Source organism: Streptomyces sp. NPDC006140, from assembly GCF_040628815.1.
GTDB lineage: Bacteria > Actinomycetota > Actinomycetes > Streptomycetales > Streptomycetaceae > Streptomyces.
The window spans coordinates 456,265-511,475 of record NZ_JBEXTS010000001.1 but is presented as its reverse complement, the minus strand read 5'-3'; the positions used below and the strand labels follow the sequence as shown (position 1 = coordinate 511,475).

Here is a 55,211-nt window from a genome sequence, read left to right as displayed (position 1 = left end):
AGCCGCGCAGCCGGTCCTCCTTGAGGAACCAGGCCAGGACGAAGCCGAGCAGCGCGACGGGGGCGGCGTACAGGAAGACGTCCGTGATGGAGACGGCGTACGCGTGCAGGGCCGGCGGGCGCAGTCCCGGCGGCAGGGCGGCGATGCCGCGCGGGTCGGCCTCCAGCGCGCCCACGGAGACGCCGGGCGGCAGCGGGGTCCCCCGGAAGGCGTCCGTGAGCTGGTCGCCGAGCCGGTTCGCGAAGACCGTGCCGAAGACGGCGACGCCGAACGAGGCGCCGATGGAGCGGAAGAAGGTCGCGCCGGAGGTGGCGACGCCCAGGTCCTCGTACGGGACGGCGTTCTGCACGATGAGCACGAGGACCTGCATCACCAGGCCGAGGCCGAGCCCGAGGACGAAGAAGAAGCCGCTCAGCTCGGCGGTGGAGCTGTGCTCGTCGAGCTGGTGCAGCAGGAGCAGCCCGAGCGTGGTGACGCCGGTGCCGGCGATCGGGAAGACCTTCCAGCGGCCGGTGCGGCTGACGATCTGCCCGGAGGCCGTCGAGGCCAGCAGCAGGCCGAGCACCATGGGCAGCATGTGCACACCGGACATGGTCGGGCTGACGCCCTGCACGACCTGGAGGAAGGTCGGCAGGTAGGTCATCGCGCCGAACATGGCGAAGCCGACGACGAAACTGATCACCGCGGCCAGGGTGAAGGTGCGGACGCGGAAGAGCCGCAGCGGCAGCACGGGTTCGGCGGCCCGCCGCTCGACGGCCACGAAGACGGCGGCGAGGACGACGCCCAGGACGGCGAGCCCGATGATCTGCGGCGATCCCCAGCCCCAGGTCGTCCCGCCGAGCGAGGCGAGCAGCACCAGGCAGGTGGCGACGGCGGCGATGAGGAAGGTGCCCAGGTAGTCGATGACGTGCCGCTGCCCCTTGCGCGGGAGGCGCAGGACGGCGGCGATCACGGCGAGCGCGACGACCCCGACCGGCAGGTTGACGTAGAACACCCAACGCCAGCTCAGGTGCTGGGTGAACAGCCCGCCGAGCAGGGGTCCGAGCACACTCGTGGCGCCGAAGACGGCACCGAACAGCCCCTGGTAGCGGCCGCGTTCGCGCGGCGGCACCAGGTCGCCGACGATCGCCATGGACAGCACCATCAGCCCGCCGCCGCCGAGCCCCTGCACGGCCCGGAAGGCGATCAGCTGGGTCATGTCCTGCGCCGCGCCGCACAGCGCGGAACCGGCCAGGAAGATCACGATGGCGGTCTGGAACAGCCTCTTGCGGCCGTACTGGTCGCCGAGTTTCCCCCACAGCGGGGTGGCGGCGGTCGCGGCCAGCAGATACGCGGTGACGACCCACGACAGGTGATCCATGCCGCCGAGGTCGCTGACGATGGTGGGCAGCGCGGTCGACACGATGGTCTGGTCGAGGGCGGCGAGCAGCATGCCGAGGAGCAGCGCGCCGACGGAGACCAGCACGTTCCCGGGCACCTGCTCCTGGGCGGCGGTGCCCTGGGACGTCGTGCTCGCGGCGTGTGCGTCACCGGCCATGCGACCTCCCGGGGGTCCTGTGACATTTTCCATCGTGACCGCTGTGACCCGTTATGGCCCGCTGAGCCCTTTTGGAAGCGATGGTTCCGGGGGTTCGTCGAACGCACTGTGGAGGAGATCTGGATAATCTCTGAAGTTCGCGAGGGGAGCTTCGCGAGGGGGAGTTCGCGAGGGGAGGGAGGAACGCGTGGAACCGCCGAACGGCCACCCGTGCCCGGAGTGCGGCGCACCCAGACGCCCGGACCACACGCCCTCCTGCGCCTGCACCCACCGGGCCTCCGAGGCCCTGCGCGACGCCCGCACGGCCGAGGCGGCGGCAGCGGAGGACTTCGACCCGCTGCGGATCCGCCCGTACGTGGAGATCGACACCGCGGCGCCCTCCGGGCCGGGCACCCGGGCCGGGGCCGGGGAGGCGGCACGGCGACAGCCACCGTCGACGACCGCCGACACCCCGGGCACACGTCCGGGCACGGACGCCTCCCGCACCGAGCCCGGCGCGCGACCCCGGTTACAGACCGAACCGACCACGCCCTCGCGGGCAGCGGAGGAAACCCTGGGCCCGGTGCCCGGGGGCGCCCCATCCGCGTCGCAGGAGCGGGAGAACCTTGCCCGACCGTCCGAGGACACCCCGCGCGACCCCCATCTGAACACCCCCGCCGCGCCCGCACCCGCGGAAGCCTCGCCTGCCGGAAGCGCCGCCCAGGGCCCCTCGCCGTCCGCCGCCGGCGTCACCATGCCCCTGCGTCCCGTCGACCCGGACGCGACCACCGTGCTGCCGGCCGCCCCGGCCACGTCGGTGATGCCGACGCTCCTGGCGCCGGGCGCGGCCGAGCCCAGCGTCTCGGATCTGCGGCTGTTCGACGGCGGGGGCCGGGATCGGCGTACGGCGGAACCGGACGAGCCCGGCCCGAGGCCGGGCCGGCGGCGCCGTGCGGTTCTCCTCGCCGCCGCCGGCGCCTGCGTCGCGGTCGTCACTGCGGCGGGGTACGCGAGCGGGCTGTTCTCCTACGAGAGTCCGTCCCGGGACACCGCCCTGCCGGACGACATCCGGGCGAGCGTGCCGGACGCCCCGTCGAGCAGCGCGGCGTCCACGCCGCCGGAGGCGAGCGCCTCGGCCCCGCCGTCGGCCCCCGCCGCACCGCCCCCGTCGCCGTCCCGCACCGGGAGCCCGTCGCCCTCCTCGTCGCCGTCCGCGCCGAGCGCCTCGCCGAGCCCGTCCGGGTCGGCCACCCCCTCCGCCCCGCCGGCGTCCGCCACGGCGACCGACCCCGGCCGGACGTCCCCGGACGACCGCCGGATCGACGGCCCCGCCGTCCTGCGCCGCGGCGACCGGGGCCCGCAGGTCGCCGAACTCCAGCAGCGCCTGCGCCAGGTGTACCTCTACGACGAGGACGCCGACGGCTCCTTCGACGACCGCCTGGAGGAAGCGGTCCGCACGTACCAGTGGTCACGCGGCATCCGGACCGACGACCTCGGCGTCTACGACGAGGAGACCCGGGAGCGGCTGGAGTCGGAAACCAGGGAGCCGTGACCGGCCCGTCCGCCCTACGGTGACGCCGTGACTACTCAGGTGATCGTGCTCAACGGCGGATCGAGCTCGGGCAAGTCCGGGATCGTGCGGTGCCTCCAGGAGATCCTGCCCGACCCGTGGCTGGCCTTCGGCGTGGACGACTTCGTCGACGCGATGCCCGCGAGGTTGCGGGACTCGGACGCGGGGATCGTCTTCGCGGCGGACGGCGGCGTGAGCGTGGGGCCGGAGTTCCGCGCCCTGGACGCGGCCTGGGCGGAGGGCGTCGCCGCGATGGCCCGGGCCGGCGCCCGGGTGATCGTCGACGACGTGTTCCTCGGCGGACCGGCGTCCCGGCAGCGGTGGCAGCGGCCCTGGCCGGGCTCGACGTGCTGTGGGTCGGCGTCAGGTGCGACGGCGCGGTCGCCGCGGGGCGTGAGATCGCCCGGGGAGACCGGGTCCGGGGCATGGCCGCGTCACAGGCACGGCTCGTCCACGAGGGCGTGGAGTACGACGTGGAGGTGGACACGACGCACAGCGAGCCCCTGGACTGCGCACGCGCCGTCGCCGCCCGCGTCGACTGACCGGGGCACAACAGCCCCGGGCCTCCTCAACCGACGTGGAGGCGGATCGTCCCGTCCCCGACGGCCTCCACGCGTACCTTCGTGAGGTCCTGGACCACCACGTCCGGCTCGTGGACCGCGGCCCGGAGCCCGACCCCGACCACCGTCATCCCGGCGGCCCGCCCCGCCGCTATCCCGGCGCCGGAGTCCTCGAAGACCACGCAGTCCGCGGGGGCGACCCCCAGCTCGGCGGCGCCCTTCAGGAAGCCCTCCGGGTCGGGCTTGCTCGCCCCGACGGACTCCGCGGTCACCCGCACCCCGGGCAGCTCCAGCCCGGCGGCCGCCATCCGGGCCGTCGAGAGCGGCACGTCGGCGGAGGTCACGAGGGCGTGCGGCAGCCCGCGCAGCGAGGCCAGGAACTCCGGCGCCCCGGGGATCGCGACGACACCGTCCGTGTCGGCCGTCTCCTCGGCGAGCATCCGGGCGTTGTCGGCGTGGTTCTGCTCCATGGGCCGGTCGGGCAGCAGCAGCGCCATCGAGGCGTAGCCCTGCCGTCCGTGGACGACCTTCATGACCTCGTCCCCGTCGAGCCCGTGCCGCTCGGCCCAGCGCCGCCAGACGCGTTCGACCGCGGCATCGGAGTTGACCAGGGTGCCGTCCATGTCCAGCAGGAGGGCGCGGGCGGTGAGCACGGCGGTGGCCGTCATCGGCAGCTCCAAGGCTCAGGGCGCGAGACAGGGGCACGGGACGCCCCCGGAGGGACAAGGCGGCCCCGCCCGCCGGTCAGGGAAAACGGGCGGAGGCCACTTTGTTCCCCCACGGTACAAAACAAGTCCGGGTTCGCGCCAGGGGGCCCCGGCGGACGTTCACCCACTGTTCAGCTCAGCCGGTCACGGCCTCCCACAGGCTCCACACCCCGAGACCCAGCATCACCAGCGCCGCGATCTGCGTGATCAGCCGCAGCGGCACCTTCTTCATCAGGGCCTTTCCGCCGACGACGCCGAGCCCGGCCACGGCCCACAGCGCGAGCACCGCGCCCAGGCCGACGGAGAGCGGGTCGTCGTACCGGGCGGCCAGGTTCGCGGTCATGATCTGGGTGAGGTCACCGAACTCGGCGACCAGGATGAGCATGAAGCCCGCACCCGAGACCTTCCAGAAGGACTGGTTCTCCGGCTTGCGGATCTCCTCCTCGTCCTCGCCCTTCTTCAGCAGCAGCATCGCGGCGCCGCCGAGGAAGAGCACGCCGGTCAGCGCGTGCACGATCTGCTGCGGCAGCAGGGTCAGCACGCTGCCGGCCGCGACGGCGAGCGCGACGTGCAGCGCGAAGGCGGCGGCGACACCGGCGAAGACGTAGGAGGCGCGGTAGCGGGTGCCGAGGACGAGGCCGGCCAGGGCGGTCTTGTCCGGCAGTTCGGCGAGGAAGACGACGCCGAAGACGACGGCCGTCACGGTCAGGCTGATCAAGGGTTCCTCAATCGGTCGGGGCTGCCCCACCGAGAGTGCTGAGCCTGTCGAAAATTTTCGACGCGACACCTCGGCACGGCAGCACACTCGGCACCCGTGCCGTACGGCACGGGCGTGCACTGCTTGCCGAAGGTCTCGCTGGCGGGTCCGGGAAAGGACCTGCCTCCGGGCGCCGGCTCAGGCGAGCTGAGCAGTATGTCGACGGTCCGGCGAAGAGCTACTCCCCTTCTGCGCCGTCCATGGTACGCGACGCCCCTGGCGTGAAAAGTTTCCGCCCGAACCTTGTCATGTCATGGACGCGTCATTAACTTCTCACCGGGCGCACACCTGTGCGCAACACGGCACCGCGAGCATTCCCCTCGCTCGCCCGCCAACACCCCCCTCTCCACAGGGAGTTCGCATGCCCAGGTTCTACGCGCGTCGACGGCTCGGCGTGGCCGCGGCCGCCACCGCGCTCATATCGTCCGTGGCCCTCTTCAACGCCCCCACGGCCTCCGCCGCCCTCCCCACCCCGGTCAGCGGCGCCACCGCCCGCTCCTACCTCGCCACCCTCACCGTCGCCACCGAGGACCGCACCGGCTACGACCGCGACCTCTTCCCGCACTGGATCACCCAGTCCGGCGCCTGCAACACCCGCGAGGTCGTCCTCAAGCGCGACGGCACCAACGTCGTCCAGGACTCCTCCTGCGCCGCCACCAGCGGCAGCTGGTACTCCCCCTACGACGGCGCGACCTGGTCGGCCGCCTCCGACGTCGACATCGACCACCTGGTCCCGCTGGCCGAGGCCTGGGACTCCGGCGCCGACAGCTGGACCACCTCCCGCCGGCAGTCCTTCGCCAACGACCTGACCCGCCCGCAGCTCATCGCGGTCACCGACAACGTCAACCAGGCCAAGGGCGACCAGGACCCGGCCACCTGGATGCCCTCCCGGACGGCGTACCGCTGCACCTACGTCCGCGCCTGGGTCCAGGTGAAGTACTACTACGACCTCTCGGTCGACCCGGCCGAGAAGTCCGCGCTGACGAACTACCTGGCGAGCTGCTGACGCGCGTTTTCGTGTCGGAACCTCCCCGCTGACCTCCGTCGTTCCGTACCGTACGGGGCGACGGAGAGGGGATCGCCATGGCCGGACTGCGCCTCGGACCGCTGCTGAGGTACACCGACGGCTCGTCCGCGACCGTATGGGTCGAGACGAGCCGCCCGTGCGCCGCCGAGGTGCGCTGCGCCGACGGCTCGGGCGGCACGGCCAGGACCTTCCAGGTCGCGGGCCACCACTACGCGCTCGTCCCGGTGACCGGCCTCACGGCCGGTACGACCACGACGTACGAGGTATTCCTCGACGGCGCCCGGGTGTGGCCGCTGCCCGGCTCCCCCTTCCCGCCCTCGGCGATCCACGCGCCGGGCCCGGAGGGCGCCCTCCGGGTCGCCTTCGGCTCCTGCCGCTGGGCCGCCCCGCCGGCGGGCGGGCACGACCCCGTCGGCCCGGACGCCCTCGACGCGCTGGCCACCCGCCTCGCGGCCGACCCCGAGGGCGAGCGGCCGCACGTCCTGCTGCTGCTCGGCGACCAGGTGTACGCCGACGAGACCTCCGACACCACCCAGCGCTGGCTGGCGGCCCGCCGCGACCTCGGCGAACCGCCGGGCAGCGGAGTCGCGGACTACGAGGAATACACGCACCTCTACTACGAGTCCTGGCTCGACCCGCGCATCCGCTGGCTGCTGTCCACGGTGCCCAGTTTCATGATCTTCGACGACCACGACGTCATCGACGACTGGAACACCTCCGCCGCCTGGCTCGCCGACATGCGCGCCACCGACTGGTGGCGGGAGCGGCTGCTGAGCGGCCTGATGTCGTACTGGGTCCACCAGCACCTGGGGAACCTCTCCCTGGAGGAGCTGGCGGCCGACCCGGTCTACCAGCAGGTCCGCGAACTCCCCGACGGCACCGACGTGCTGCGCACCTTCGCCGCCCGGGCCGACGCCGACCCGGCCGCGGCCCGCTGGAGCTACCGGCGCGACTTCGGCCGCGTACGGCTGGTGATGGTGGACAGCCGGGCGGCCCGCGTCCTGGAGGAGGGGGCTCGGTCCATGCTCGACCCGGGCGAGGAGGCCTGGCTGCGCGAGCAGGTGCTGGACACCCCCGAGACATACGACCACCTCCTCCTCGGCACCTCGCTGCCCTGGCTGCTGCCGCACCTGGTGCACGACGCCGAGGGGTGGAACGCGGCGCTGTGCCGCGGCGAACGGGGCGCCCGCTGGGGGCGGTGGAGCGAGAAGGTGCGGCGGGCCGCCGACCTGGAGCACTGGCCGGCGTTCCCCGAGTCCTTCGCCGGGCTGGCGGAGCTGATCGCCGAGGCCGGCTCCGGGAAGGACGCCCCGGCGACGGTGTGCGTGCTGTCCGGGGACGTGCACCACGCCTATGTCGCCGAGCCGTCCTGGCCGGGCTCCGGCCCCGACGCCCGGGTGGTGCAGCTCGTCTGCTCCCCCGTCCACAACTCCGTGCCCCTGTCGATCCGGCTGGCCTTCCGGGTCGGCTGGAGCGCTCTGGCGCGCGGCTTCGGCCGCGGTCTCGCCCGGCACGGCCGCCTCTCCCGCCCGCCGGTCGGCTGGCGGAAGACGGGCGGGCCCTGGTTCGGCAACCAGCTCATGACCCTGACCCTGCGCGGCCGTTCGGCCCGGCTGCGACTGGAGCAGGCGAAGGCGCAGGAGGGGACGGGCCCGCGCCTGACGACGCTGCTGGACTCCGAGATTGCCCCGTAACACACCCGTACCGCCCGTTTGTTGCCGCTGTGACCTGTGATGCCAGTGACGCATGCCACAGCGAGCGTCAATCCTTCCCCACGGGCCCCGACTCCCGCTCCCGGCGACGGCATGATGAGGCGGACCGTCCGCTTCCCCACCGGCGGACCTCCGACACTCGCGCCCCCACGCCCTGGAGTTCCCCCCTTGTCTGCGTCGCCCGAGGAATCCGCACCGGCAGAGGCATCCATACCGGCAGAGGAATCCGCCCCGGCAGAGGAATCCGCGCCGCCCGGGACATCCGCGCCGCCCGGGAAACCGGGGTCGTTCTCCATCGCCCTGGTCGGGGCCGGGCCCCGCGGCACCAGCGTCCTGGAACGCCTCTGCGCCTCCGCCCCGGAACTCCTCCCGCCGGGCGCCCGGTTGACGGTGCACGTCGTCGACCCGGATCCGCCGGGCCCCGGCCGGGTCTGGCGCACGGCCCAGTCGTCCGAGCTGCTGATGAACACCGTGGCCTGCCAGGTGACCCTGTTCACCGACGACAGCGTGGACTGCTCCGGCCCGATCCGCCCGGGCCCGAGCCTGTACGAGTGGGCGCGCGGCGCGCTGGGCCCGGACGAGTACCCGACCCGGGCCGACTACGGCCGCTATCTGGAGTGGGTGTTCGCCGAGGTCGTGCGGGAGGCACCGGCGGCGGTGCGGGTCGAGACGCACCGGGCGCGCGCCACCCGGCTGCGGGACACGCCCGGCGGCCGCCAGGCCCTCACCCTCGACGACGGCCGCACGCTGACCGGCCTGTCCGCGGTGGTCCTGGCCCAGGGCCATCTGCCGACGACGGCCGACCCGGTCCAGCGGCGCCTCGCGGCCCACGCCGCCCGCCACGGCCTGCGGCACGTCCCGCCCGCCAACCCGGCCGACGTCGACCTGTCCGCCGTGCCCCCGGGCGAACCCGTCCTGCTGCGCGGACTCGGCCTCAACTTCTTCGACCACACGGCCCTGCTGACGACCGGCCGCGGCGGCCGTTTCGTACGCGACGACCGGGGGCTGCGCTATCTCCCCTCCGGCCGCGAGCCACGGCTCTACGCCGGTTCCCGGCGCGGTATCCCGTACCAGGCGCGCGGCGACAACGCGAAGGGGCCGTACGGCCGGCACGTCCCGCTGGTCCTCACACCGGAGGTGATCGCGGGCTTCCGCAAGCGCGCGGACTCCGGGGAGGCGCCCGACTTCCGGGCGGAGATATGGCCACTGGTGGCGAAGGAGGTGGAGACGGTCTACTACCGCGCGCTGCTGCGGCGGGCGGGGACCGCCGGGTCCGGTGCGGGGCAGGGCGGGCGGGACCGGGAGTTCGCCGACCGCTTCCTGGCCGTCCCGCACGGCGACCCCCGCGAGGCGCTGCTGCTGGACGAGTTCGGCGTGCCCGGCACCGGCCGCTGGTGCTGGGAGCGGGTCCTGCGGCCGTACGGCGGGCGGGACTTCGCGCACCCGGGAGAGTGGCGCGACTGGCTGCTGGCCTATCTGCGCCGGGACGCCGCCGAGGCCGCCCTGGGCAATGTGCGCGGCCCGCTGAAGGCGGCCCTCGACGTGCTGCGCGACCTGCGCAACGAACTCCGGCTGATCGTCGACCACGGCGGTCTCGCCGGCGCCTCCCGCCGGGACCACCTGGACGGTTGGTACACCCCGCTCAACGCGTTCCTCTCCATCGGCCCGCCCCGGCGCCGCACGGAGGAGCTCGCGGCGCTGGTGGAGGCGGGTGTGGTGACGGTGCTCGGACCCCGGTTGCAGGTGGCGGAGGAGGACGGGGCCTGGACGGCGTACTCGCCCGACGTGCCGGGCTCGGCCGTCCGTGTGAAAACCCTCATAGAGGCCCGGCTGCCCGAACCCGACCTGCGGCGCACGGCCGACGAACTGCTCGCCGGGCTGCTGCGGACCGGCCAGTGCCGCCCGCACACCGTGGACGGTTACCCAACAGGGGGGTTGGATGTGACCCGGCGCCCGTATCATCTGATTGACCGTCAAGGAGTTGCACACACAAGGCGGTTCGCGTTCGGAGTGCCGACAGAAGGCGTCCACTGGGTCACAGCGGCGGGAGCGCGTCCGGGTGTGGATTCGGTCACCCTTTCGGACGCGGACGCGGTGGCGAGAGCCGCTCTACGTGCGGCTGGGGCCGAAATCGAATCCCAGCCAGAGGCAAAGCAGTGGCCAAATGTTGAACTTGCAAGCATCAATTAGGCACACCTAACGTGGGTTACTCGTCGGTTCCGTCCCCGACCGGCCCCGCACGGGGCCGGCCAACCGAAGGAGACCCCCCATGACCGCACGCCTCAACGGCGCGCAGCCATACGCTCTCGGACTGTTCCGGATCGTCGTAGGTCTGTTATTCGCCTGCCACGGCGCCGTCGCGCTCTTCGGCGTCCTCGGCGGTGTGGACGGCAAGGGCGGCACCGCCTCGACCGGTGCCTGGCCCAACTGGTACGCGGCCGTCATCGAACTCGTGGGCGGCACCCTGGTCCTGCTGGGCCTCGGCACCCGCATCGCGGCGTTCATCTCCTCGGGCGCCATGGCGTACGCGTACTTCAAGGTCCACCAGCCGCAGGCCCTGTGGCCCATCGAGAACAGCGGCGAGGGCGCGGCCATGTACTGCTGGGCCATGTTCCTGCTGATCTTCACGGGCTCCGGCGCCTTCGGCCTGGACCGGCTGCTGGCGAAGCGCACCTCGGCGCAGGAGCAGCGGTCCGCCCGGACGCCGGTGACGGCCTGAGCCGCCCGGTCCGCTCCGACGCCGAACGGCGCCTCCCACCCGGGTGGGAGGCGCCGTTCGGCGTTTCCGCTACCCGCTCGCGGCCACCCACCCGAACGGCACCGTGAAACAGGCCACCCGGGCACCCGCGCCGCCCGGCACGTCGTGGAGGACGACCGAGGACGCCTCGCCGCGCCGGAAACCCCAGTCGTGCCGGGCGCTCGCCGCGCCCGTGCCGTGCCGGTCGGCGGTGAAGTCCAGCCAGACCTCGTTGTGCGGACCGACGTGGTGCGGATCGCCCGACGGCCGGTGCTGGTAGTGCCCGCCGGCGGCCTCCGGGTCGGCGCCGCAGGGCTTGCGGTGCACATGGACGCCGTAGGCGTGCCCGGGCTTCATGCCGGTCACCCGCAGCCGGACGGTCGTCGCGCCGCCGCGAGCCGTGCGCTGGCCGACCTCGATCCACGAGGTCGTGGGGACGAGGCTGCGGTCGTACGTCAGCGCCGGCGACCGGTCGGCGGCGCCGGGCGGGGCGAACCGGGCGTCCGTCCGCATCGCGTAGCCGTGGGCACCGCCCGGGCCGCCGGCGAACAGGGCGGTGGCGACGGCGCTCGCGCATATTCCTGCCAGCATGGTGTGTACCGTTCCTCACCTTGTGCGTGGTCACGACCCCTTTCCGTTGCTACGGGACGCCCGCGCCGACCGCCCTCCGGGACACGGCAGCCGGGTGACAACCCGGACGAGGCGCGACGAGGTGAACACTCCGTACCGAACGTACGAGCCCCCCGTGAACCACCCGTCACACCCCGGGCGTACGCTGTATGGCTGTCATGGCCACTCCTGCCGTTCCCCCCGCGACATCGCGGCACGGTCTGGCCCACGGGGGAGTCACGGGGAGTTGTGGTGCTGGAGCAGGTGGGGTCGCTGGTCGGCAGCCCATGGATCTACGCGGTGGTGGCCCTGTCCGTCCTGCTCGACGTGTTCCTGCCGGTGCTGCCCAGCGGCGTCCTGGTGATCACGGCGGCCACGGCGGCGGCCGCGGGCTCGGCGACCGACGTGCCCGACATCCTGGCGCTGACCCTGTGCGCGGCCACCGCCTCCGTCCTGGGTGACCTGGTCGCCTACCGCCTCGCCTGGCGCGGCGGGGACCGGCTGGACCGGGCGATCTCCCGGTCCCGGCGCCTGACCACCGCGCAGGAACGTCTCGGCGCGGCGCTCGCGCGGGGTGGCGGCGCGCTCGTCGTCCTCGCCCGCTTCGCCCCAGCGGGCCGCTCGGTCGTCTCCCTCGGCGCGGGCGCCGCCCACCGCCGCGCCCGCGACTTCCTCCCCTGGTCCGCTCTGGCCGGCCTCACCTGGGCGGTGTACAGCGTCGCCCTCGGCTACTTCGGCGCGCACTGGCTGGGCACGAGCTGGCTGGCGACGGCGGTGTCGGTGGCAGCGCTGTTCGCGGCGGGCGCGGGGGCGGCGTATGTGGTGCGCAGGGAGCCGCGGGCGTCGTAGGGGTGCGCTGGGGCGGGGAGCGGCGGGGGCCGTGGTCGGCGCGCTCAGGCGGGGAGTCACGGGCGTGGTAGCGGGCCCGCTCAGGCGGGGAGCCGCGGGCGGCGCAGCCCGCCCTCCCAGGCGGGAAGCCGCAGGCGAACGCAGTCGGTCCGCCGCGCGTTCAGCTCGCCCGGCGCGTTCCGGCCCCCCGTACCTCCAGGCCGTCCAGCAGTTCGGCCGTGGCCTGCGCGATGGCCTCCACCGCGCGGTCGAACACCTCCTGGTTGTGAGCGGCGGGGGCCCGGAAACCCGAGACCTTCCGCACGTACTGCAACGCGGCAGCCCGAATGTCCTCCGCCGTGGCCTCTTCGGGCAGCACGGGCGGACGCAGGGTCTTGATACTCCGGCACATGCCCCCAGTCTCGCCCGTTCGACCCCCGTGCGACAGCGACTCCTGCCATGATCGCGGAGAGGCGGCCACCATCCCGGGGCCGACCGACGAGAGGAACCCGACATGGGCAACGAACTCACCGTGGCCGTCCTGGGCCCGGGCGGCGTGGGCGGCCTGCTCGCCGCCCTGCTCTCCCGCGCCGGGCACCGCGTGATCTGCCTGGCCGGCGAGAAGACGGCCGACGCCCTGCGCACCGACGGCATCCAGGTCCGCAGCGGCCGCTTCGGCGACTTCACGGCCCGCGTGGAGGCCGGCACCCGGCTGAGCGAACCGGTCGACGCCTGCCTGATCGCCGTCAAGCACACCACCCTCGACGCCGCCCTGGAACGCGTCCCCGCGTCCGCGCTGTCCGACGGCCTCCTCGTGCCGTTCCTGAACGGCGTCGAACACCCGGCGATCCTGCGCGCCCGCTACCGGGCCGACCGCGTCGCCCCCGCCGTCATCCGCGTCGAGTCGACCCGGGTCGCCCCCGGCGTCATCGAACACGGCAGCCCCTTCGCGGAGATCGACCTGACCGGCACGGGCGTCCCCCGGTCCCGCCTCGACGCCCTCGCCGAGGCCTTCGACGCCGCCGGTCCGGCCACCCGGGTCCTGGAGGACGAGACGGCGGCCCTGTGGGCGAAGATGTCGTTCCTCGCCCCGATGGCCCTGCTGACCACCCGCCACGGCGTCCCGCTCGGAGAGGTCCGCACCCGCCACCGCGACGAACTGACCGCGCTGGTCGAGGAGACGGCCGCGATCAGCCGCGCGTGCGGCGGCCCGGCGGACCCGGCGCAGGCCCTCGCCCGCTACGACGCCTTCCCGCCGCCGATGAAGTCCTCGATGCAGCGCGACGCCGAGGCGGGCCGGCCCCTCGAACTGGACGCCATCGGCGGCGCGTTGCTCCGCGCCGCCGACCGCCACGGCATTCCGGCTCCGGTGACGGCCCGGGTGGTGGCCGAACTGGCCGCCGGGCCGGGCGGGGCGGGCTCGGGGGTGCACTGATCCGCACCCCGCCCGCAGGGGCGCCATGGCGCGGTCGGTCGCCTGTTCGCATGAACCACAGGAAGAAACTCGTCCACTCAATTCGAACAGGCGTATCATTGGGTCGTGGCAACGACCTATGACTTTCCGAGTGACCTCCTCGCCGGTCAGGAGGAACTCCATCAGGTCCGGGCCGAGCTGTCGGCCCTGTTGAAACGACTCCCGTGGTCGGTGGAGCCGCTGGACGGCTTCAGCGACGACAACGGCTGGCGCAAGGTGGAACGCCCCGCCTCCCCCGGCTGGACCGCCGACGAACAGGCCGAGGTCGAGAAACTCCGGCGGCGCGAGCACGAACTCGCGGTGTTCGTCAGCACCCACCGCTACTGGTCCGAGCTGACCGGCCCCGAGCGGGTGGCGGCCCGCTCGGAGCTGAAGCACGCGCACGAGGCTCCGCCGGAGGAGACCGACGGAGCCTCATAGCCGCTGGAGGGTCAGCCCGCGGCCCCACCGCTCCTGCCCTTGCCGAGCAGCTTGTTCATCTCACTGATCTCGGCGTTCTGCGCGGTGACGATGTCGTCGGCCATGGCCTTGGCGGGTCCGTAACGGCCCTTGCTCTTCTCGACGGTGGCCATCTCCACGGCACCCGCGTGGTGCTCGACCATCAACGCCAGGAACTTCGCGTCGAAGGCCTTGCCCGAGGACTTCTCCAGCTCGGCCATGTCCTCGTCGCTCATCATCCCCGGCATCCCGGAGTGGCCCGCGGCGGAGTGGTCCATGCCGGCGCCCGGCTCGGGGACGTCCTCGCCCCAGGCCTTCAGCCAGCCGGTCATGGTCTTGATCTCCGGGTCCTGCGCCTTCTCGATCCGCGCCGCGAGGTCCTCCACCGCGGCGGAGGAGGCCCGCCCGTCGGCGAGCCGCGCCATCTCCAGGGCCTGCCGGTGGTGCGGGATCATGCCCTGCGCGAAGGAGACGTCCTGGGCGTTGTGCTGTCCGGTCGGGGTGTCGGCACCGGCATTGGCGGAGGGGGAGGCGTGCCCCTGGTGCCCGCTGCCGGTGTCGTTACCGCCGCCGTCGCCGCCGCACGCGGTGAGGGCGGTCAGGGCGACGCCCGCCACCGCCACGAGGGCGGCCCGGCGCGTCAGGGTACGGATGCTGGTCATGCGTGAACTCCTGCTTGCTTCTGCATGCTTCTGCATGTGTGGAACGGATTCAGGACACGGCGACGCACCGCACCGGCTTCGGCACCGGCGCGGAGCGTGCGGGTGTCTAGATCCGCAGCAGTTGGAGTTCGGAGAGCGACGGCGGGGCGCGCGCACCGTCCGGACCGGCGACCGCGCGAGCCCGTACGACGTCCTCCCGTACGGGGACGGGCACCGGGTCGGCGACGAGCAAGGGCAGCACGGGCCCACCGCCGACGGCCCCCGACGCACAGGTCGCGTCGGCGTGCCGGACATGCCCGTCGTCACCGCAGTGCCCGTAGGGCATGACCTGCGGGTGGTGCGACTCCGACGCACCGTGGCTCTCGGCCGCCTGGACCGGGACCGCGTGGGCCTGAACCGGCAGACCACCACCGGGCGCCAGCCCGTGCATCCCCAGCAGCCCCACCAACAGCCCCAGCACACACAGCGCACGCCACCGCCGTACGGCGAATCGCGGGGCGCACTGTCCGGAGCTGTTCACGCCGCACATCGTAGAGAACGCCCCGGGCCGCTGTGGGCCCGGGGCGTTCTGCGACCCGGGCCTCGCAGAACCCGGATCGGAAGACGGTGGGCGCGGACGGTTTCGAACCGCCGACATCCTGCTTGTAAGGCAGGCGCTCTACCCCTGAGCTACGCACCCGGCTCCCGGGTCACGCGCCCAGGACGAGTCGACAGCCTACATTGCCCGGGGCGCGGTCCCGCAAACCCGTATCGGGGGCCGTGCCGGGGGTTAACCCCACCGTTGATCCGGGAGCGGCCCGGATCCCCCGGCGGGCCCCGGATCCCTACGGTCGTAGAGCGCCCGAGAGCGCCCGTCGTCCGTCCAGGGGGAGATCGTCATGGCCCGCAGCACTCGCACCGCCGGCACCACCCGCAGCACGCGCACCACCCGCAGCACCCGCTCCCTCCCTGCCCGTGCGGTCGCCGTCGCCGGTGCCGTCGTGGTGCTGGTCTCCGCGCTGAGCGCCTGCGGGGCGTCCGCCGGGGACGACACGGACCCGGACCGCCGGTCCTTCGACCTGGAGGGCCGCACGCTCACCGTGGACTCCGACGACTCGGCCCTGGAGATCGTCGCCGCCGAGGACAACCCGGCGGGCAGGATCGAGGTGACCCGGTGGTTCCAGGGGTCGGTCGTCATCGGCAAGGACCCCAAGGTCACCTGGTCCATGCGGGACGACCGGCTGGTGCTGCGGCTGAAGTGCTCCGGCGTCGTCGCCGACTGCTCGGCCAGGCACCGCATCGAGGTGCCGCGCGGCGTCACCGTGAAGGTCCAGGACGGCGACGGCAGCGTGCGCGCCCGGGGCTTCCGGGACCCGCTGAGCATCCGCACGGGCGACGGCTCCGTCCGCGTCACCGACACCACCGGTCCCCTGAACCTGCGCACCGGCGACGGGTCCATCCGCGTCAGCGAGGCCACCGGCCGGCTGGAGCTGCGCGCCGACGACGGTTCCATCCGCGTCAGCGACGCCACCGGCCCGCTTCGGATGCGCACCGGCGACGGGTCCATCCGGGCGGACGTCTCCTCCCGTGACGTCCGCACCCACACCGGTGACGGCTCGGTCCGCCTCGAACTCGGCGTCGTACCGGACCGTGTCGAGTCCCGCAGCGGCGACGGGTCCGTGACCATCGCCGTGCCCCGGGCCGGCTACCGGGTGACCACCGAGACCGGTGACGGCGGCGTGGACGTGTCCGTGCCCCGCGACGCGACCAGCCGGCACGTGGTGTCCGCCCGGACCGGCGACGGCAAAGTCACGGTCCGAACCGCGAACTGATCGGCCCGTGTGTTCGTCCTTAACCGGTGGGAGAATGACACGGGGCAGGGTGGACCACAGCACGGGAGAGGGATGTGACGGCGACACCAGCGCAGCCGTACTCGCCGTCGGTGCCGCGCGCACATCGTCCGCGCCGCCGCCTCCCCCGCACCCCCGGCCCGCTCCGGGACACGCTCACCCTGACCGTGCTGCCCCTGCTGGCCGCCCTGGCCCTGCCCGCCGCCTTCGCGGGCGGCGGCACCCGGCGCTGGTTCGGCGGCCGGGCCGAGGGCCAGCGGGCCGAGGCACAGGCCGCGAAGGACGCCGCCGCGGCCGCCTTCTACGAGCTGGACACCGCCCAGCGCGATCTGCGCATCTCGATCGAGACGATCACCGCCGTCGACGATTCGCCCGCCGCCCGGCGCGCCGTCACCGACTTCGACGCCCTCGGCCGCCGCATCGACGAGGCCAGCAGCCGGTACATCAACGCCGTCGACGCCCACGACCTCGACCGCGACGACCTGGAGGCCTCGGCGGCCTCCCGCGCCCGCTCCGAGCTGACCGCCGCCAAGGAGGAGCTCGGCCGGGTCAAGCAGGAGCTGGACCGCTTCGCCGACGGCCTCGGCCCGCTGCTCGGCAAGGCCGAGACCCAGCTGGCCCGCCTCGCCCCCGCGGTCGAGCGTGCCCGCCAGGGCCTGCTGGCCGCCTCCGACGCCCTCGACGCGGTGCGCGCCTCCGGCCTGAAGGCGGACGACCTCGCCGCCCGGCTCGCCGCCCTCTCCCCGGAGCTGACCAAGCTGAACCAGGGCGCCGGACAGCACGGCGTACCGCAGACCCTGGAGCGCGCCGAGCGGGTCACTCGGGAGGCCGAGGCGGTCCGCGTGGAGGCCGAGCGGCTGCCCGGCCGGGCCGCCGAGATCGACCACCGGCTCGTCTCCCTGCGCACCCGCGCCCAGGCCCTCACCACCCGCTCCGAGCAGGTCCCGCCGATCCTGAGCGAACTGCGCCGCCGCTTCACCGTGGCCTGCTGGCAGGACCTGCAGCAGGTCCCCGACGTCGCCGTCGAGAACGTCCGCCGTGCCGAGGTGAAGCTGGCCGAGGCCCGCACCGCCCGGGACGAGCAGCGCTGGGCCGACGCGACGGCCCTGCTGTCGACCGTACGGGCCCTGCTGAACACCACCGACGAGGCCGTCTCGGCCGCCGGCGACCGGCTGCACCGGCTGAACGCCGTGCAGAAGGACCCCCAGCAGGAGATCGACCGCACCCGCTTCGCCATCCGCGACGCCCAGCGCCTCGCCATGGCCGGCCGCAACACCCCCGACCCGCGTCACGCCCGGCCCCTGGACGACGCGGTGGCGCGCCTGGAACGCGCCGTCGCCACCCTGGAGGGCCGCCACCCCGACTACTGGCACTTCCTCACGGAGACCGAAGGGGTACGCCGGGCGGTGGCCGACGTGGTCTCCCGGATCCGCGAGGAACGCGGAGCAGCCGGCCACTGAGCCCGCTCCCGAGCCCTGCGACAGCCGCGGCAGGCCGGTTAACCTGTGCGCATGCCTCGCTACGAGTACCGCTGCCGGACCTGCGGCGACACCTTCGAACTGAGCCGTCCCATGGCGGAGTCCGCCGCCCCCGCGGCATGCCCCTCGGGTCACGACGACACGGTGAAGCTCCTCTCCACGGTCGCGGTGGCCGGCTCGGCCTCCGCCCCGGCCCCGGCGCCCCGCGCGGGCGGCGGAGGCGGCGGCTGCTGCGGTGGCGGCTGCTGCGGCTGACGTCCCCCCGGTCTCTTTCCTCAGGATCCCTTCAGGTCCGGTCTCCTAGCGTGGCGGCATGACAGCCATCGCCGCGGACGCCGGACCGCAGTGGGTCAACGACCTCATGGACGCGCTGGGCGCGCCGGGTGCCGGTCTCGCCATCGCCCTGGAGAACCTGTTCCCGCCGCTGCCCAGCGAGGTGATCCTGCCGCTCGCCGGGTTCGCCGCGAGCAGCGGGCGGATGGGCCTGCTCGCCGTCCTGCTGTGGACGACGGCCGGTTCGGTGATCGGCGCGCTCGCGCTGTACGGGGTCGGGGCGCTGCTCGGCCGCGACCGGACGGTGGCGATCGCGGGCCGGCTTCCGCTGGTGAAGGTGTCGGACATCGAGAAGACCGAGGCGTGGTTCCTGAAGCACGGCACCAAGGCCGTGTTCTTCGGCCGGATGATCCCGATCTTCCGCAGTCTGATCTCCGTGCCGGCGGGTGTCGAGCGCATGCGCCTGCCGGTGTTCCTGGGGCTGACCACGCTGGGCAGCGCGATCTGGAACACGGCGTTCGTCCTCGCGGGCTACTTCCTCGGCGCGAACTGGCACCAGGTCACGGACATCGTCTCGGCCTACTCCAAGGTGGTCCTCGCCGTGGCGGCCGTGGCGGTGGCGGCGTTCATCGCGGTACGGCTGCTGCGGCGCCCCAAGGGGACGCGCCCCGAAGGGGCGCGGGGAACCGCGCGACAAGCCACCGGGCAGCCGCACCCGCACGACGACCAGGACACCCGAGTCCTCAGGCGCCCCGTACTGCCCCCAGAAACTCCCGCAGGATCCGCTCCCCGGCGAGGACACCCCGGTCGGGAAGCACCCTGACCGAGGGAGCCGTGAAGCCGGTGTCGGCCAGCTCTCCGTGACCGGGCCGCCAGCCCTGGTCCGCCGCGAGGAGCAGGTCGGTGTCGAGCAGGGAGTCACCCGCGGCGAGCGTGAGATCGGCCCCGGTCCGCCGGGCGATCTCGCGCATCGCCGCGCTCTTGGTGAGCGGCTTGGGCACGGCGTAGATCTTGCGGCCCTGGAGGGACACCGTCCAGCCGCGGTTCTCCGCCCACACCGCGAGTTCCTTCACCCAGTCCTCGTCCAGCAGTTCCCGCTCGACGACGAGGTAGGCGAAGAGGTCGTCGGCGACGCGGTGCTTGCGCACCCAGACCGGGTCGGCGGCCCGCAGCAGGTGCTCCTGCACCTCGGCCAGGGGCGCGCACTGGTCGGCCAGCCGCGCGGTCACCTGCGCGTGCCAGTCGGGGTCGGAGACGCCGTCCACCATGAGGTGCCCGCCGTTGGCGCAGATCGCGTACGTCGGCTCCGGGCCCGGCAGGTTGATGCGCTGGTACTGCTTGCGGGTGCGGGTCGTCGTCGGCACGAACACGGCCGCGTCGCCCAGGTCGGTGAGGAGCCGGGCCGCCGTCTCGGTCATGTAGGACAGCGGCTTGCTCTCGTGCACCTCCACGCACAGCAGCCGGGGCGCCCGCGCGTCGGGCATGGTCAGCGCCAGGGCCGCGGAGGAGTAGATCAGGGTGCGGTCGAGGTCGCTCGCGACGAGTACGGGCATCAGACCGTCACCGCCTTGCCGTCGGCGCCGGTGGCGCCCCGGGTGTACTTGGGGTGGATCAGGCCGACGCAGGTGTAGGGCAGGTCGGCCACCTCCTCGACGGGCACGCCGCGTTGCTCGGCGAGCAGGCGGACGTGGTCGAGGTCGCTGCCCGCCCCGGCGCGTGCCAGGACCTTCCAGGGCACGCGGCGCAGCATGACCCGGGTGGTCTCGCCGACGCCGGGCTTGACGAGGTTCACGTCGTGGATGCCGTACTCCTCACTGATGCGTTCGACGGCGGCCCAGCCCTCCCAGGTGGGCGAGCGGTCGGCGGCGAGCAGTTCCTTGGCCTGGGCGCAGGCCGCGTCCGCGACCTCGGGGAAACGGGCGGAGACGGCGTCCAGGAAGGCCACCGAGACGTCGGTGGCGGCGAGTTCGCGGTAGAACTTCGCGCCGTGGTAATCGTGCGGGCCCACGAGGTCCGCGCGCAGCACGGTCCGTGAGATCAGGCCGGAGACGGTGGAGTTGAGGCAGGCGGAGGGGATGAGGAAGTCCTCGCGGGTGCCGTAGGTGCGTACGCAGGAGCCGGGGTCGGCCAGGACGGCGATCTCCGGGTCGAAGCCGGTGATGCCGTCGGACTTCTCGAACTCCGTGAGCGCCTGGGCGAGTTCGCGGGTGATGGCGCCCTTGCCGGTCCAGCCGTCGACGAAGACGACGTCCCGGGGGTCGTGGTGTGCGGCGAGCCAGCGCAGCGCGTTGGCGTCGATGCCGCGGCCGCGGACGATCGACACGGCGTAGTGCGGCAGGTCGAGGCCGTGCCGGTGCTGGGCCCAGCGGCGCATCAGGATACCGACGGGTGTGCCGGCGCGGGCCAGGGAGACCAGGACCGGGCGCGGGGACCGCTCGGCGAGGACGGTCTCGGTGACGACGCCGACCGCCCGGGCGATCCGGGCCGCCGACTCCTCCAGCGCGGAGTGGAACAGCTCCTGGTACTGCTCGCTGGGCTGGTACTCCACGGGCAGCGACTCCGCGTAGTGCGCGCCGCCGCTCTGGATGGCCTCCTCGCGCTCCTCGGTCGGCGCCTCCAGCGTCACGTCCGAGAGGTCCTGGAGCAGCCAGCCGACCTCCTCGGGCGCGTACGAGGAGAAGGCGGGGCCGCGGAGGGGCTCGGGCAGCATGGAGGGCCTTTCGGGGGCGGGCCGGGTCCCGGGGACGTACGACGGGACGACGGCGAGGAGGACCCGCGGCGTGTGCGCGGCGAGCCGGGCCAGCAGGCCGTCGGGCGCGTGCAGCGCGGGGGTGTCCCCGGCCGAGTCGACGACGGCGACGACGGCGTCGAAGCCGGCGCCGGCGACGTTGTAGGCGTACCGCTCGCCGGGGCCGTCGGCGGGGTCGTCGTGGGCGGGGAAGACCAGGCGGGTGCGTATCGCGTAGCCGGGGTCGTCGACGGCGAGGACGGGCGAACGGGTGGTGGTGGAGTAGCGCACCTCGGCGTCCGTGGTCCGCTCCAGGGCCTCGGCGAGCCGCAGCGGGGCGTACATCAGCTCCTCGAAGCCGAGCACGAGCACGCGGCGGGCGCCGGCGGGCAGCGCCTCGGCGATCCGGGCCGCCATTCCGGGCAGGGCGGCTTCCAGCCGGGCGCGGTGCGCCGGGGTGAAGCCGTGTCGTCCCCCGTCGGGGAGCCCGGCGGGCCAGCGGAGGTCCACGCGGGTGATGTGGGGGCCGGTGCCGTTGTCGTCCGGGTGCGGGCCGGTGGGGGCTGGTCGCGCAGTTCCCCGCGCCCCTGAGGGGTTGACCTCCTGGTCTGCCTCGACGGCAACGCCGTTGTCCGACGAACCCTCCGACTCGTACCGCGCCACCAGCTCGCGCCCCTTCTCCAGCACCCCCTCGGGCAGCCGCACCGTCCCCGAGGCCGCTGTCACGAGATCCACCCGCGCGCCGATCTCACGGGCGAAGTCCTCCAGCCGCCCGGCGTCCGCCGCCGACCGCATGTCGACCAGCGCCACCACCACGTACCGCCGCCGCGGATACCGCGCGTGGAGGTCCCGGATGGTGTTCAGCACCGTGTTCCCCGTGGAGAACTCGTCGTCGACGAGGACCAGCGGCCCGGCGCCGGTGAGCAGCGCGGGGTCCTCCGGCAGCAGCAGGTGCGAGGTCGCGTGCGAGTGGGACTCCTCGAAGCCGCCGGCCGGGGCGAGGCCGGCGACCGGGCGGCGGGTGGAGTGCAGACAGGGGGCGAGGCCCAGCCCGTCGGCGACGGAGTGGCCGAGGCCGGTCGCGGTCTCCGCGTAGCCGAGGACGACCGCCGCGCGTGCCTCCTCCTCGCCCAGCAGGTCACGGACCCGGCGGCCGAGCCCGACCCCGTGGCCGTACACGACGGACGGCGACTGCGGCACGTGCTTGCCCAGCACGTTCGACACCAGCAGGTGGGCCCGCTTGGGGTTGCGGCGCAGCGCCAGTCCCAGCAGGTCGGTCAGGTGGTCGTCACCGGCCAGCTCGACGCCGAGCCGCTCGGCGACCCAGCTGCCCGACCAGACTCCGTCGCGCACCTCGTGGTGCGGCCCCTCGTTCACTGCCTTCTCCATGGATTCCCTGCGTCGCGTTCACCGGTGTACCTGACTCGAAAACTCAGCTCGGCAGCCCCGCCGCGAGCAGTTCCACGAAGCCGATGTCCTCGTTCGCCACGCCGAAAACCTCGGCACGCAGCAGGGTCCGCTCGGCCCAGGCCCGATGCGGCTTCACCTCGTTCATCTTGTTCGTGTAGGCCGACCTCAGGACACCCCCGCCGCCGCGCTCGGGGCGCAGGATGTCCTGGGCGTCCGAGAACTCCTCGTGGCTGACGACCGACAGGGCGTGTACCGGCAGCACGTGCGAGGGGTGGATGCAGGTCTTGCCCAGCAGGCCGTTGGCGTGGTCCAGGGAGATCTCCCTGAGCAGGCCGTCCATGGCGTGCTCAATCAGCTTCGCGCGCAGGTCCGCGGCCTGCACCTCCAGGAAGGGGCTCTGCCGCAGCTGCGGCTTGAACATGCGCTCCTGGACCCGGAAGTACTCCCACACCGGCCCGGTGACCGTGAAGCCGGTGCCGTCGGCGCGGCCCAGCATGTTCACCACGTCGGCGATCACGGAGGCGACGATCTGCACGTCGTAGGCCGTCATGTCGGGGCCTCTGCGCAGCCCGTAGGAGGAGCAGAAGTCCGTCACGCCGAGGCGCAGGGCGAGGACGCGGTCGCGGTACTTGTCGATCGCGCGGGAGATGCCCTCCAGGGTCTCCACGCGGGTCTCCCGGTACAGCAGCTCCGGCGACTCCAGCACCGGCATGGCGAAAAGGCGACGGCCGCTCTCGGCCTCGGCGGTCGCCAGGGCCTCCAGGAACGGGATGCCGCGTTCCTCGGTGAACTTGGGCAGCACGAATCCGGACAGCAGGCGGACGGCGGGGCCGAGGCGTCGCACCAGGTCGGGGATCTGCTCGGGGGCGCGGACCCGGATGAACAGCAGCGGCAGGTCCGCGTCGGGGAGGCCGGCGAGGGCGCCGAACTGGCGGACCAGGTTCTCCTCGCCGGGGCCGACGTCCGCGTCGTCGATCGAGTCCTCCAGGCACAGCACCATCGACACCACGCCGCGTCCGCCCTGCTTGAGGACGTCGTCGGCGAGACGCGGCCGGGTGGCCGGGCTGTAGAGCGTGGCGCCCAGGGCGGCCGAGAGCAGACGGGCCGGGGAGTCCGGAGTGAACACGCACGGCTCGCGGTGGAAGAGACGCTTCCGCACCTCAGGGGCGATGTGCCCGAAATGACGCATGGAACTCCCCCGTGGTGGTTGTGCGACCTGCGAATCGTCGAAAGCTGGCCGGTAATAGTACGTAGAAGTCCATGTCAGAGGTTCCCGTCAGGCATGAATTTCAGGTAACGCGGGCAAGCACAGCCAGGCCCGGCCATGACGACGGTAGTCGCCGTCCGCCCTCGGCGCCGCTCGTGGCGGCACGGCCCCCGCGTTGTCGTGAGCAGGACCGAGAAGGCAGGATGACCGCATGACGCACGCGATGCTGAAGGGGTCGAACGTCCCGCTGGAAGCCACCACGGTGCGCGCCGTGCTGCGCTGGACACCCGGGCAGGGGGTTCCGGACGTCGATGCCTCCGCGCTGCTCCTCGGCCCCGACGGTCGTGTGCGCTCCGACGAGGACTTCGTCTTCTACAACCAGCCCCGGCACCCCTCCGGGAAGGTGTGGCGGCTCGGCAAGAAGCGGGTCGCCGAGGGCCTGACCGACACGATCCAGACAGATCTCACCGGTGTCGAGACGGAGGTCGGCCGGATTCTGCTGGTCGCATCGGCGGACGGCGTCACGTTCGACCGCGTGCAGGCCCTGCGCATCCTGCTGTACGACGCGGCGGACACCGGTGCGGAGGCGCTGGCGTACTTCGACGTCAAGCCGGAGACGGGCCAGGAGACCGCGTTGATCTGCGGCGAGCTGTACCGGCGCGGGGAGGGCTGGAAGTTCCGGGCGCTGGGCGAGGGCTACGAGAACGGGCTGAAGGGGCTCGCGACCGACTACGGCATCTCGGTGGACGAGTCGGAGGCGGCGGCGGAGGAGCCGACGACGACGGTACCCACGCCCGCGACCACGCCCGCATCCCCGACCGCACCGGCACCGGCACCGGCACCCGCACAGCCGACGGCCGCCGGCCCCGCTCAGCAGCCCCCCGCCACGGTCCAGCCCTCCCCCGAGGTGTCCCGGCCGCTGCCGCCGGAGCAGCCGACCGCGGTGCCCGCGCAGCCGGGGTACGGGTACCCGCCCCAGCAGCCCGCGACGAGCCAGCCCGCCACGACGCAGCCGGCGTACGGCTATCCGCACCCCGCGAGCCGGCCCGGCTACGGCTACCCCCAGGCACCGGCCACGGCGGGCGTCGCGGGGGCGCAGACCGGCTACGGCTACCCGTCGCCGGTCACCGCGGCCCCCGACCCCGACTTCCGCCTGCCCCCGCAGGGACCGCAGTTCATCGGACGCTAGGGCCTGTCGTACAGATCAGGTGACCGACAGGTTCTAGACCTTCGTCTTGTAGCCCCGCCCCCACTGGAGCCCCCAGCCGTACAGCCGGTCCAGCTCCGCCTGGAAGCCGTAGACGAACTTCGCCTCGCGGCGCACGATGATCTCGTTCTTGACCTTCTCGATCATGACGACGGCGCAGGAGCGGGCCTGCGGCTGGCGTTCGTCGAGGTGGATCTCGATGCGCGGGCCGTTGCTCGGGTAGAGCGTGACGATGGCGTGGGCACGGTCGAAGGCGGGTGTCTGGTCGTAGATGTAGACGAAGACCAGGAGCCGCTTGATGCTGTCGCGGTGGTCGAGGTTGATGTACATCGTCTCGCCGGACCCCGAGCCGAAGCGGTCGTCGCCGCTGAGCTTGACGTACGGCGGGGCGTTGACGTCGCCGAAGTAGCCGCCGAGGGGCTGGACGACGCCCTTGGAGCCGTCCTGGAGCTCGTACAGGCAACCCAGGTCGAGGTCGACGTTGACGACGCTCTGGCTGTGGCCGATGACCTCCGGCGGCTTCAGTGCCCTGAAGGGGTGGCGCAGCAGGCTCTCGCGCTGCGGGCCGCCGATGTCGGACGTGCGCATGCGCCAGCTCAGGTTGACCCGTAGATGGCCGTTGGCCGCGTCCTGTTTGGTGAGTGATATCTGCGCGCGCCGCTTGGTCAGCTCGATCGCGTTGGTGTTCGCGTTGCCCGAGTCGAACTGCACATCGCCGCGCCGGAGTCCGTCGAACAGGCCCATTCCGCCCCCACGTTCACTTGGAGACCGCAGGTCATCGGCGTACCCACGGCCGTTGACGACCGACGGGGCGGCCGCCGAGGAGTCACCTCGGTGGCCGCCCCGCACAGAGCGTTCCTCTCCCGGAGGGGTGTCACACCCCGGACGAGATTTCAGTCTTCTCGTCCGAGCCGGCTTTTCCCTCGGCCGCCGCGATGGCGCGGTTGCGGCGCACGGAGGACCAGAAGGAGGCGCCGATCAGGATGACGCCGATGGAGCCGGTGATGAACTCGTTGATCTCGTACTGGATGGTGACCAGGAGGACCATGGCGAGCGCGCCGATGGCGTAGTGCGCGCCGTGCTCCAGGTAGACGTAGTCGTCGAGGGTGCCCTCGCGGACCAGGTAGACGGTGAGCGACCGGACGTACATGGCGCCGATGCCGAGGCCGAGGGCCATCAGGACGATGTCGTTGGTGATGGCGAAGGCGCCGATGACGCCGTCGAAGGAGAAGGACGCGTCCAGGACCTCGAGGTAGAGGAACATGAAGAACGCGGCCTTGCCGGCGAGCTTGACCGCCGACTTGGGCTTGCCCTCGCGCGCGGCCTTCTCCTCGGCCTCGTGCTCGCGCTCCTCCTCCTCTTCGAGCTTGTCCTCGAAGTAGCCGGAGAGGCCACCGACGATCATGTAGGTGATCAGGCCTGCGATGCCGGAGAGCAGGACGGTCTCCGCCTTGTCGGCATGGGTGCCGCCGTGCTGGTGGGCGTTGGCGCCGAAGGTGATCGCGGAGATCAGCAGGACGATCAGGGCGATGCAGACCGACAGCATGTCGACCTTGCCGAGCTTGGCCAGGGGACGCTCCAGCCAGCCGAGCCACTTGATGTCCCGGTCCTCGAAGATGAAGTCCAGGAAGATCATCAGCAGGAACATGCCACCGAAGGCGGCGATCGACGGGTGGGCGTCGGTGACGTACTGCTGGTACTGGTCCTTGTCGGTGAGCGCGAGGTCGACGGCCTCGATCGGGCCCAGCTGGGCGCTGAGCGCGACGATCACGACGGGGAAGACCAGTCGCATGCCGAAGACGGCGATCAGGATGCCGATCGTGAGGAAGATCTTCTGCCAGAAGGCATTCATCTTCTTCAGGATCCCGGCGTTGACCACCGCGTTGTCGAAGGACAGCGAGATCTCGAGGACGGACAGGATCGCTACGACGCCGAACGCGGTCCACCCTCCGTAGAAGACCGCTGCGACCAGGCCGAGCGCGGTGACCGCGAACGACCACCCGAAGGTTTTCAGAACCACTGGCTACCCAATCGTGTGTGTACGGGGCTCCCCCGCGCCGTACCCGGCTTTACGAAACTTTGAAGCCGAAGTCTAGTCGGGCCCCTTCCGCACCCCACGAGGCCCTGCATTTTGCTCATATCGCGTCAGGAGACGTTGACTCCGAAGTCCATGGCGATGCCGCGCAGACCCGACGCGTACCCCTGCCCGACGGCCCTGAACTTCCACTCGGCCTGGTAGCGATAAACCTCGCCGAAGATCATCGCGGTCTCCGTGGAGGCGTCCTCGCTGAGGTCGTAGCGGGCGAGTTCCTGGCCGTCCGCCTGGTTCACCACACGGATGAAGGCGTTGCTGACCTGGCCGAAGGTCTGGCCGCGCTCGTCGGCCAGGTGGATGGAGACGGGAAAGACGATCTTGTCGCAGTGCGGCGGGACCTTGGACAGGTCGATCAGGAGCGACTCGTCGTCGCCGTCGCCCTCTCCGGTGAGGTTGTCACCGGTGTGCTCGACCGAGCCGTCCGGGCTCTTGAGCTGGTTGTAGAAGACGAACCACTCGTCCCCGAGCACGCGGCCGCCGCTGCACATCAGCGCGCTGGCGTCGAGGTCGAAGGGCGCTCCGGTGGTGGAGCGCGCGTCCCAGCCGAGACCGACCATCACCTGAGTGAGGTTCGGTGCGGCCTTGGACAGGGAGACGTTGCCCCCTTTGGCAAGTGTGACGCCCATGCTGATGTCCCTCCCCGGATGGTGTTACTGAGGTGGTCCTGCACGTCCGGCGCCGCACGTAAACCGTGCGGCGCCGGACAGGAAGGCCTTCGGGCCCTGTCGCCAGGGCCCTGCGGGCGGCTCAGACGTTCACGCCGAAGTCCTGCGCGATGCCGCGCAGGCCCGAGGCGTAGCCCTGGCCGATGGCGCGGAACTTCCACTCCGCGCCGTGCCGGTAGAGCTCGCCGAAGACCATGGCGGTCTCGGTGGAGGCGTCCTCGCTCAGGTCGTACCGGGCGATCTCGGCGCCGCCGGCCTGGTTCACGACGCGGATGAACGCGTTGCGCACCTGGCCGAAGGACTGCTGGCGGGTCTCGGCGTCGTAGATGGAGACCGGGAAGACGATCTTCTCGACGTCGGCCGGGACGCCGGCGAGGTTGACCTTGATCTGCTCGTCGTCGCCCTCGCCCTCACCGGTGAGGTTGTCACCGGTGTGCTCGACGGAGCCGTCCGGGCTCTTGAGGTTGTTGAAGAAGATGAAGTGCTGGTCGCTGGCGACCTTGCCGGAGTTGTTCAGCAGCAGCGCGCTGGCGTCCAGGTCGAAGTCGGTGCCGGTCGTGGTCCGGACGTCCCACCCCAGACCTACGATGACCGCGGTCAGGCCCGGCGCCTCCTTGGTCAGCGATACGTTGCCGCCCTTGCTGAGGCTGACTCCCACGAGTCCTCCATTGGTGTCCAGGGGCGGGATGCCCCGTTGTGCTCGGATGTCGGATCAACGAGTCGATCCTAGTGACGGGTTCCCGCCCCTCGCAGGCCCTGAAGCCGACAATTCGGCGGGTGTCGAGCGCATGCCGCCCGACCGGCGTCACAGGGAGTCGAGCGCCTTCACGTAGTCGTTGAGGTCGCGCGCGTCCGGCAGGCCGTTGACGACCGTCCACCGCACGACGCCCTCCTTGTCGATGACGAAGGTGCCGCGCACCGCGCAGCCCTTGTCCTCGTCGAAGACGCCGTAGGCGCGCGAGACGTTGCCGTGCGGCCAGAAGTCCGACAGCAGGGGGTATTCGAGGCCCTCCTGCTCGGCGAAGACGCGCAGGGTGTGGATGGAGTCGTTGGAGACGGCGAGCAGCTGGGTGTCGCGGTCGGAGAACTGCGGCAGGTTGTCGCGCAGCTCGCACAGCTCGCCGGTGCACACGCCGGTGAAGGCGAAGGGGTAGAAGAGCAGGACGACGTTGTGAGAACCGCGGAAGTCGGACAGCCGCACGGCCCTGCCGTGGTTGTCCTTGAGCTCGAAGTCGGGGGCCTTCTCGCCGGCCTGGATCGCCATCGTCGTGGGTGTCCCTTCCTGGGGCTTCTGGGGTGGGACCACCCTACGCAGGGCCCGGGACGGACCGGTGGGCGGGCCGACGGTGCCGGCCCGCCCCGCCCGAACGGCTAACGCTTGGACTTCGCCGCCTTCGGCGTCGCCAGCCGGCTGCCGCTCCAGTCCTTGCCGACGCTGACGCTCTTGGACGCCGTCAGACCCGCCGTCGTGGCGGCTTCCGAGATGTCGCTCGGCTCCACATAGCCCGAACGGCCGGTCTTCGGCGTGAGGAGCAGGATGGCACCGCCCTCTTCGATGTACGTGGTGGCATCGACCAGCGCATCCGTCAGGTCGCCGTCGTCGTCACGGAACCACAGCACAACGGCGTCGGCCACGTCGTCGTAGTCCTCGTCCACCAGGTCGCTCTCGATGATGCCCTCGATGGCCTCGCGGAGCTCCTGATCCACGTCGTCGTCGTAGCCGATCTCCTGGACCACCTGCCCGGGCTGGAACCCCAGCCTGGCGGCAGGGTTCGTCCGCTCCTCCGCGTGGTCCGCGGTCGCGCTCACGGGTTGCCTCCTGATCATGTCTTGGGAAATAACTCAGCCACGCGCGTGCGCGAAGCATTGGCCGTAGTCCACACGGGCGGGGCGGATCGCGCAAGTACCCGGCCGTTCAGACCGCCGAAACGGTGACGATCCTGGCCGTGTCACCGCAACTCCAGGCACACCATCATGGTCCGAGGTGACGCACACCACACCTTTCTGCCCTGTTTGGGCGTTTGGGAATCGTCTGTGGGTACGAGACTCGAAGGTATTCGCCCCATACGTCACGGAGCCGGCACGGAGTCGATCTCACGCTCGGGTTACCGCCCGGTAGAGATGACGTTTCACGGTCCCGAGGTGGACCATGGGGAGCGGCGCGGCCCCCAGCGACGACGCCCAGCTACGACAGCGAAACAGCGGCCCTCGCAGGCCCTCTGACAGGTAAGGAACAGCGTGGCTTCCGCATCCGATCGCAACCCGATCATCATTGGCGGCCTTCCGAGTCAGGTTCCTGACTTCGATCCCGAAGAGACGCAGGAGTGGCTCGACTCCCTCGACGCCGCCGTCGACGAGCGCGGCCGGGAACGCGCCCGCTACCTGATGCTGCGGCTGATCGAGCGGGCCCGCGAGAAGCGCGTGGCCGTGCCGGAGATGCGCAGCACGGACTACGTCAACACCATCCCGACCAAGAGCGAGCCGTTCTTCCCGGGCAACGAGGAGATCGAGCGCAAGATCCTCAACGCGACCCGCTGGAACGCGGCCGTGATGGTCTCCCGCGCCCAGCGCCCGGGCATCGGCGTCGGCGGCCACATCGCCACGTTCGCCTCCTCCGCCTCGCTCTACGACGTCGGCTTCAACCACTTCTTCCGCGGCAAGGACGAGGGCGACGGCGGCGACCAGGTCTTCTTCCAGGGCCACGCCTCCCCCGGCATCTACGCCCGCGCCTTCCTGCTGGACCGGCTCAGCGAGCGGCACCTGGACGGCTTCCGCCAGGAGAAGTCCAAGGCGCCGCACGCGCTGTCGTCGTACCCGCACCCGCGGTCCATGCCGGACTTCTGGGAGTTCCCGACGGTGTCGATGGGCCTCGGTCCGATCGGCGCGATCTACCAGGCGCGCATGAACCGCTACATGGAGGCGCGCGGGATCGCGGACACCTCCAAGTCGCACGTCTGGGCGTTCCTCGGCGACGGCGAGATGGACGAGCCGGAGTCGCTGGGCCAGCTGTCCATCGCCGCCCGCGAGGGCCTGGACAACCTCACGTTCGTCGTCAACTGCAACCTGCAGCGCCTCGACGGCCCGGTGCGCGGCAACGGGAAGATCATCCAGGAGCTGGAGTCGATCTTCCGCGGCGCCGGCTGGAACGTGATCAAGCTGGTCTGGGACCGCACCTGGGACCCGCTGCTCGCCCAGGACCGCGACGGCGTGCTGGTCAACAAGATGAACACCACGCCGGACGGACAGTTCCAGACGTACGCCACGGAGACCGGCGCGTACATCCGCGACCACTTCTTCGGCGACGACCACCGGCTGCGCGCGATGGTCGAGAACATGACCGACGACCAGATCCTGCACCTGGGCCGCGGCGGTCACGACCACCGCAAGATCTTCGCGGCGTACAAGGCGGCCGTGGAGCACAAGGGCCAGCCGACGGTCATCCTGGCCAAGACGATCAAGGGCTGGACGCTGGGCCCGAACTTCGAGGGCCGCAACGCCACGCACCAGATGAAGAAGCTGACGGTCGACGACCTCAAGCGCTTCCGCGACCGTCTGCACCTGCCGATCCCGGACAAGGAGCTGGAGTCCGGCGTGCCGCCGTACTACCACCCGGGCCGGGACTCGGAGGAGATCCAGTACATGCACGACCGCCGCAAAAGCCTCGGCGGTTACGTCCCGACCCGCGTCGTCCGCTCCAAGCCGCTGCCGCTGCCGGAGGAGAAGACGTACGCGACCGTGAAGAAGGGCTCGGGCCAGCAGTCCATCGCGACGACGATGGCGTTCGTCCGGCTCCTCAAGGACCTCATGCGGGACAAGGAGATCGGCAAGCGGTTCGTGCTGATCGCGCCGGACGAGTACCGCACGTTCGGCATGGACTCGTTCTTCCCGAGCGCGAAGATCTACAACCCGCTCGGCCAGCAGTACGAGTCGGTCGACCGCGACCTGCTGCTCGCCTACAAGGAGTCGCCGAACGGCCAGATGCTGCACGACGGCATCTCCGAGGCGGGCTGCACGGCGTCCCTGATCGCCGCCGGCTCGGCCTACGCGACGCACGGCGAGCCGCTGATCCCGGTCTACGTCTTCTACTCGATGTTCGGCTTCCAGCGCACCGGCGACCAGTTCTGGCAGATGGCCGACCAGCTGGCGCGCGGATTCGTCCTGGGCGCGACCGCCGGCCGCACGACCCTGACCGGCGAGGGCCTGCAGCACGCGGACGGCCACTCGCAGCTGCTGGCCTCGACGAACCCCGGCTGCGTGGCGTACGACCCGGCGTTCGGCTTCGAGATCGCGCACATCGTGAAGGACGGGCTCAGGAGGATGTACGGCAGCTCGCCGGAGCACCCGCACGGCGAGGACGTCTTCTACTACCTGACCGTCTACAACGAGCCGATCCAGCACCCGGCCGAGCCGGAGAACGTGGACGTCGACGGCATCCTCAAGGGCCTCTACCGCTTCAGCGAGGGCACGGCCGGCCAGATTCCGGCGCAGATCCTGGCGTCCGGTGTCGCGCTCCCCTGGGCGATCGAGGCGCAGAAGATCCTGGCCGACGACTGGAACGTCAAGGCGGACGTCTGGTCGGCGACCTCCTGGAACGAGCTGCGGCGCGAGGCCGTGGACTGCGAGGAGCACAACCTGCTGCACCCGGAGGAGGAGCAGCGGGTGCCGTACGTGACGCGGAAGCTGGCCGACGCCCAGGGGCCGGTCGTGGCCGTCTCCGACTGGATGCGCTCGGTCCCGGACCAGATCGCGCGCTGGGTGCCGCAGACGTACCAGTCGCTCGGCGCGGACGGCTTCGGCTTCGCCGACACGCGGGGTGCGGCGCGCCGCTTCTTCCACATCGACGCCCAGTCGATCGTGGTCGCGGTCCTCACCGAGCTGGCCCGTGAGGGCAAGGTCGACCGGTCGGTGCTCAAGCAGGCCATCGACCGGTACCAGCTGCTCGACGTGTCGGCGGCCGACCCGGGGGCCGCGGGCGGCGACGCATAACGCGGGAGGCCCTGTCAAGGGGTGGTGCGCCTCACGGGTACACCGTGGGCACACCACCCCTTCACGTTTCCTACGATTCGGCCATGCAGCAGCAGTCGGCCCAACTCCGTTGGGAACAGCACACTCAGCGCCCGCTCTTCGGCCTGGCCCTGGCCTTCGCCGTCGCCTACGCCGTGCCGATCGTCCAGCCCGACGCGAGCGCCGGCGTGGTGGACCTGTGCACGGCGGTGGAGTGGGTGGTCTGGGGCGCTTTCGCCCTCGACTACGTCATACGGCTCATGCTCGCCGAGCAGCGCCTGGCGTTCGTGCGGACGCACTGGCTCGATCTGGGAGCGGTGCTGCTGCCGCTGCTCCAGCCGATGCGGCTGCTGCGGCTGGTGTCCACGCTGCTGCTCGTCGGGCAGCGGGCGCGGATGGCCTCGCAGATAAGGCTCACGACGTATGTCGGCGGCGCGGTGGTGGGGCTGCTGATGTTCGGGTCGCTGGCGGTGCTGTCCGTGGAGCGGGACTCACCGGACGGGAACATCCGGACCCTGGGTGACGCGGTGTGGTGGTCCTTCACGACGATGACGACCGTCGGGTACGGGGATCACGCGCCGACCACCGGGCTGGGGCGGATGCTCGCGGTGGGACTGATGCTGTCCGGGATCGCCCTGCTCGGTGTGGTGACGGCGAACATCGCGGCGTGGTTCATCGCCCGGTTCGACAAGGACGACGTGGAGGAGCGGCGCCAGACGGAGGCGATACGGGAACTGACGGAGGAGGTACGGGCGCTGCGGGACGAACTGGCGGCGCTCAAGGGGACCTCGGCGAAGTGACGGGACATGACATGGAGGTGGGCCCCCGCCCACTCGGTCGGAGGCCCTTCCCTCACACCACCCGGGTCAGAACATGCCCATGCCCGGCGTGGCCGCTCCGGACAGCCAGATGACCGCCAGGAGCGTGTCGATGGCGCCCAGGACGAGCGCGACCACGGCCGTGACGGGGCGGGAGCCCGCCCACGTGCGGCCCATGGCGAGCCAGCCGCAGACGATCGCCACGGGGCCGAGGATGATCCCCAGCACGAAGAATCCCGCGACCGCGCAGATGACTCCGATGATCCCGAGCGTCGCGCGATCCGGCCCGGTCCGTGACCACGTCCGGCCACGTGAGCGGGGGTGCCTGCGCGTACCGTGTCCGAAGCTCGCCATCATCAACTCCCGTAAACCCTCAGTCGGTTGGGGTTCGGTTCGGGTACGGAATGACGAGTACCCCCCTGGCGGGCTTCAATCCCGCTGCTTGCGCGCTGCCCCCCTCCAGCAGCGCGCCGCAGCGTCCGCCCTCCATGCCCTGCGGAGGACTTGACCCACTGTGACCTGCGAAGGCCGCCGGAGGGGAGGGGTCGACGGGGCTGTTCACCCTGATAGGCGAATACCCGTCAGATGTGCGCGGCGCCCGCGCCCGCGCCCGCGTTCTCGCCGCGCTTCGTCAGGAAGGCGACCAGCACCGCCACGACGGCGACACCCGCGGCGACGAGCGAGGCCGCGCTCATGCCGGAGATGAACGTGTCGTGCGCGACGCCCGTGATCTTCGCGGCGATCGCGTCCGGCGTGCCCGGCGCCACCGGCGGGACACCGACCTGGACCGCCTCGGACGCCTGGTGCTCCTGCTCCGGTGTCAGCGGCGGCAGCCCGGCCTTCGCCCAGTTGCCCGCGAGATCGCTGTTGACCTTGGACGCCATCACCGCGCCGAGCACGGCCGTGCCGAGGCTGCCGCCGATCTGCATGGCGGCCTGCTGGAGACCACCCGCGACACCCGACAGCTCCATCGGAGCGTTGCCGACGATGACCTCGGTCGCACCGACCATGACCGGCGCGAGGCCGAGACCGAGGAGGGCGAACCAGAGCGACATGACGCCGCTGCCGGTGTCCGTCTCCAGCGTCGACATCCCGTACATGGCGATCGCGGTGAGCGCCATGCCGCCCGCGAGCGGGACCCGGGGACCGAACTTGGTGATCATCGCGCCGGCGAGGGGCGAGCCGACGATCATCATGCCGGTCAGCGGCAGCAGGTGCAGGCCCGCGTCGATCGGGCTCATGCCGTGCACGTTCTGCAGGTAGAACGTCACGAAGAACAGGCCGCCCATGAACGCGATGGCCATCAGGACCATCAGCACGACACCCGCGGACAGCGCCACGGAGCGGAACAGGGCGAGCGGGATGAGCGGCTCCTTGACCTTCGTCTCCCAGAGGGCGAAGAGCGCGAAGCCCAGCACCGAGGCGCCGAGGAAGCCCAGCGTCTTCGCATCGCCCCAGCCCCACTCGGACGGCGGGGCCTTGATGAGCGCCCACACCAGGCAGAACACGGAGGTCGACAGCAGGGCGATGCCCAGGATGTCGAAGGAGCGCGGGGCGTTCTCGGCGCGGTGGTCGAGCAGGATCCAGACGCCGAGGACGACGGCGAGCACACCGACCGGCACGTTGATGAAGAACACCGACTGCCAGTTGACGTGCTCGACGAGCACGCCGCCGAGGATCGGGCCGCCGGCGGTGGACGCGCCGATGACCATGCCCCAGATGCCGATCGCCATGTTCAGCTTCTCGGCCGGGAAGGTGGCCCGCAGCAGGCCGAGCGCGGCCGGCATGAGCAGCGCGCCGAACAGGCCCTGCAGGACGCGGAAGACGACGACGAACGCGATGCTGTCGGACAGCCCGATCGCGCCCGAGGCGGCGGCGAAGCCGACGACGCCGATGAGGAAGGTCTGCCGGTGACCGAAGCGGTCGCCGAGCTTGCCCGCGGTGATCAGGGAGACTGCGAGGGCAAGGAAGTATCCGTTGGTGATCCACTGGACTTCGGCGAAGGTGGCGCCGAGGTCCTTCTGGATGGCCGGGTTGGCAATGGCCACGATGGTGCCGTCGAGGGCCACCATCATGACCCCCACAGCGACGGTGATGAGGGTGAGCCAGGGGTGCCCTCGCAGCCCCTTGCCCGGCGTCGCTTCCGAAGGCCCCGCCGGTATGCCCCCCGACCCCGTCGTGTCGATGGTGGTCTGACTAGTCATGCGTTCGAGGCTAATGACAGCCACTGACAATTGACAAACCAATTCACTAGTCGGTAACTGACATGACATCCCCGTATAGCCTGAACTGCGATGACGGTTCCGAAGAGAGGCATCACTTGAACCTGCGCGAGCGCAAGAAGCGGCGCACCCGGGACGCGCTGCTGCGGGCCGCCCTGGAGCTGTTCGCCACGCGCGGGTACGAGGAGACGACCGTCGACGACATCGCCGCCGCCGTCGACGTCTCGCAGCGCACCTTCTTCCGCTACTTCGCCGGCAAGGAGGAGACGGCGTTCTTCGTGCCGCGGCTCACGGAGGCGCTCGTCGTCGACGCCGTACGGGCCCGCCCGCCGCACGAGGCCCCGCTGGAGGCGCTGCGCCGGGCCGTCCTGGAGAGCTGGGACGCGATCAACGAGGCCGTCGAGGAACTCGTGCCGATCGAGCTGCACCTGCGCGTCTACCGGGTGATCGAGTCGACGCCCGCCCTGCTCGCCGCCCATCTGCGGCGGGCGGCGGAGCTGGAGGAGCAACTGGCGGGCATCATCGCCGAGCGCGAGGGGCTCGACGTGGACGCGGATCCCCGGCCGAGGATCGTCGTCGCCCTCTTCGGCGGGGTGATCCGCGTCACCGAGCGGCTGTGGTCCGCGGGGGACGACCTCACGCTCGACGGAATGCGTGAACTCACCGCCGCCTACCTCGATCAGGTGGGCCCCGCGCTGGCGGGGAACTGGCGTACGGGGCAGTCCCCCTAGCACATTCACCGAAACGTGATCCCGGTCACTTGGTTAACGCGAGACCCTCTCGTTCTCCTAGTGTGTCCTTTCAGTGACTTCCTTCGACACCACCCCGCAACTGAACGTCTGGCGCGCACTGCTCGCTCTGGCCGTCGTGTTCGTGATGCTGGCGACCACCGGCTGGACGGCCATGCGCAACCAGCGGGGCGCCACGCCGCTCCAGGCCTCGCTCTCCGCCTGGGAGCACGGCCGGATCGCCGGTCACCGGCTGCCGGACCCGCAGTCCGAGCCGGCGAAGCTGGCCCGCTTCTTCGCCTCGCTCACCGAGCGGGACCGCGCGAGCCTGGTCCGCAAGTACCCGCTCGCCGTCGGCAACATGAACGGCGCCCCGGTCGAGCTGCGCTACCGCGCCAACCGCATCGCGCTCGCCAAGGCGCGCGAGGTCGAGCGGGAGCGGATGCACGACCAGCGCCTCACCCCGGCCGGCAAGTACGAGGCCGGCCGCAGGCTGCACCGCTTCGACGACCTCATGGAGAAGGGGCGCCACATCCTCGCCTTCGATCCCGAGGGCTCGGGCCGGGTGGCGGAGGTCTTCGGCGACCTGCGCACGGCGGACCGCGTCTCGGTCGTCGTCCCTGGTGTGGACACCGACCTGCTCACCTACCAGCGCACCCACCGCAAGTACTCGGCGCCCGCCGGCATGGCCGAGTCCCTGTACGCGGCGGAGCGGAAGGCGAGCCCCTCGACCCGGACGGCCGTGATCGCCTGGGCCGACTACACGGCCCCCAGCGGACTCGGTATCGACTCGGCGACGGCGATGCGCGCCGAGGAGGGCGCCGTACGGCTGAACGCGCTGGTGCGGGCGCTGCCCGGCGGTGCGCCGGTGTCGCTGTTCTGCCACAGCTACGGCTCGGTGGTGTGCGGGGTCGCCGCGCACTCGCTGCCCGGCCGGGTCTCCGACATCGCGGTGGCCGGCAGCCCCGGCATGCGCGTGGAGAGCGCCGCCCAGCTGCACACCCGCGCCCAGGTGTGGGCGATGCGGGACGCCGACGACTGGATCCAGGACGTGCCGTACCTGGAGGTCGGCGGGCTGGGCCACGGAGCGGATCCGGTGTCCGCCGGGTTCGGGGCGCGGGTGCTGTCGGCGCAGGGCGCGAAGGGGCACGCCGGCTACTTCGAGCCGGGCACGGCAAGTCTGATGAATTTCGCAGAGATCGGCGTTGGCGCATACCGCTCGGTGCACTGCGCGCACGAAGACGGCGTCTGCCGTACCGGTTTGTCCGGCACGGCGGCGGCCTGACGCGCGTAGAGGCGAAGGAATTGCGGTCTGCTCGGGAGGGGGACGGAGGGGCGCGTGCCGCATACGATGAGCCGCATGGGTGACGTACTGGCCGGATTTCATGCCGCCTGGGAGTTCGAGTCCGACTCCGTGCTCATCCGTTACGAACGGGGGATTCGAACACCCAAGCTCTTCCAGGCGCTCGGGGAACGCCGAGTGCCCCTGGAGGCGATCGCCGGGGTGACGCTGACGCGCGGGAAACGCGGCACGGTCGTGCTGCGCGTCGAGCCGCGGCCCGGTGCGGATCCGCTGATGGAGGCGGCCGCCGGACAGCTCAAGGACAGCGGCGATCCCTACCGGCTGGTGCTGCCCGCCGACCGGGAGGTGCTCGCGGAGTACTACGCCGACGAACTGCGCGGGCTGCTGACGGAGTCCGGGCCGGCGGATCGATTCCTCGTGGAGCCGCCGAAGGGGCCGCTGTCGTTCAAGGCGTACGACGGGAAGGCGACCTTCGACGGGCGGACCGTGAGCTTCCGGTGGTTCTGGACGGGGGCGTCGTCGGCGAAGTGGAAGGCCGGGGACCAGAACTTCTCCGTCGGGGAGCTCAACGGGGTGGAGTGGCGGTCGCCGGAGGTCTTCGAGGGGCATCTGCGGTTGCTGCGGCGGGAGACGGGGGCGTCCGCCGTGCAGGCCGATCAGGATCCGGCGGCGGTGGTGTTCGGGCTGGGGTACGGGCCGGTGCACGAGTCGTTGCCGTTCGCGGCGGCGGTGCTTTCCGCTGTGCGGACGTCCAGTCCGGTGGCGGCCGTTCCCGCAGCCGCGGCGCGCCGGGATCCTGCGGATATCGCCGAGCGGATTCGGCATCTCGGGGAGTTGCATCAGGCCGGGCTGGTGACCGATGAGGAGTTTTCGGTCAAGAAGGCCGAGTTGTTGGCGGAGCTTTAGCGTCTGCCTGGATCTCGCCGTGGGCGGGCGCGGGTTGTGCGTGGCTGATCGCGCCCACGCGGCGGAGCCGCATATCGACACAGCCCCGCGCCCCTGGGGGCGTTCCTCTACTCCCTGCCTGCCGAAGTGAACGCCATGTCCGCGTAGCGGTTGCCCGCCACCTGGGCCGCTATGCCGTCCAGCAGGTCCAGCTGTTCGTCCGTGAGGACGATCCTGGTCGCCGCCGTGTTCTCCTCCACCCTCGACGGCTTGCGGGTGCCGGGGATCGGGATGACCGGGAGGTCGCGGAGCGTCGCCTGCTGCTGGACCCAGGCCAGGGCGATCTGGCCGAGGGAGGCGTCGTGGGCCTCGGCCACCGTGCGGATCAGTTCCAGCAGGGTCGCGTTGGCCGTCGCGTTGTCGCCCGTGAAGCGGGGCTGCTGGCGGCGGAAGTCGTCGGAGGAGAGTTCCTCCGCGCTGGCGAACGAGCCGGTCAGGAAGCCCCGGCCGAGCGGGGAGTACGGGACGAGGGCCACGCCGAGGTCGCGGGCCGCGGGGACGACGTGCTGCTCGATGTCGCGGCTGAACAGCGACCACTCCGACTGCACCGCCGCGATGGGGTGCACGGCGTGCGCGGCGCGCAGTTCGTCGGCCGTGACCTCGCTCAGGCCCAGGTGCTTGACCTTGCCCTCGCGGACCAGGTCCGCCATCGTGCCGACGCTCTCCTCGATCGGCACGTTCACATCGCGCCGGTGCATGTAGTAGAGGTCGATGGCGTCCACGTCGAGGCGCTTCAGGCTCGCCTCGACGGCCTGGCGGATGTAGGGCGGGTCGTTGCGGATGACACGGCGCGTCGGGTCGTCGGCGGGGATCGACAGGGCGAACTTGGTCGCGATGACGACCTCGTCGCGGTGTGCCTTGAAGAACGGTGACAGGAACCGCTCGTTCTCGCCGGCGCCGTACGCGTCGGCCGTGTCGTAGAGGGTGACGCCCAGTTCGAGCGCCCGTTCCAGGGTGGCCCGGGACGCGTCCGCGTCCGAGGGGCCGTAGGCGAAGCTCATGCCCATGCAGCCGAGGCCCTGGACGCCCACCTCGGGGCCGTGGTCGCCGAGCTTCGCCGTCGTGATCCTGCCGTCCGTCATCGGGACCTCTCCGACGCCAGGGCACGCCCGGCGTCCGCGTAGAAACTGATCTTCCGGTCGAGCACGGCGAGCGTGCCGCGGAGTTCCTCGATCCGCGCGAGGACGTCCTCGCGGGTCGTCTTCAGCAGCTCGAAGCGCTCGCCGTAGGTGTGGTCGCCCTCGCGCACCAGTTCCGCGTACCGCACCATGTCGGCGACCGGCATGCCCGTCAGCCGGAGCTTGCCGACGAGGTCGAGCCAGTCCAGGTCACGGTTGGTGTACCGGCGCTGGCCGGTGTGGGACCGGTCGATGTGCGGCATCAGGCCGATGCGCTCGTACCAGCGCAGGGTGTGTGCCGTCAGGCCGGTCAGGGCGACGACCTCGCTGATCGTGTAGCGGTCCGCGCCGTCCGGACGCCGGTTCTGCTGCGGCGGGCCGGCGCAGGTATCGGTCCTGGTCCCCGTGGTCTCCATCACCGTCATGACCCCCACGCTAGAACCTTGGAGTGCACTCCAAGCAAGCGCCGAAGGTAAGAAATCGGCAGGACGCCTCTTGATCCGGCTCGTTAGCGTTCAGCCATGAGTCTCGTACGCCGTGCCCTGCCCGAGGACGCCGAGGAAGTCCTGCGTCTGCGACAAGTGATGATCGACGCGGTGTTCGCCACTCACTCCAGCGTCGACTGGCACGGGGAGTCCCTCCCCACGCTGAGGCGCAAACTGGGCGAACGGGACGGGGACTTCGTGGCGTTCGTCGTCGACCACCCCGAGCGGCCGGGGGCGCTGGCCTCGCTGGTGGCCGGGACGATCGACTACCGCATCGGCAAGGCGGGCGATCCGCAGGGCCAGGTGGGCTTCGTCTTCAGCGTGGCCACCGACCCGGACGCGCGGCGCCTCGGGTACGCGCGCGCGTGCATGACCACGCTGCTGGAGTGGTTCCGGGAGCGCGGCGCCCGGCGGGTGCAGCTCACCGCCTCGGAAGAGGCCGAGCCGCTGTACGCCTCCCTCGGGTTCCGGCCCAAGCCCACCCCCTTGCTGGAGCTGAGGCTCTGAGCGCATAGGCTCGACGCATGTCGCTGAAGAGCCTCGCGTTGATCGAGAACTGGCCGGTTCCCACCGCCGCGGCGGGTGTCGTCCGGGCGGACGGCACCGTCCTCGGCACCCACGGCCCGGCCGGACAGCGGTTCCCGCTCGCGTCGGTGACCAAGCCGTTGGCCGCGTACGCGGTGCTCGTCGCGTACGAGGAGGGGGCGATCGAGTTCGACGAGCCCGCCGGTCCGGCCGGTTCGACGGTCCGGCACCTGCTCGCGCACACCTCGGGCCTCGCCTTCGACGAGCACAAGGTCACGGCCCCGCCCGGGGAGCGGCGGCTGTACTCCAACGCCGGCTTCGAGCAGCTCGGCGACCACGTCGAGAAGGCGACCGACATCCCGTTCGCCGAGTACCTGCGGCAGGCCGTGCTGGAGCCGCTGGGCATGACCTCGACGACCCTGGAGGGCTCCCCGGCCAAGGACGGGGTGTCCACGGTCGAGGACCTGCTGCGGTTCGCGGCCGAGGTGCAGGCGCCGCGGCTGCTGGACCCCCGTACGGTCGCCGAGGCGATGAGCGTGCACTACCCGGGCACCAAGGGCGTCCTGCCGGGGTACGGCCACCAGAACCCCAACGACTGGGGGCTCGGCTTCGAGATCCGCGACTCCAAGTCCCCGCACTGGACGGGCTCTTCGTCCTCCCCGCGCACGTTCGGGCACTTCGGGCAGTCGGGTACGTTCCTGTGGATCGACCCCGACGCGGGGGCGGCCTGCGTGGCGCTGACGGACCGGGCGTTCGGGCCGTGGGCGATCGAGGCGTGGCCGCCCTTCACGGACGCGGTGCTCTCCGAGCTCTAGGCCATCTCCCAGACGAGCAGTTCGGCCTGGGTCACGGCTTCCGCCTCCAGGCCCTTCGCGCCGGTGATCCGGGCCGCGTCGCCGGCGCCCAGCTCCTCGCCGTCCAGGCGTACGTCACCGCGCACGACGTGCACGTACGCGTACGCCGCGTCCGGCACCGCCGTCCGCTCCCCCGCCCCGAGGCGCCGTACGTGCAGCATGGCGCCGGCCTCCGGGACGGCGTACGGCGTGGAGTCGGCGATACCGTGGACGACCTCGTAGAACGGGTCGCCGCCGGGCCGCAGCGGGGCCAGCCACATCTGGATGAACGTCAGGGGCTCCGGGCCGTCGTTGCGTTCCACGTGGCGCACCCCGCCCGCCGAGGTGAGGCGCTGCACGTCGCCGTGGCGGACGACCGACTCGTGCCCGGTGGAGTCGCGGTGCGTCAGCTCGCCCTCCACCACCCACGTCACGATCTCGGTGTGGCTGTGCGGGTGCTCGTCGAACCCGGCCCCCGGGGCGAGCCGCTCCTCGTTGCAGGCGAGCACCGCGCCGAAGCGCAGGTTGTCCGGGTCGTAGTGGGATCCGAAGGAGAAGGCGTGCCGGCTGTCGATTCCGGCCGCCGGGTCGCCGCCCTGGTAGCGCTCGTCGGCGCGCCGAATGTCCATCACGAGGTCCACCGTAGACCCGGCGGCGCACCTTCCCGTCCGGATAAGGCAGTCTTGTCCCCGTGCCCGAACCCGAAACCAGCAAGAACGCAGCCGCAGCCCGTGACCTCCACGCACATGCCGCGACCCTGAAGCGGCTGGAGAAGTCCTCCGGATCACTCGCCGCGCAGGCCATCGCGCGGATGGACGAGACGCTGCCCTGGTACCGGGCCATGCCCCCGGAGAACCGTTCCTGGATCGGTCTGGTCGCACAGGCGGGTATCGCCGCGTTCACCGAGTGGTTCCGGCATCCGGACGCCCCGCAGGCCATCTCCACCGACGTGTTCGGCACCGCGCCGCGCGAGCTGACCCGGGCGATCACGCTGCGGCAGACCGTGGAGATGGTGCGCACCACCATCGAGGTGATGGAGTCCGCGATCGACGAGGTCGCGGCCCCCGGCGACGAGAGCGTGCTGCGCGAGGCGCTGCTCGTGTACGCCCGGGAGATCGCCTTCGCCACCGCCCAGGTGTACGCCCAGGCCGCCGAGGCACGCGGCGCCTGGGACGCCCGGCTGGAGTCCCTGGTCGTGAACGCGGTGCTGAGCGGCGAGGCCGACGAGGGTGCCGTGTCGCGGGCCGCCGCCCTGGGGTGGAACTCACCGGAGCACGTGTGCGTGGTGCTCGGCACGGCGCCCGACGGGGACAGCGAGCTGACCGTCGAGGCCATAAGGCGCGCGGCCCGGCACGCCAAGCTCCAGGTGCTGACCGGGGTGCTCGGGGACCGGCTGGTCGTCATCGCGGGCGGCAGCGACAACCCGCTGGCCGTGGCCAAGTCGCTCATCGGCCCGTTCGCCGCGGGGCCGGTCGTGGCCGGTCCGGTGGTGCCCGACCTGCAGGCCGCGACCCGGTCCGCGCAGGCCGCGGCGGCCGGTCTGAAGGCGTGTTCCGCCTGGCAGGACGCCCCGCGTCCGGTCCTGGCGGACGATCTGCTTCCGGAGCGGGCGATCGCCGGTGACCCCTCGGCCCGCGAGCAGTTGGTGGAGGAGATCTACAGACCGCTGGAGGAGGCCGGGGCCGCGCTCCTGGAGACCCTCAGCGTCTATCTCGAACAGGCGAGCAGTCTCGAAGGCGCCGCGCGGATGCTGTTCGTGCATCCCAACACCGTCCGCTACCGGCTTCGACGTGTGACTGACGTCACCGGATGGTCACCCTCCGATGTACGCTCTGCCTTCACGCTGCGGATCGCGCTGATCCTGGGGCGTCTGGTCGATGGAGATCTCCAGCCCTAAGGTTTTGTCGGGGCTCGACAAAACCCCCTCGTGTTCTTCGTCCCTGTCCCCACGGGCGGCCGTGCCCGTCCCCAAGAGAGAGTGTGAGAGTGCTCGTACTCGTCGCTCCCGGCCAGGGCGCCCAGACGCCCGGCTTCCTGACTGAATGGCTCGACTTCCCCGGTGTCCGCGGTGCCCTGGAGGCATGGTCCGACGCCGCGGGGATCGACCTGATCCGTTACGGCACCGAGGCCGACGCGGAGGAGATCCGCGACACCGCGGTGGCGCAGCCGCTGCTCGTCGCGGCCGGCCTGGCGTCCGCATACCTGCTGTTCGAGGACCCGGCCGACCTCCCGCGCAAGGTCGGCGCCCTCGCCGGGCACAGCGTCGGTGAGTTCACCGCCGCCTCGCTCGCCGGGGTGCTCCCGCACGAGGAGGCCCTGCGTCTGGTCCGTGCCCGCGGTCTCGCCATGGCCGAGGCCGCCGCCGTCACCGAGACGGGCATGGCCGCGCTGCTGGGCGGCGACCCCGCCGTGACGGTTCCGCACCTGGAGAAGCTGGGTCTGACCCCGGCGAACATCAACGGCGCGGGCCAGATCGTCGCGGCCGGCACCAAGGAGCAGCTCGCCGCGCTGGAGGCGGACAAGCCCGAGGGCGTGCGCAAGGTCGTCGCGCTGAAGGTCGCCGGCGCGTTCCACACGCACCACATGGCCCCCGCGGTCGACACGCTGGCCAAGGCCGCCGCCGACGCCCGGGGCACCGGTGACCCGAAGGTCACGTACGTCTCCAACAAGGACGGACAGGCCGTCGCCGCCGGCAGCGAGGTGCTGGAGCGTCTGGTCGGCCAGGTCGCCAACCCGGTCCGCTGGGACCTGTGCATGGAGACCTTCAAGGAGCTGGGTGTCACGGCCCTGATCGAGGTGTGCCCCGGCGGCACCCTCACCGGCCTCGCCAAGCGGGCCCTGCCCGGGGTGAAGACGCTGGCCCTGAAGTCCCCCGCCGACCTCGACGCGGCTCGCGAGCTCATCGCCGAGCACGGTGTCTGACAAGGAGCCCGAGAGCATGGCGAAGATCAAGCCCAGCAAGGGCGCGCCGTACGCGCGGATCCTCGGCGTCGGCGGTTACCGCCCGACCCGGGTCGTGCCGAACGAGGTGATCCTGGAGACGATCGAGTCGTCCGACGAGTGGATCCGCTCGCGCTCCGGCATCGAGACGCGGCACTGGGCCTCCGACGAGGAGACCGTCGCCGCGATGTCGATCGAGGCGTCCGGCAAGGCCATCGCGGACGCGGGCATCTCCGTGGAGCAGATCGGCGGTGTGATCGTCTCGACGGTCTCGCACTTCAAACAGACCCCGGCCGTCGCCACCGAGATCGCCGACAAGCTGGGCACGAACAAGGCCGCCGCCTTCGACATCTCGGCGGGCTGCGCGGGCTTCGGCTACGGCCTGACCCTCGCCAAGGGCATGATCGTCGAGGGCTCGGCGGAGTACGTCCTGGTGATCGGCGTCGAGCGGCTGAGCGACCTGACCGACCTGGAGGACCGGGCGACGGCCTTCCTGTTCGGCGACGGCGCCGGCGCGGTCGTGGTGGGTCCCTCCCAGGAGCCCGCGATCGGCCCGACCGTGTGGGGCTCCGAGGGCGACAAGTCCGACACCATCAAGCAGACCGTGCCGTGGACGGACTACCGCGACGGGACGGTCGAGAAGTTCCCCGCGATCACCCAGGAAGGCCAGGCGGTGTTCCGCTGGGCCGTGTTCGAGATGGCGAAGGTCGCCCAGCAGGCGCTGGACGCGGCCGGGATCACCGTGGACGACCTGGACGTCTTCATCCCGCACCAGGCCAACGTGCGGATCATCGACTCGATGGTGAAGACGCTGAAACTGCCGGAGCACGTCACGGTCGCGCGTGACATCCGCACCACCGGCAACACCTCGGCCGCCTCGATCCCGCTCGCGATGGAGCGGCTCCTGGCGACCGGCGAGGCGAAGAGCGGCGACACCGCGCTCGTCATCGGCTTCGGGGCGGGTCTCGTCTACGCCGCGACTGTCGTTACCCTCCCCTAGGCACTCCGTGCCGGATCATGCGGTCCGGGACGGGAAGAACCACCTGCCACACCCTCTGAATATCTACGAAGGAGCGCCGACATGGCCGCCACTCAGGAAGAGATCGTCGCCGGTCTCGCCGAGATCGTGAACGAGATCGCCGGCATCCCGGTTGAGGACGTCCAGCTGGACAAGTCCTTCACCGACGACCTGGACGTCGACTCGCTGTCCATGGTCGAGGTCGTCGTCGCCGCCGAAGAGCGCTTCGACGTCAAGATCCCGGACGAGGACGTCAAGAACCTCAAGACCGTCGGCGACGCGACCGACTACATCCTCAAGCACCAGGGCTGATCGACCGATCAGGCCTCTGGGCTGACTGCCCCGCCACCCGGCGGTGGCGCCGTTGTCCCCGCGAAAGCGGGGTTGTCCTCCTCGTATCCGTTGGAGAAAGAATTCCCGTGAGCTCGACCAATCGCACCGTGGTCGTCACCGGTATCGGCGCAACCACACCGCTGGGTGGCGACGCAGCCTCTACCTGGGAGGGCCTGGTCGCCGGACGTTCCGGCGTCAAGCCCCTGGAGCAGGACTGGGCCGCCGAGCAGGCGGTCCGTATCGCGGCCCCGGTCGCCGTGGAGCCGACCGAGGTCATCCCGCGGCCGCAGGCCCGCCGACTGGACCGCTCGGCGCAGTTCGCGCTGGTCGCGGCCAAGGAGGCCTGGGCCGACGCCGGTTTCGAGGCGAAGGCCGGCGAGGACCCGAGCGTCGACCCCGACCGGCTCGGCGCGGTCATCGCCTCCGGCATCGGCGGCGTGACGACGCTGCTCGACCAGTACGACGTGCTGAAGGAGAAGGGCGTCCGCCGCGTCTCCCCGCACACCGTTCCCATGCTGATGCCCAACAGCCCGTCGGCCAACGTGGGGTTGGCCGTGGGTGCCCGGGCGGGTGTGCACACGCCGGTGTCCGCCTGCGCGTCGGGCGCCGAGGCCATCGGCTACGCCATCGAGATGATCCGCACCGGCCGCGCCGACGTCGTCGTCGCGGGTGGCACGGAGGCGGCGATCCACCCGCTGCCCATCGCCGCGTTCGGCAACATGATGGCGATGTCCAAGAACAACGACGACCCGCAGGGCGCCTCGCGCCCCTACGACGTCGCCCGTGACGGCTTCGTCCTCGGTGAGGGCGCCGGTGTCGTCGTCCTGGAGTCCGCCGAGCACGCCGCGAAGCGCGGGGCCCGGGTGTACGCCGAGGCGGTCGGGCAGGGCATCTCCGCCGACAGCCACGACATCGTGCAGCCGGAGCCGGAGGGGCGGGGCATCTCGCACGCCCTGCAGAACCTGCTGGAGCGCACCGACCTGGACCCGGCGGAGATCGTGCACGTCAACGCGCACGCGACGTCGACGCCCGCCGGGGACATCGCCGAGCTGAAGGCGCTGCGGAAGGTGTTCGGTGACGACACCGACCACATCGCGGTGTCGGCGACGAAGTCGATGACCGGGCATCTGCTCGGTGGCGCGGGCGGGGTCGAGACGGTGGCGACGGTGCTCGCGCTGTACCACCGGGTGGCTCCGCCGACGATCAACGTGGAGAACCTCGACCCCGAGGCCGAGGCGAACGCGGATGTGGTGCGCGGTGAGGCTCGGAAGCTGCCTGTCGAAGGCCGTATCGCCGCGTTGAACGACTCGTTCGGGTTCGGTGGGCACAACGTGGTGCTGGCGTTCCGGACGGTTTGATCCTGAGCGTTGTATGGCCCGAACTCCCTGAGTGGGGGTTCGGGCCATTCGCCGTTTCTGTGACGTTGTGTGCCGCGTGCGGGCCGGTGGGGGTTGTTCGCGCAGTTCCCCGCGCCCCTGAAGGCGCGCCCCTGAAAGCGTCTACACCACCTGGTGGAGCCAGCGGACCGGGGCGCCTTCGCCCGCGTAGCGGAAGGGTTCCAACTCGTCGTCCCAAGGCTTGCCGAGCAGCTTGTTGAGTTCGGCCTCGAGGTCGGTCTCGCCCTGGCGACTGCGCTGCAGGGCCGCGCGCAGGCGGTCCTCGGGGATGAGGATGTCGCCGTGGATGCCGGTGACGGCGTGGAAGATGCCCAGGTCGGGGGTGCAGCTGTAGCGTTCGCCCTCGGCGGTGGGGCAGGGCTCCGCGGTGACCTCGAAGCGCAGCAGGTGCCAGCCGCGCAGCGCGGAGGCGAGCTTGGACGCCGTGCCCGCCTGGCCCTGCCAGGAGAACTCCGAGCGCCAGGTGCCCGGGGCGGCGGGCTGCCGGATCCAGTCGAGGCTGACGCGTGCGCCGAGCACACCGGCGACGGCCCACTCGACGTGCGGGCACAGCGCGCGCGGCGCGGAGTGCACGTACAGAACTCCACGTGTCGTCACCGGAACCTCCGGGCAGAGCGGACCATCTTGGAAACGGGCGGAACGGCGGTGACCGGGCGGGTCACGTTGATGGCGAGGCTACCGTGCGGGGGCGCAAGGAGTGTGACGTACGGTCGGTCCCGGTGCCGGGAAACGCCCGCCATTCACCCAGGGGGACGCTTGTACGGGTGTGAGCCGTTGCACCTGATCGGCCGGGAACCCTCGTGCGTTGTTATGGGTTGGGGAGACAGGCACGGCGCGGCGAGGGGATGGACCAGGAATGCGGAAGCGAAGCCACCGCTCACGGGCCGTTCTCGCCCTGGTCGCGGCCGCCGTGGTGGGTGTGGCCGGGTGTGACGCCGTGGGGGGCGACTCCCCCGCCCCGTCCGACGCCGCGAAGCCGTCCCCCAGTCCGACGCCCCTGTGGGACCGCAGTCCGAGTTCCGTCGCCGCCGTCGGCGATTCCATCACGCGCGCCTTCGACGCCTGTGACGTGCTGTCGGACTGCCCGGAGGCGTCCTGGGCGACCGGCGCCAGCCCCGAGGTCGACTCGCTGGCGGTGCGGCTGCTGGGCCGGGCCGGGGCCGCCGAGCGCAGCTGGAACTACGCGGTGACGGGCGCGCGGATGGCCGACCTGCCCGGGCAGATCGCCCGGGCGGTGCGGCGGAAACCGCAGCTGGTGACGGTGATGGTCGGGGCGAACGACGCCTGCCGGTCCACGCCCTCGGCGATGACCCCGGTCTCCGCCTTCCGCGCCGACTTCGAGGACTCGCTGCGCTCCCTGCGCAAGGCCCTGCCGAAGGCCCAGGTGTTCGTGGCGAGCGTGCCGGACCTGAAGCGGCTGTGGTCCGAGGGCCGTGGCAGCCCGATGGCCAGGCAGGTGTGGCAGCTGGGCATCTGCCCGTCGATGCTGGGCGACGCGAACGCCCTGGACACGGCGGCCACGCTGCGGCGGGAGACGGTGCAGAAGCGGGTGGAGGACTACAACAAGGTCCTGAAGGAGGTCTGCGCCCAGGACGAACGGTGCCGCTACGACGGGGGCGCGGTGTACGACTACCGCTTCGGCACGGCCCAGTTGAGCCGCTGGGACTACTTCCACCCGAGCGTGAACGGACAGGCCCGGCTGGCGGAGATCGCGTACCGCACCGTCACGGCGAAGAACCCCTGACTTAGGGTTCCGCACATGAACGAACTCTTCGGCACACTTTCCGACGGAACTCCGGTGCACCGCTGGACCCTGGAGCGGGCGGGCGTGCGGGTGCGGGTGCTGACGTACGGCGGGATCGTGCAGTCCGTGGAGGTGCCGGACCGGGAGGGGCGGGCCGGGGACGTGGTGCTGGGGTTCCCGGACCTCGACGGCTATCTCGCCCATCCGGAGCCGTACCTCGGTGCCCTGGTCGGGCGGTACGCCAACCGGATCGCCGGCGGCCGGTTCCCGCTGGACGGGCGGACGTACGCGCTCGAACCGAACAACGGGCCGAACGCGCTGCACGGCGGAGCCCGCGGCTTCGACAAGCGGGTGTGGGACGCGGCCCCGGTCGAGCACGGGGTGCGGCTGGCGCGGGTCAGTCCGCACGGCGAGGAGGGGTTCCCGGGGCGGCTGGCGGTCACGGCGACGTACACGCTGCTGGAGAGCGGGGCGCTGCGGATCGCGTACGAGGCGGTGACGGACGCGCCGACCGTGGTGAACCTGACGAACCACAGCTACTTCGACCTGGGCGGCGCGGGTGGCGCGGGCGGGCACGAGCTGCGGCTGGCGGCCTCCCGGTACACGCCGGTCGACGCGGACCTGATCCCGACCGGCAGTCTGGACGACGTGACGGGCACGCGCTTCGACTTCCGCGAGGCCCGCAAGGTCGGCTCCGGCTACGACCACAACTTCGTGCTCGACAAGGGCGTGACGGACGCTCCGGTGGAGGTCGCCGAGCTGCACGACCCGGCGTCCGGGCGGGTGCTGACGGTGGCGACGACCGAGCCCGGCCTCCAGCTGTACACCGCCGACCATCTGGGCGAGCCCTTCGCGCCCGGTGACGGCATCGCGCTGGAGACGCAGCACTTCCCGGACTCCCCGAACCGGCCGGAGTTCCCGACGACCGTGCTGCGGCCGGGCGAGGTGTTCCGCTCGGAGACGGTGTACGGGTTCGGCGCGCGATAGGCCCGTACGGGCCCGCACAGGCCCGCACAGGCCCGCTGGAAACCATGAGCCCCGGTCCGGAGGTCAGGTCCCGGACCGGGGCTGCTCGGTGGGGAACTCGTCCCGTCTCAGACGTTAATCGTCGCGGTGATCCTGCGGTCCGTGATCGAGCGCCCGACCTGGATCTCGTACGAACCCTTCACAAACGACCACGAGCCGGTCGCTTCGTCCCAGATCTCGAAGGCGCGGCGGGGCAGTTCGACGGTCGCCTCGACGCTTTCGCCGGGTGCGGCCTCGACGCCTGCGAAGCCGGCCAGCCGGCGTGCCGGGCGGGTGGGGTCGGGCTCGCCCGGGGCGAGGTAGAGCTGGACGACCTCGCGGCCGGGACGGTCGCCGGTGTTGCGGAGGCGGACCTTCACGGTGGCCCCTTCGGCGGTCCCCGCCACCTCGACCGACTCGTAGGTCCAGTCGGTGTAGCCGAGGCCGTGGCCGAAGGGGTAGGCGGGGGTGCGGCCGTGCTTCTCCCAGGCGCGGTAGCCGATGAAGACGTCCTCGTCGTAGGGGAGTTCGCCGTTCTCCGGGACGACCCGGGTGACCGGGGCGTCGGCCAGGGAGCCCCAGGTGGTGGGCAGCCGGCCGCCGGGTTCGTGGGCGCCGGTGAGCACGTCGGCGAGGGCCGCGCCGCCCTCCTGGCCGGGGAACCAGGTGAGGAGCACGGCGGCGACGTCGTCGCGCCACGGCAGTTCCACCGGGGAACCGGAGTTGACGACCACGACGGTGTTCGGGTTGGCGGCGGCGACGGCCCGGACCAGGTCGTCCTGGCGGCCGGGCAGGCGCAGGTCCGTGCGGTCGAAGCCCTCGGACTCGACGCGTTCGGTGGTGGCGACCACGACGACGGCCGTGTCGGCGGCCCGGGCAGCGGCGGCGGCCTCGGCGATCAGTTCGTCGGGGTCGCGCCGGGGTTCCTGGTGGGCGAGGGTGAAGGCGATGACCTTCAGGGCGGCGTCGTCGGGGAGGTGGACGGCGTGGGTGAGGGAGATGTCGACCGGTTCGCCCGCGGTGAGTTCCACCTCGGCGCGGGGCTCGGGGGCGCCGAAGAAGCTGACGAAGGGGTCGTCCTTGGCGGGGCGCTGGACGTCGTCGTAGTACGTCGTGCCGCCGATGGTGAGGGTGAAGGCGCCCAGGCCCTTGATGCCGAAGGTGTGCGGGCCGCTCTCGCGCGGGGTGAAGGTGCCGGTCAGTTCGACGGTGTGCAGGGGCATGGGGGTCCCCCCTGCTCGAGCGGAGTCGAGAGCTTGGGGGAGGGTGACGCCGTCGGGGAGGTCGGAGCCCATCCACTGGATGTGGCCGTTGGGCGCGGTGCGGGTGCCGATGACCTGGCCGTCGGCGTCGCGGCAGACGGCGTGCAGTGCGAAGCCGCGGTCCGCGATGGCGAGTTCGGTGCTCGGGTCGGCGCCGACGGCATACGTGAGATCGGGCAGGACGGCGGTCAGGCCGTCCAGCGGGGAGACGACGTGCGCGGGGAAGACGGTGGCGGAGCCGCCGCCGAGGACGCGGGCGTCGCGGGCGGCCGAGCCGATCAGCGCGATGCGGCCGGGCTTCAGCGGCAGCACGCCGTTCTCGTTGCGGACGAGGACGAAGGAGCGGCGGGCGATCTCCCGGGCCAGCGACGGGCCGTCGACGGTCTCGGGCAGGTCGGTGACGACGGGGTCGGCGCCCTGAAGGATGCCGATCCGGGCGGCGAGGCGCAGGACGCGGCGGACGGCCTCGTCGACCTGGGCCTCGTCCGCCTCGCCGTCCCGTACGGCCCGGGCGAGGGCCTCGCCGTACACGGTGCGCGGTCCGGGCATCGCGATGTCCAGGCCGCCGGCGAGGGCGCCGGTGGTGGAGCGGGCGGCCAGCCAGTCGGAGACGTTGACGCCGTCGAAGCCCCACTCGCCGCGCAGCACGTCGTTCACCAGGTGGTGGTGCTCGGTCATGGTCGTGCCGTTGACCGTGTTGTAGGCGGTCATGATGCCCCAGGGGCGGGCGTTCTCGACGATGAACTCGAAGGGCGCCAGGTACAGCTCGCGCAGGGCGCGTTCGCTCACGACGTTGTTCACCGTGAAGCGGTCGGTCTCGGCGTCGTTGGCGACGAAGTGCTTGACGGTGGTGCCGACGCCGCCGGACTGGACGCCGCGGACGTACTCGGCGCCGATCCGCCCGGTCAGGTACGGGTCCTCGCTGTAGGCCTCGAAGTGGCGGCCGCCGAGCGGGGAGCGGTGCAGGTTGACCGTGGGGGCGAGCAGGACGTGGACGCCCTTGCGGCGGGCCTCCTGGGCGAGCAGCACCCCGGCCCGGTGGGCGAGGGCGGGGTCCCAGGTGGCGGCGAGGGCGGTCGGGGAGGGCAGGGCGACGGACGGGTCGTCGGCGCTCCAGTGCACTCCGCGGACGCCGATGGGGCCGTCGGACATGACCAGCGACGGCAGGCCCGCCTCGGGCAGCGCGGGCAGGCTCCACATGTCCTGGCCGGCCAGCAGCCGGGCCTTGGCGTCCAGGTCGAGCTTGCCTAGGGCCGCCTCGACGGCCGCCTCGCGCCGTTCCTCCGCTGTCTGAGCCACGTCGGCACCTCCACGTCGAAAGCCGCTGGATATCACCATCGTGCACTTCACGCCTGTGAAGCGGTAGGTTTCGTTATCCCGTCGTGACAATATGCCGTTCGGCATGTCGTACGGTGACGCCATGAGGGCCAGGACGAGAAGCGAGGAACGGCGAGCGGAAATCGTGCGGGCCGCGCTGGAGGTGATCGCCGAGCGCGGTTACCGGGGAGCGAGCCTGGCCGCGGTCGCCGAGCGGGTCGGGCTCACCCAGCAGGGGCTGCTGCACCACTTCCCGACGAAGGAGGCGCTGCTGGTCGCGGTGCTCCAGGAGCGGGACCGCTGGGACGCCGTGCCCGCCGGGCGGCTGCGGCTGGACCTGCTGGCCTCGCTGGTCGAGTACAACGCGATGCGGCCGGCCATCATCCAGACGTTCTCGGCGCTGCTCGGCGAGAGCGTCACGGAAGGGCACCCCGCCCGGGCGTACTTCACCGAGCGCTACGTCGAGGTGCGCGCCGGTATGGCCGGGGTGCTGCGCGCCGAGTACGGCGACCGCCTGCCGAGCGGCCTCACCCCCGAGCGGGCCGCGCCGCTCCTGGTGGCGATCCTGGACGGCCTGCAGTACCAGTGGCTGCTGGACCCGGAGTCGGTGGACATGGCGGCGGCGTTCCGCGACTTCCTGACGCTGCTCGGCGAGAGCGCCGACTGAACTAGCGGGCGGGCACGGCCGCCACGACCTCCACCTCGACGAGCGCCTCGGGGCGGAAGAGGCGGGCCGCCTCGAAGGTCATGCTGGTCGGCGGGGTGCCGGTGAGGAACCGCCGTCGCACGGTGCCGTACTCCTCCAGCCGTGAGATGTCGGTCAGGTAGGTGCGGATGTTGACCACGTCGGCCAGGGTGGCGCCGTGGGCCGCCAGCAGCGCGGTGAGGGTCTCGAAGACACCCTGGGTCTGCTCGGCGAAGGTGGCGCCCTCGGCGATCTGCCCGGAGACGAACAACAGGGCGCTGCCGTCGGCCTGTTCGAGGCGGGCGACCTGGGAGTAGTACGGGCTGAGGGGCTGGGGCGCGGAGGCGGGGTTGTCCAGGGTGATCTGCATGCCGCCGAAGTTAGGCGTGACCCCGTCGATGCGACAAGCGAATGTCTAGCATGGCTCCCATGCCGACTCCGCATGACGAGGTGCCCGAGCTGTCCACCGTCTGGCTGCGGGTGTTCCTGGAGGTCGCCCGGCACGGCTCGTTCACGGTGGCCGCGCGGGCGCTCGGCTGGACACAGTCCGCGGTGTCCCGTCAAGTCGCCTCGCTGGAGGCCGAGTTGGGCGGCGGGCCGCTCTTCGACCGGCTGCCGCGCGGGGTCCGGCTGACGGAGGCCGGACGGCTCCTGGTGCCGCACGCCGAGACGGTCGCCGCCGCGCTGCACGATGCCCGGCGCGACCTCGGCGCCCTGCGCGAGGCGGCCGGCGCACGGCTCCGGTTCGGTGCCTTCCCCACCGCCGACGCGGCCCTGGTGCCGCACGCCCTGGCCCGCTTCCACGCCCGCCACCCCCGGGTCCGCGTCACCCGCGAGGAGGGCTTCACCCCTGCTCTGCTGGACCGGCTGACAGCCGGTCACCTGGACCTCGCGATCGTGTCGACGACGGGCCGCGCGCCGCTGGAGTCGTACGCGCTCCACCACCTCCTCGACGAGCCGCTGTACGTCGCCGTGGCGGCGGACCATCCCCTCGCCGGGCAGGACGGCCCGGTGCCGCTGGGCCGTTTCGCCGACGCCGACTGGATCTCCGGCAGCACCCGCCCCGAGGGCACCCTGCTGGACGCGGCCCTGCGCCAGGGGTTCCGGCCGCGGGTCGCCCATGTCGTCGGCGAGTGGACCGCCAAGCAGGGCTATGTCGCCGCCGGGCTCGGGGTGGCGCTGGTGCCGGCGCTCGCCGCCGAGTCGGTCCGCCCGGACGTCAGGCTGCTGCGGGTGCTCGACGAGGGGGCGACGGCCCGGGCGGTGTACGCGGCGGCCGTGCGGGGGCGGTCCCTGACACCCGCCGCCGCGGCCTTCCTCGGTGCGCTGCGGGAGGCGACGGCGAGGATCCCCGCCTGAGCCCCATGGCGTGGACCACGGCCGTCAGGCGATACTTCCGCCGTCCGGCACCACGCCACCCCCACCGTGACGGAAGGGCCCAACCCCCTTGAAATCCCTACGCGTTCGCCTCGGCGCCCTCGGCCTCGCGCTGCTGACCGGCCTCACCGTCCCCCCAGCCGCGAGCGCCGCCGAGGCGGCCCCCTCCCCCACCGTCGAGGAGCAGCGGCTCGACCGGGCCGCCCCGCAGGAGATCCTGCGCCGCTCCGGCTTCGACGCCGTGGCCCCGCGGCTGGCCCGGGCGCTCGACGCGGCCCGCTCCTACGGCGAGGCCCGCCGGGCCGTCACCCGCGAGGGGTCGCAGCTGTGGCGGCGGGCCGTCGACCGGGCGCAGGGGCGCGGCCCCGCGGGCGGGGACCTCAGCCGGGACGACGACCGGCCGCTGTACTGGGCGCGGCTCGGCATGACCCGCGAAGTGCGCACCTGGGAGCCGGAGTTCGGCCTGTCGGACGGGCAGCGGGCCGCGCTGCTGGACGAGCTGGAGCGCACCTCGCGCGGCCAGACCGCCATCCGGTACCCGCATGCCCAGGGCCTGAAGCGGATCCTGCTCACCGGCTTCGACCCGTTCACCCTGGACCGGGACATCCGCATCTCCAACCCGTCGGGCGCCACCGCGCTCGTCCTCGACGGCACGGTCGTCGA

The 55,211-nt window shown here is 71.9% G+C and carries 54 protein-coding genes, 1 tRNA gene and 1 pseudogene (2 of these 56 only partly in view); 31 read left to right on the top strand and 25 right to left on the bottom strand.

The window, feature by feature from the left end; all coding sequences use genetic code 11:
• Positions 1-1,537 carry the 5' portion of an MFS transporter gene (locus tag ABZ386_RS02425; RefSeq protein WP_358963229.1) on the bottom strand. It extends 515 nt beyond the left edge of the window, so the window shows 1,537 of its 2,052 coding nt (coding positions 1-1,537); its start codon is at positions 1,535-1,537; its stop codon lies off the left edge, out of view.
• 187 nt (positions 1,538-1,724) lie between these two features.
• Between ABZ386_RS02425 and ABZ386_RS02420 the strand changes: the two genes are divergently transcribed.
• A complete protein-coding gene (locus ABZ386_RS02420; protein WP_358963227.1) occupies positions 1,725-3,068 on the top strand; it encodes a peptidoglycan-binding protein in 1,344 nt (447 codons plus the stop codon).
• A 39-nt stretch (positions 3,069-3,107) separates the two neighbouring features.
• A pseudogene (gene cpt / locus ABZ386_RS02415) lies at positions 3,108-3,628 on the top strand (chloramphenicol phosphotransferase CPT).
• Between the two features lie 26 nt (positions 3,629-3,654).
• Here cpt and ABZ386_RS02410 read toward each other — a convergent pair.
• Complete coding sequence (locus ABZ386_RS02410) at positions 3,655-4,314, bottom strand: HAD-IA family hydrolase (protein WP_356672268.1); 660 nt, start codon at positions 4,312-4,314, stop codon at positions 3,655-3,657.
• 175 nt (positions 4,315-4,489) lie between these two features.
• Positions 4,490-5,071 (bottom strand): TMEM165/GDT1 family protein, encoded by a 582-nt coding sequence (locus ABZ386_RS02405; protein WP_358963225.1) that lies wholly within the window; start codon positions 5,069-5,071, stop codon positions 4,490-4,492.
• A 400-nt stretch (positions 5,072-5,471) separates the two neighbouring features.
• Here ABZ386_RS02405 and ABZ386_RS02400 point away from each other — a divergent pair, with 400 nt between their 5' ends.
• From ABZ386_RS02400 to ABZ386_RS02385, 4 genes are all read left to right on the top strand, one after another.
• Positions 5,472-6,116 carry an HNH endonuclease family protein gene (locus tag ABZ386_RS02400; protein WP_351332607.1) on the top strand — a complete coding sequence of 215 codons (645 nt, stop codon included), beginning with the start codon at positions 5,472-5,474 and terminating at the stop codon, positions 6,114-6,116.
• Positions 6,117-6,193: 77 nt separating this feature from the next.
• A complete protein-coding gene (locus ABZ386_RS02395) occupies positions 6,194-7,831 on the top strand; it encodes an alkaline phosphatase D family protein (protein WP_358963223.1) in 1,638 nt (545 codons plus the stop codon).
• 312 nt (positions 7,832-8,143) lie between these two features.
• Positions 8,144-10,039: an FAD/NAD(P)-binding protein gene (locus tag ABZ386_RS02390; protein ID WP_351333016.1), complete on the top strand. Its 1,896-nt coding sequence runs from the start codon at positions 8,144-8,146 to the stop codon at positions 10,037-10,039.
• Between the two features lie 79 nt (positions 10,040-10,118).
• The gene (locus ABZ386_RS02385; RefSeq protein ID WP_114251976.1) at positions 10,119-10,568 is read left to right on the top strand and encodes a DoxX family protein; all 450 of its coding nucleotides are present in this window, start codon (positions 10,119-10,121) and stop codon (positions 10,566-10,568) included.
• A gap of 69 nt (positions 10,569-10,637) precedes the next feature.
• On the opposite strand, the gene ABZ386_RS02380 is transcribed toward ABZ386_RS02385, so the two are convergent.
• Positions 10,638-11,177 carry a superoxide dismutase family protein gene (locus ABZ386_RS02380; protein WP_356619042.1) on the bottom strand — a complete coding sequence of 180 codons (540 nt, stop codon included), beginning with the start codon at positions 11,175-11,177 and terminating at the stop codon, positions 10,638-10,640.
• Positions 11,178-11,447: 270 nt separating this feature from the next.
• Here ABZ386_RS02380 and ABZ386_RS02375 point away from each other — a divergent pair, with 270 nt between their 5' ends.
• Positions 11,448-12,044, top strand: a complete 597-nt coding sequence (locus tag ABZ386_RS02375; protein WP_351332615.1) for a VTT domain-containing protein — start codon at positions 11,448-11,450, stop codon at positions 12,042-12,044.
• A gap of 160 nt (positions 12,045-12,204) precedes the next feature.
• On the opposite strand, the gene ABZ386_RS02370 is transcribed toward ABZ386_RS02375, so the two are convergent.
• Positions 12,205-12,435, bottom strand: a complete 231-nt coding sequence (locus tag ABZ386_RS02370) for a DUF2277 domain-containing protein (protein WP_351332617.1) — start codon at positions 12,433-12,435, stop codon at positions 12,205-12,207.
• Between the two features lie 102 nt (positions 12,436-12,537).
• Between ABZ386_RS02370 and ABZ386_RS02365 the strand changes: the two genes are divergently transcribed.
• Together ABZ386_RS02365 and ABZ386_RS02360 are read left to right on the top strand one after the other, a co-directional pair.
• Positions 12,538-13,458: a 2-dehydropantoate 2-reductase gene (locus tag ABZ386_RS02365; protein WP_358963221.1), complete on the top strand. Its 921-nt coding sequence runs from the start codon at positions 12,538-12,540 to the stop codon at positions 13,456-13,458.
• A 105-nt stretch (positions 13,459-13,563) separates the two neighbouring features.
• Positions 13,564-13,917, top strand: coding sequence for a hypothetical protein (locus ABZ386_RS02360; RefSeq protein WP_355719394.1), 354 nt, complete (start codon positions 13,564-13,566; stop codon positions 13,915-13,917).
• An 11-nt stretch (positions 13,918-13,928) separates the two neighbouring features.
• On the opposite strand, the gene ABZ386_RS02355 is transcribed toward ABZ386_RS02360, so the two are convergent.
• The 3 genes from ABZ386_RS02355 to ABZ386_RS02345 all read right to left on the bottom strand — a co-directional run bounded on the left by ABZ386_RS02355 (position 13,929) and on the right by ABZ386_RS02345 (position 15,276).
• Entirely contained in the window at positions 13,929-14,597 is a 669-nt protein-coding gene (locus ABZ386_RS02355) for a DUF305 domain-containing protein (RefSeq protein WP_355719397.1), read from the bottom strand.
• Positions 14,598-14,703: 106 nt separating this feature from the next.
• On the bottom strand, positions 14,704-15,126 hold the full coding sequence (locus ABZ386_RS02350) for a DUF6153 family protein (RefSeq protein WP_355719400.1): 423 nt from the start codon (positions 15,124-15,126) through the stop codon (positions 14,704-14,706).
• A gap of 78 nt (positions 15,127-15,204) precedes the next feature.
• A tRNA-Val gene (locus ABZ386_RS02345) sits at positions 15,205-15,276 on the bottom strand.
• 199 nt (positions 15,277-15,475) lie between these two features.
• Here ABZ386_RS02345 and ABZ386_RS02340 point away from each other — a divergent pair.
• The 4 genes from ABZ386_RS02340 (at position 15,476) to ABZ386_RS02325 (ending at position 19,000) form a co-directional block, all read left to right on the top strand.
• Complete coding sequence (locus ABZ386_RS02340) at positions 15,476-16,408, top strand: DUF4097 family beta strand repeat-containing protein (protein WP_358963217.1); 933 nt, start codon at positions 15,476-15,478, stop codon at positions 16,406-16,408.
• Positions 16,409-16,482: 74 nt separating this feature from the next.
• Positions 16,483-17,886 (top strand): hypothetical protein, encoded by a 1,404-nt coding sequence (locus ABZ386_RS02335; protein WP_351332630.1) that lies wholly within the window; start codon positions 16,483-16,485, stop codon positions 17,884-17,886.
• A 51-nt stretch (positions 17,887-17,937) separates the two neighbouring features.
• Positions 17,938-18,159 carry a zinc ribbon domain-containing protein gene (locus ABZ386_RS02330; protein WP_114252013.1) on the top strand — a complete coding sequence of 74 codons (222 nt, stop codon included), beginning with the start codon at positions 17,938-17,940 and terminating at the stop codon, positions 18,157-18,159.
• Between the two features lie 58 nt (positions 18,160-18,217).
• The gene (locus tag ABZ386_RS02325) at positions 18,218-19,000 is read left to right on the top strand and encodes a DedA family protein (RefSeq protein ID WP_351332634.1); all 783 of its coding nucleotides are present in this window, start codon (positions 18,218-18,220) and stop codon (positions 18,998-19,000) included.
• Here ABZ386_RS02325 and ABZ386_RS02320 read toward each other — a convergent pair.
• The 3 genes from ABZ386_RS02320 to ABZ386_RS02310 are packed head-to-tail and all read right to left on the bottom strand — an operon-like array spanning position 18,921 to position 23,504.
• Positions 18,921-19,730 (bottom strand): HAD family hydrolase, encoded by an 810-nt coding sequence (locus ABZ386_RS02320; protein ID WP_351332637.1) that lies wholly within the window; start codon positions 19,728-19,730, stop codon positions 18,921-18,923. The two genes, ABZ386_RS02325 and ABZ386_RS02320, sit on opposite strands and share 80 nt — an antisense overlap.
• Positions 19,730-22,294 (bottom strand): phosphoribosyltransferase, encoded by a 2,565-nt coding sequence (locus tag ABZ386_RS02315; RefSeq protein WP_358963215.1) that lies wholly within the window; start codon positions 22,292-22,294, stop codon positions 19,730-19,732. The genes ABZ386_RS02320 and ABZ386_RS02315 overlap by 1 nt, the downstream gene beginning before the upstream one ends.
• A gap of 43 nt (positions 22,295-22,337) precedes the next feature.
• Positions 22,338-23,504 carry an HpcH/HpaI aldolase/citrate lyase family protein gene (locus tag ABZ386_RS02310; RefSeq protein ID WP_355719415.1) on the bottom strand — a complete coding sequence of 389 codons (1,167 nt, stop codon included), beginning with the start codon at positions 23,502-23,504 and terminating at the stop codon, positions 22,338-22,340.
• Positions 23,505-23,733: 229 nt separating this feature from the next.
• On the opposite strand from ABZ386_RS02310, the gene ABZ386_RS02305 reads away from it, so the two are divergent.
• Entirely contained in the window at positions 23,734-24,711 is a 978-nt protein-coding gene (locus ABZ386_RS02305; RefSeq protein ID WP_358963213.1) for a TerD family protein, read from the top strand.
• Positions 24,712-24,744: 33 nt separating this feature from the next.
• On the opposite strand, the gene ABZ386_RS02300 is transcribed toward ABZ386_RS02305, so the two are convergent.
• The 6 genes from ABZ386_RS02300 to ABZ386_RS02275 all read right to left on the bottom strand — a co-directional run bounded on the left by ABZ386_RS02300 (position 24,745) and on the right by ABZ386_RS02275 (position 29,298).
• Complete coding sequence (locus ABZ386_RS02300) at positions 24,745-25,473, bottom strand: Tellurium resistance (RefSeq protein ID WP_351332648.1); 729 nt, start codon at positions 25,471-25,473, stop codon at positions 24,745-24,747.
• Positions 25,474-25,603: 130 nt separating this feature from the next.
• Positions 25,604-26,749, bottom strand: coding sequence for a DUF475 domain-containing protein (locus ABZ386_RS02295; RefSeq protein ID WP_114252027.1), 1,146 nt, complete (start codon positions 26,747-26,749; stop codon positions 25,604-25,606).
• Between the two features lie 125 nt (positions 26,750-26,874).
• Positions 26,875-27,450, bottom strand: coding sequence for a TerD family protein (locus tag ABZ386_RS02290; RefSeq protein ID WP_351332652.1), 576 nt, complete (start codon positions 27,448-27,450; stop codon positions 26,875-26,877).
• Positions 27,451-27,571: 121 nt separating this feature from the next.
• Entirely contained in the window at positions 27,572-28,147 is a 576-nt protein-coding gene (locus ABZ386_RS02285) for a calcium homeostasis/redox stress adaptation protein (protein ID WP_351332655.1), read from the bottom strand.
• Between the two features lie 147 nt (positions 28,148-28,294).
• The gene (locus ABZ386_RS02280; RefSeq protein ID WP_351332657.1) at positions 28,295-28,753 is read right to left on the bottom strand and encodes a peroxiredoxin; all 459 of its coding nucleotides are present in this window, start codon (positions 28,751-28,753) and stop codon (positions 28,295-28,297) included.
• Between the two features lie 107 nt (positions 28,754-28,860).
• Positions 28,861-29,298 (bottom strand): DUF3052 domain-containing protein, encoded by a 438-nt coding sequence (locus ABZ386_RS02275; RefSeq protein WP_198678141.1) that lies wholly within the window; start codon positions 29,296-29,298, stop codon positions 28,861-28,863.
• 429 nt (positions 29,299-29,727) lie between these two features.
• On the opposite strand from ABZ386_RS02275, the gene aceE reads away from it, so the two are divergent.
• Together aceE and ABZ386_RS02265 are read left to right on the top strand one after the other, a co-directional pair.
• Positions 29,728-32,475: a pyruvate dehydrogenase (acetyl-transferring), homodimeric type gene (gene aceE / locus ABZ386_RS02270; protein ID WP_351332660.1), complete on the top strand. Its 2,748-nt coding sequence runs from the start codon at positions 29,728-29,730 to the stop codon at positions 32,473-32,475.
• Between the two features lie 83 nt (positions 32,476-32,558).
• Positions 32,559-33,293 carry a potassium channel family protein gene (locus ABZ386_RS02265; RefSeq protein WP_351332663.1) on the top strand — a complete coding sequence of 245 codons (735 nt, stop codon included), beginning with the start codon at positions 32,559-32,561 and terminating at the stop codon, positions 33,291-33,293.
• Between the two features lie 66 nt (positions 33,294-33,359).
• Here ABZ386_RS02265 and ABZ386_RS02260 read toward each other — a convergent pair whose 3' ends face one another.
• Together ABZ386_RS02260 and ABZ386_RS02255 are read right to left on the bottom strand one after the other, a co-directional pair.
• Complete coding sequence (locus ABZ386_RS02260; protein WP_031111997.1) at positions 33,360-33,668, bottom strand: hypothetical protein; 309 nt, start codon at positions 33,666-33,668, stop codon at positions 33,360-33,362.
• A 224-nt stretch (positions 33,669-33,892) separates the two neighbouring features.
• On the bottom strand, positions 33,893-35,515 hold the full coding sequence (locus tag ABZ386_RS02255) for an MFS transporter (RefSeq protein ID WP_351332668.1): 1,623 nt from the start codon (positions 35,513-35,515) through the stop codon (positions 33,893-33,895).
• Between the two features lie 62 nt (positions 35,516-35,577).
• Between ABZ386_RS02255 and ABZ386_RS02250 the strand changes: the two genes are divergently transcribed.
• From ABZ386_RS02250 to ABZ386_RS02240, 3 genes are all read left to right on the top strand, one after another.
• Complete coding sequence (locus ABZ386_RS02250; RefSeq protein ID WP_351332671.1) at positions 35,578-36,264, top strand: TetR family transcriptional regulator; 687 nt, start codon at positions 35,578-35,580, stop codon at positions 36,262-36,264.
• Between the two features lie 73 nt (positions 36,265-36,337).
• The gene (locus ABZ386_RS02245) at positions 36,338-37,546 is read left to right on the top strand and encodes an alpha/beta hydrolase (RefSeq protein WP_358963210.1); all 1,209 of its coding nucleotides are present in this window, start codon (positions 36,338-36,340) and stop codon (positions 37,544-37,546) included.
• A 66-nt stretch (positions 37,547-37,612) separates the two neighbouring features.
• Positions 37,613-38,470: a DUF4429 domain-containing protein gene (locus ABZ386_RS02240; RefSeq protein WP_351333019.1), complete on the top strand. Its 858-nt coding sequence runs from the start codon at positions 37,613-37,615 to the stop codon at positions 38,468-38,470.
• Positions 38,471-38,577: 107 nt separating this feature from the next.
• On the opposite strand, the gene ABZ386_RS02235 is transcribed toward ABZ386_RS02240, so the two are convergent.
• Together ABZ386_RS02235 and ABZ386_RS02230 are read right to left on the bottom strand one after the other, a co-directional pair.
• On the bottom strand, positions 38,578-39,591 hold the full coding sequence (locus ABZ386_RS02235) for an aldo/keto reductase (protein WP_351332675.1): 1,014 nt from the start codon (positions 39,589-39,591) through the stop codon (positions 38,578-38,580).
• On the bottom strand, positions 39,588-40,052 hold the full coding sequence (locus ABZ386_RS02230; protein WP_114257377.1) for a MerR family transcriptional regulator: 465 nt from the start codon (positions 40,050-40,052) through the stop codon (positions 39,588-39,590). The genes ABZ386_RS02235 and ABZ386_RS02230 overlap by 4 nt, the downstream gene beginning before the upstream one ends.
• A gap of 96 nt (positions 40,053-40,148) precedes the next feature.
• Here ABZ386_RS02230 and ABZ386_RS02225 point away from each other — a divergent pair, with 96 nt between their 5' ends.
• Positions 40,149-40,619 (top strand): GNAT family N-acetyltransferase, encoded by a 471-nt coding sequence (locus ABZ386_RS02225; RefSeq protein WP_358963208.1) that lies wholly within the window; start codon positions 40,149-40,151, stop codon positions 40,617-40,619.
• Positions 40,620-40,636: 17 nt separating this feature from the next.
• Positions 40,637-41,452: a serine hydrolase domain-containing protein gene (locus ABZ386_RS02220; protein WP_351332681.1), complete on the top strand. Its 816-nt coding sequence runs from the start codon at positions 40,637-40,639 to the stop codon at positions 41,450-41,452.
• Here the strand turns inward: ABZ386_RS02220 and ABZ386_RS02215 are convergent.
• On the bottom strand, positions 41,449-42,099 hold the full coding sequence (locus ABZ386_RS02215; protein ID WP_358963670.1) for a pirin family protein: 651 nt from the start codon (positions 42,097-42,099) through the stop codon (positions 41,449-41,451). The genes ABZ386_RS02220 and ABZ386_RS02215 overlap by 4 nt on opposite strands.
• Before the next feature lie 62 nt (positions 42,100-42,161).
• Between ABZ386_RS02215 and fasR the strand changes: the two genes are divergently transcribed.
• The 5 genes from fasR (at position 42,162) to fabF (ending at position 47,119) form a co-directional block, all read left to right on the top strand.
• Positions 42,162-43,367 carry a fatty acid biosynthesis transcriptional regulator FasR gene (gene fasR, locus ABZ386_RS02210; RefSeq protein WP_114252051.1) on the top strand — a complete coding sequence of 402 codons (1,206 nt, stop codon included), beginning with the start codon at positions 42,162-42,164 and terminating at the stop codon, positions 43,365-43,367.
• A gap of 89 nt (positions 43,368-43,456) precedes the next feature.
• On the top strand, positions 43,457-44,392 hold the full coding sequence (locus ABZ386_RS02205; protein ID WP_351332685.1) for an ACP S-malonyltransferase: 936 nt from the start codon (positions 43,457-43,459) through the stop codon (positions 44,390-44,392).
• Positions 44,393-44,408: 16 nt separating this feature from the next.
• Positions 44,409-45,410: a ketoacyl-ACP synthase III gene (locus tag ABZ386_RS02200; RefSeq protein ID WP_351332688.1), complete on the top strand. Its 1,002-nt coding sequence runs from the start codon at positions 44,409-44,411 to the stop codon at positions 45,408-45,410.
• An 81-nt stretch (positions 45,411-45,491) separates the two neighbouring features.
• Entirely contained in the window at positions 45,492-45,740 is a 249-nt protein-coding gene (locus tag ABZ386_RS02195; protein ID WP_003989952.1) for an acyl carrier protein, read from the top strand.
• Between the two features lie 107 nt (positions 45,741-45,847).
• Entirely contained in the window at positions 45,848-47,119 is a 1,272-nt protein-coding gene (gene fabF / locus ABZ386_RS02190) for a beta-ketoacyl-ACP synthase II (protein WP_114252057.1), read from the top strand.
• Positions 47,120-47,260: 141 nt separating this feature from the next.
• Here fabF and ABZ386_RS02185 read toward each other — a convergent pair whose 3' ends face one another.
• Positions 47,261-47,755 carry a DUF3145 domain-containing protein gene (locus ABZ386_RS02185; RefSeq protein WP_351332693.1) on the bottom strand — a complete coding sequence of 165 codons (495 nt, stop codon included), beginning with the start codon at positions 47,753-47,755 and terminating at the stop codon, positions 47,261-47,263.
• Positions 47,756-48,014: 259 nt separating this feature from the next.
• Here ABZ386_RS02185 and ABZ386_RS02180 point away from each other — a divergent pair, with 259 nt between their 5' ends.
• The gene (locus ABZ386_RS02180) at positions 48,015-48,902 is read left to right on the top strand and encodes an SGNH/GDSL hydrolase family protein (protein ID WP_351332696.1); all 888 of its coding nucleotides are present in this window, start codon (positions 48,015-48,017) and stop codon (positions 48,900-48,902) included.
• Between the two features lie 15 nt (positions 48,903-48,917).
• Positions 48,918-49,889: an aldose epimerase family protein gene (locus tag ABZ386_RS02175; RefSeq protein ID WP_351332698.1), complete on the top strand. Its 972-nt coding sequence runs from the start codon at positions 48,918-48,920 to the stop codon at positions 49,887-49,889.
• Positions 49,890-49,996: 107 nt separating this feature from the next.
• Here ABZ386_RS02175 and ABZ386_RS02170 read toward each other — a convergent pair whose 3' ends face one another.
• Positions 49,997-52,507 (bottom strand): glycoside hydrolase family 3 protein, encoded by a 2,511-nt coding sequence (locus ABZ386_RS02170; RefSeq protein ID WP_358963205.1) that lies wholly within the window; start codon positions 52,505-52,507, stop codon positions 49,997-49,999.
• 64 nt (positions 52,508-52,571) lie between these two features.
• Here ABZ386_RS02170 and ABZ386_RS02165 point away from each other — a divergent pair, with 64 nt between their 5' ends.
• Positions 52,572-53,153, top strand: coding sequence for a TetR/AcrR family transcriptional regulator (locus ABZ386_RS02165; protein ID WP_114252065.1), 582 nt, complete (start codon positions 52,572-52,574; stop codon positions 53,151-53,153).
• A 1-nt stretch (position 53,154) separates the two neighbouring features.
• Here ABZ386_RS02165 and ABZ386_RS02160 read toward each other — a convergent pair whose 3' ends face one another.
• Positions 53,155-53,541, bottom strand: coding sequence for a Rid family hydrolase (locus tag ABZ386_RS02160; RefSeq protein ID WP_358963202.1), 387 nt, complete (start codon positions 53,539-53,541; stop codon positions 53,155-53,157).
• A gap of 59 nt (positions 53,542-53,600) precedes the next feature.
• Between ABZ386_RS02160 and ABZ386_RS02155 the strand changes: the two genes are divergently transcribed.
• Both ABZ386_RS02155 and ABZ386_RS02150 read left to right on the top strand, forming a co-directional pair.
• Positions 53,601-54,530, top strand: coding sequence for a LysR family transcriptional regulator (locus ABZ386_RS02155; protein ID WP_358963200.1), 930 nt, complete (start codon positions 53,601-53,603; stop codon positions 54,528-54,530).
• A gap of 88 nt (positions 54,531-54,618) precedes the next feature.
• Positions 54,619-55,211: the 5' end (the start) of a pyroglutamyl peptidase gene (locus ABZ386_RS02150; protein WP_358963198.1), read on the top strand. Its footprint extends 640 nt past the window's final position; only the first 593 of its 1,233 coding nucleotides appear in the window; the start codon lies at positions 54,619-54,621; its stop codon lies beyond the right edge, outside the window.

What these genes read in the sequence shown, in the direction of transcription:
- ABZ386_RS02365 (WP_358963221.1), top strand. Translation starts at nt 12,538, where the DNA reads ATGGGCAACGAACTCACCGTGGCCGTCCTGGGCCCGGGCGGCGTGGGC.
- ABZ386_RS02235 (WP_351332675.1), bottom strand. Translation starts at nt 39,591, where the DNA reads ATGACGGACGGCAGGATCACGACGGCGAAGCTCGGCGACCACGGCCCC.
- ABZ386_RS02315 (WP_358963215.1), bottom strand. Translation starts at nt 22,294, where the DNA reads ATGGAGAAGGCAGTGAACGAGGGGCCGCACCACGAGGTGCGCGACGGA.
- ABZ386_RS02400 (WP_351332607.1), top strand. Translation starts at nt 5,472, where the DNA reads ATGCCCAGGTTCTACGCGCGTCGACGGCTCGGCGTGGCCGCGGCCGCC.
- ABZ386_RS02305 (WP_358963213.1), top strand. Translation starts at nt 23,734, where the DNA reads ATGACGCACGCGATGCTGAAGGGGTCGAACGTCCCGCTGGAAGCCACC.
- ABZ386_RS02265 (WP_351332663.1), top strand. Translation starts at nt 32,559, where the DNA reads ATGCAGCAGCAGTCGGCCCAACTCCGTTGGGAACAGCACACTCAGCGC.
- ABZ386_RS02320 (WP_351332637.1), bottom strand. Translation starts at nt 19,730, where the DNA reads ATGCCCGTACTCGTCGCGAGCGACCTCGACCGCACCCTGATCTACTCC.
- ABZ386_RS02240 (WP_351333019.1), top strand. Translation starts at nt 37,613, where the DNA reads ATGAGCCGCATGGGTGACGTACTGGCCGGATTTCATGCCGCCTGGGAG.
- ABZ386_RS02340 (WP_358963217.1), top strand. Translation starts at nt 15,476, where the DNA reads ATGGCCCGCAGCACTCGCACCGCCGGCACCACCCGCAGCACGCGCACC.
- ABZ386_RS02280 (WP_351332657.1), bottom strand. Translation starts at nt 28,753, where the DNA reads ATGGCGATCCAGGCCGGCGAGAAGGCCCCCGACTTCGAGCTCAAGGAC.
- ABZ386_RS02170 (WP_358963205.1), bottom strand. Translation starts at nt 52,507, where the DNA reads ATGGTGATATCCAGCGGCTTTCGACGTGGAGGTGCCGACGTGGCTCAG.
- ABZ386_RS02325 (WP_351332634.1), top strand. Translation starts at nt 18,218, where the DNA reads ATGACAGCCATCGCCGCGGACGCCGGACCGCAGTGGGTCAACGACCTC.
- ABZ386_RS02200 (WP_351332688.1), top strand. Translation starts at nt 44,409, where the DNA reads ATGGCGAAGATCAAGCCCAGCAAGGGCGCGCCGTACGCGCGGATCCTC.
- ABZ386_RS02225 (WP_358963208.1), top strand. Translation starts at nt 40,149, where the DNA reads ATGAGTCTCGTACGCCGTGCCCTGCCCGAGGACGCCGAGGAAGTCCTG.
- ABZ386_RS02310 (WP_355719415.1), bottom strand. Translation starts at nt 23,504, where the DNA reads ATGCGTCATTTCGGGCACATCGCCCCTGAGGTGCGGAAGCGTCTCTTC.
- ABZ386_RS02330 (WP_114252013.1), top strand. Translation starts at nt 17,938, where the DNA reads ATGCCTCGCTACGAGTACCGCTGCCGGACCTGCGGCGACACCTTCGAA.
- ABZ386_RS02300 (WP_351332648.1), bottom strand. Translation starts at nt 25,473, where the DNA reads ATGGGCCTGTTCGACGGACTCCGGCGCGGCGATGTGCAGTTCGACTCG.
- ABZ386_RS02250 (WP_351332671.1), top strand. Translation starts at nt 35,578, where the DNA reads ATGACATCCCCGTATAGCCTGAACTGCGATGACGGTTCCGAAGAGAGG.
- ABZ386_RS02180 (WP_351332696.1), top strand. Translation starts at nt 48,015, where the DNA reads ATGCGGAAGCGAAGCCACCGCTCACGGGCCGTTCTCGCCCTGGTCGCG.
- ABZ386_RS02155 (WP_358963200.1), top strand. Translation starts at nt 53,601, where the DNA reads ATGCCGACTCCGCATGACGAGGTGCCCGAGCTGTCCACCGTCTGGCTG.
- ABZ386_RS02355 (WP_355719397.1), bottom strand. Translation starts at nt 14,597, where the DNA reads ATGACCAGCATCCGTACCCTGACGCGCCGGGCCGCCCTCGTGGCGGTG.
- ABZ386_RS02230 (WP_114257377.1), bottom strand. Translation starts at nt 40,052, where the DNA reads ATGACGGTGATGGAGACCACGGGGACCAGGACCGATACCTGCGCCGGC.
- ABZ386_RS02370 (WP_351332617.1), bottom strand. Translation starts at nt 12,435, where the DNA reads ATGTGCCGGAGTATCAAGACCCTGCGTCCGCCCGTGCTGCCCGAAGAG.
- ABZ386_RS02380 (WP_356619042.1), bottom strand. Translation starts at nt 11,177, where the DNA reads ATGCTGGCAGGAATATGCGCGAGCGCCGTCGCCACCGCCCTGTTCGCC.
- ABZ386_RS02220 (WP_351332681.1), top strand. Translation starts at nt 40,637, where the DNA reads ATGTCGCTGAAGAGCCTCGCGTTGATCGAGAACTGGCCGGTTCCCACC.
- ABZ386_RS02215 (WP_358963670.1), bottom strand. Translation starts at nt 42,099, where the DNA reads ATGGACATTCGGCGCGCCGACGAGCGCTACCAGGGCGGCGACCCGGCG.
- ABZ386_RS02350 (WP_355719400.1), bottom strand. Translation starts at nt 15,126, where the DNA reads ATGTGCGGCGTGAACAGCTCCGGACAGTGCGCCCCGCGATTCGCCGTA.
- ABZ386_RS02175 (WP_351332698.1), top strand. Translation starts at nt 48,918, where the DNA reads ATGAACGAACTCTTCGGCACACTTTCCGACGGAACTCCGGTGCACCGC.
- ABZ386_RS02160 (WP_358963202.1), bottom strand. Translation starts at nt 53,541, where the DNA reads ATGCAGATCACCCTGGACAACCCCGCCTCCGCGCCCCAGCCCCTCAGC.
- ABZ386_RS02255 (WP_351332668.1), bottom strand. Translation starts at nt 35,515, where the DNA reads ATGACTAGTCAGACCACCATCGACACGACGGGGTCGGGGGGCATACCG.
- ABZ386_RS02395 (WP_358963223.1), top strand. Translation starts at nt 6,194, where the DNA reads ATGGCCGGACTGCGCCTCGGACCGCTGCTGAGGTACACCGACGGCTCG.
- ABZ386_RS02165 (WP_114252065.1), top strand. Translation starts at nt 52,572, where the DNA reads ATGTCGTACGGTGACGCCATGAGGGCCAGGACGAGAAGCGAGGAACGG.
- ABZ386_RS02290 (WP_351332652.1), bottom strand. Translation starts at nt 27,450, where the DNA reads ATGGGCGTCACACTTGCCAAAGGGGGCAACGTCTCCCTGTCCAAGGCC.
- ABZ386_RS02410 (WP_356672268.1), bottom strand. Translation starts at nt 4,314, where the DNA reads ATGACGGCCACCGCCGTGCTCACCGCCCGCGCCCTCCTGCTGGACATG.
- ABZ386_RS02260 (WP_031111997.1), bottom strand. Translation starts at nt 33,668, where the DNA reads ATGATGGCGAGCTTCGGACACGGTACGCGCAGGCACCCCCGCTCACGT.
- ABZ386_RS02385 (WP_114251976.1), top strand. Translation starts at nt 10,119, where the DNA reads ATGACCGCACGCCTCAACGGCGCGCAGCCATACGCTCTCGGACTGTTC.
- ABZ386_RS02195 (WP_003989952.1), top strand. Translation starts at nt 45,492, where the DNA reads ATGGCCGCCACTCAGGAAGAGATCGTCGCCGGTCTCGCCGAGATCGTG.